Raw genomic sequence first — 57,671 nt, 5'->3', positions numbered from 1 at the left:
GTCGGGCTTATTCCTGCCTCACAGGAGTTTGTGGTTGCGCTCAGGGAGTGGACGACTAAGCACAATGCCCTGTTAGTTTTCGATGAGGTGATCACCTTCCGCAACGGTTATGGCGGGGCACAGGACAATTACCCCATCAGTCCCGATCTGACCGCCATGGGCAAGATGATCGGGGGCGGCTTCCCGGTCGGCGCACTGGCAGGTCGCAACGATGTGATGGATGTGATGAACCCTCTCAATGATAAGGTGTTGTTTCCTCACTCAGGTACATTCTCGGCTAACCCTGTCACTATGGTGGCGGGCCTAACCGCTATGACACTGTTCGATCGAGAAGCTGTGGCTAAATTGAATGCCTTAGGTGAACAACTCAGATCTCAAATCAGTGAGGTGATTGCGATTGCGGGTGTCCCCGCTTGTGTTACCGGTGACGGCTCCATGTTCCGAATTCATATGAAGGCTAATCCGCCGAAGAACTATCGTGCCTCCTTTGCCGATGCTAAGGAAGGCCGTATCAGAACTGCGTTGGTGGACCACCTTTTCGATAATGGATTTATGATGATCAACACCTGCTCCGGTACGCTTTCGACCGAGATGACAGGTAAAGAGATAAACCAATTTACCCAAGTCTTGCTGGATGGGTTTCGTAAGATTAAGCCACTGTTTTCATCTGGAGAAGGTCACTAACATGAATTCAAATAAGCTGAAAGATGTCTATATTTGCGATGCGGTCAGGACACCGATAGGTCGCTATGGTGGGGCATTATCTTCCGTTCGGGCCGATGACTTAGCAGCCTTACCACTAAAGGCTTTGATGGAGCGAAATCCTCAGGTGGATTGGCAGGATGTTGATGACGTGCTGCTGGGGTGCGCGAACCAGTCTGGCGAAGATAATCGTAACGTCGCCAGAATGGCGACGCTGCTTGCCGGGCTGCCTCAGGAGGTACCCGGCTGCACGGTTAATCGCTTGTGTGGTTCGGGTCTTAATGCCATCGGTGATGCGACTCGTGCGATTAGTTGTGGTGAAGCCGAGTTGATGATCGCTGGCGGTGTCGAGAGTATGTCCCGAGCCCCCTTCGTCATGCCTAAAGCGACTTCGCCATTTTCTCGCTCAACCGAGTTTTATGACACCACCATGGGATGGCGTTTTATCAATCCTAAACTCGATGCCGACTATGGCACCGAGGCGATGCCTCAGACGGCGGAGAATCTGGCCAATGACTTTGGCATAAGCCGGGAAGATCAGGATAAGTTTGCACTCTGTAGTCAGCAGAAAGCGGCGGCGGCACAAGAGGATGGTCGACTGGCCCAAGAGATTATCGAGGTGAGTATTCCTATGCGCCGCGCCGAACCGGTGATCTTCAGCCAAGATGAGCATCTGCGCGGCACGAGTCTGGATAAACTTGCCAAGTTAAGGCCATTATTCGATGGCGGTACGATTACTGCGGGCAATGCCTCTGGGATTAACGATGGTGCTGCGGCTTTGCTGCTTGCCTCGGCTGACGCGGTTAAGAAACATGGCCTTAAGCCCAGGGCCAGAATTTTGGGTATGGCGGTTGCGGGTGTGCCGCCAAGGATAATGGGTTTGGGCCCGGTGCCAGCGACCCAAAAATTACTGAAAAGGCTTTCACTCACTCTCGATGATATGGATATTCTCGAATTCAATGAAGCCTTTGCCGCTCAGGCATTAACTTGTACCCGCGAGTTGGGACTGAAGGATGATGACCCCAGAATAAATCCACAGGGTGGCGCTATCGCACTTGGGCACCCTTTAGGCATGAGCGGTGCGCGTCTGGCTACCAGTGTGACCTACCAGTTAGAGCGAACTCAGGGAAAGCTGGCGTTATGCACCATGTGCGTTGGTGTGGGGCAGGGGATCGCCATGGTGATAGAGAGAGTGGATGGATAAAAGTTGTTAGTTCCTAGAACCTAGGTTCTAGGAACTAGTATTTAGCTCCAGGTTTATTAGCTATTTATGAACTTCTGTCTGAGGCTGGGAAAGCTGAAACCCGGCAATAATAATCTATGAATTCTTAACGTTAAAACTGGTTGCATCGGTGAAAGTCATCTAAATTTAACTTATGAGTAAGTCGTTAATAATAAGGTGATAGGAGAACAATAATGCGTACTCGTCAAATACTCTGTCCCACCGATTTTTCCGAGACAGCATCTCACGCTTTAGGCTATGCCATGGAGATGGCTCGACATTATCAGGTAGGAATCCGTTTATTACACGTGATCGATAAGCCTTTCGGTGATAAACACACGCGGGTCTTATCAGTGACATCCGAGGAGCTTGCGACTCGCTTGGAGGGAGAGGCTGCTGAAAAGATGCAGAAATTGATAGATGACTTGGATACAGAGGTAAAAATTGAGGTATTGATCCGCCACGGCCATGCAGCTAAACAGATTTTGGATGGAGCAAAAGAGATGAATGCCGGTATGATCGTCATGGCAAGTCATGGCTATACTGGTCTGAGCCACTTTCTGCACCCGAACGTAGCTGAAGCTATCGCAAGTGGAGCCGAATGTCCTGTGCTGGTGGTGAAATAATATCCTACCAATTGACGTAATATCAATTGCGCTAGAGACTGCTCTATAGTTCTTTAGCGCAAATATCTCTGACAGAGAAACTGGTCAGCAGATGAACGTTTGCCCGTGGATCTGCACGGGTGAAGGTTTTCAAAAAAATAGCCCATTTAAATCACTCATTTTAATAACTTATTTTAATCTTCTCCCTCTTAATACCGGTACCCCCTCATAAGCCTAAACCCTTTAATTATCAGCTTGTAATAGTTGACAACAATTTTTATTTGCTCTGTTAAGCCCTGTATAAATAGAGTAATCCTTTGTCTTTCATTCATTTTTACATATTCATTAGAATAAACTGTTGCTAAGTGGTTGTTGGTTAGAACAAAATTTATCCAGTATTTTTTATTGTTTGTTATGCTTAATATTAGGGCTCGAAAAATGGAATGCCTGAGCCGAAACAAAGGAGGCGATAAACTCGACTCGGTAGGCAGTGTGATGGTCAACTTACAGATTAAACAAAAAATGACGCTGGGATTGTTGGTCCCGTTAATTCTATTAATCAGCATCTGTTTTTTAGCGGTCAACATGATGGGGAAGATCGAACTTGGCGTTGTAAGCATATACAACGATAGAGTCGTTCCTCTGGAAGATCTTAAAATTATCGGTGATGACTACGCAGTTTCGGTTATCGATGCGGTTAATAAGGCCAATGCCGGTATGTTCAGCGCCGCAGAAGCCAGCCGTGCAATGACTGACTCCAGCCGAAATATCAGCGAGAAGTGGGATGGCTATATGGCGACGACCTTGACCGATGAGGAGTCCAGGCTAGCTAAGGAGGCCAATCGATTATTCACTCCGGCCAATCAAGCAATCTCTCAACTTGTTAATAAGCTAAACAACATGCAAGGTTCACCCAAGTGGCAGTTGAACGATGATATTGCGCCTCTCTACGATGTGATAGACCCTATTAGCGGAAAAATTTCCGAGCTGGTCAGCCTGCAGTTAAAGGTCGCTGGTGAGGAGAAAGATAGAGTCGATGAAATTTATGTATCTTCTGTGAAGATTTTTATCGTCTTGACCTTGGTTGCTATCGTGGCGAGTGTCTTGATAGGGCTCTGGGTGACAAAGGCCGTGATGCGCCCCATAGATAATATAGTCACCACGCTCAATACCGTTCGTGTCGATTCTGATTTGACGGTGAAATTCAAGACCTTTAATGATGATGAGCTCGGTCAGATCTCGACCAACCTGACACTGGTGATTGAGCACCTGCGTGGCATTCTTAACTCTATAGCTGATGCGGCCAACACTGTCGGAGATTCAACCATCAAGCTGAGTGAGTTTACTCAGCAAACCAATGACAGGATGCATCAGCAGCAATCGGAAACTGAGCAGACTGCAGCGGCAATGAACCAAATGACGGCAACCGTTGCCGAGGTCGCTCAGAGTGCAACTAATGCCGCAGATTCCGCCAAAGATGCAGAAGGCAATGCAACCAAAGGTAATGGTATCGTTCAGCAATCGGTTTCCAGCATGTCTCAGCTCTCTAAGCAGATAGATCAAACCTCTGAGGTGATCACCCATCTGGCCAGTGAGAGTCAAAATATCGGTAGTGTTCTGGATGTGATTAAGGGCATAGCCGAACAGACAAACCTGTTGGCGTTAAATGCAGCCATCGAGGCGGCCCGTGCCGGTGAACAGGGACGAGGCTTTGCAGTGGTAGCCGACGAGGTGAGAACCCTGGCACAGAGAACTCAGGAGTCGACCCAAGAGATTGAGTCTATGATCGATGGTCTGCAAAAAGGAGTTCAGGAAGCCGTAGGTGCCATGAAAGTGGGTACCGAGCAAGTTTATGATGCCAACGAGAAGGCAAATATGGCCGGCGATGCGCTTAATGAGATTGTGCTCTCCGTCGATAATATCAGTAACATGAATACTCAGATCGCCACCGCAGCAGAAGAGCAGAGCAGTGTAGCCGAAGACATTAACCGAAGTATCATTGCTATCAGCGATATCGCACAAACCTCCACCATGGCGGCGCAAGAGCTGACAACTTCTGTGGCTGAGTTAACCAGCCTGTCGGAAAGTATGCGTGAGCAGGTGAGCCAATTTAAACTCTAGAGTTTCCTGGCTGAAAACTGAGAGAGAACCTTTACCTAAGGTTCTCTCTTTTTTTGATTAAATTATCATTCGTTGCTTGAAGCCGATACTCGCGCTCCAGCTAAAAACTCGAGCCCGGTTGTGACAAAAACTCCAGCTCGACCGCCGTCGATTTTCGTCCGAGGATCTCGTTTCTGTGAGGGTATCTTCCGAAGCGATCGATAATGGTTTTGTGGCGACGTTCAAACTCAAGGTTACCCTTGGCCGACTCCCGACTGAACAAGATCATCGCAACCTCGTGGATGCGCGGGGATTCACTGTGCATATAGGGCATAAACAGGAAAGGGATCTGTTTACCCTTGAGCTCGCTATCGATATTCAGTGCGACCGCTTCCTGGGCTAAGGTCAGTGCCATAGGATCGGCGGCGAATGACTCTGGCGTATCACGATAGATGTTGCGGCAGAACTGATCCAGAACGATGATCTCGGCGAGTCGTCCCTCGGGCGTTGTGCGCCAATGGTAGAGCTCTCCACGTTTGGCCTGTTCAACCAATTCACCAAATCTGTCTTTGAGCATACTATCGAACTGGGTGTCTTTAACCCACCAGAGTTTAGGGTCTATCTCTTCAAACCAGAAGTCGATGATGGTATCCGGGGTCATATTAATAATGCTTTGACTATTAACTTGATTGATGGTGTTCAATGTCTGACTCTCCTTGGCTGGCACGAACCGTAATCGACATAAGGGAGTCCCCCTTCCTGTCGATAGTTATATGGCTACTTAATAAATGCTGCTTTCCAATCTTTTCTCACTGGCAATAATTTAGCAATTTAAGTTTAGGCTATTCAACTGCTTGTTTGTGTTTTTATATCGAGTGTTTCCTTATACCGATCGACATTAGATCCAGTTCGTATGATCTTTGGCGGTTATCGCCAGTGCACGTTCGGCGATAGCTCTGGCATCCTTCAAGGGCATATAGGGGATGGTCTGTGGGCCGCTGGCAAGTCCCAGCTCCAGGTTGGCCAACTGTTTTCGTTTCTGGCTTGGTGTCTGGGTGATGGACACATGTTGGACTTTTTTCAATGCGATTAGATGCCAGGTTCGTCCGAGCATACCGGTATGGATCCAGCAATCATCTCCCTGATGCAGGTAACCCCATTGGCGATATCTCAAATAGAGGCCAATCACAAAGCAGATTGCCCCGAACCATAACAATTCAGTGAAGGGGTTCAGACCTAAGAAAATGGTATTTACCATGGGAATGAGCAGTGGCAGAAAGCCTCGACGCCAGAACCACCCCAAATGGATCCCTGAGTAGGAGAGAGGCAGTGTCGAACTCACAGAGACTAACCCCGGCAGTTTAGGCATTAGCGCTTCGATGGCCTCTCTCGTCATGCTGGGGACCAGCATATGCTTCTTTGCGACCTGTTCAACTTCGGTGCCTTTGACCTGCTTGAAGTTTATTGTCCATAGCTTGAGAAAGCGCCCGATAATGGGTTGAGTAAAGCGAATGACCTGTATGCGGTGTTGCGTCAGGGCATCATTTTGCTTAGCGATTACTCCGCCGGTTCTATGCAGTGTATCTCCACTTAAACTCAGCCGATAGGGGTAATATTTGAGTACGGATGCCGTCATAGATATCAGCGAAAGTAACAGATAAAAACCGATAAGCATCGAGCAGGCGAAGAGGATCTGGAGCAACATATTTACGGCTATGGTTTGTTCGTACCAATGCAATAAAGTGAGGGCAAAGTCTGTATTGGCCAGAGCTTCCCAATCGAACTGACCGATAATAGGGCCAGCGATGATGGCAAACCAAAATAGATTATTTTGATAGAAGCCGAACAGTAACAGTGATTTCATCTTCTTCAATACCAAGGGGGCTTGGCTATTCGCTGGACTCGCATCTGTCCCGGATTGATTTGGCGCTAAGTGCCGGGGTGTTTCGGCCTTGCTGTCTGCCCTTGAGCCGGAAATACTCGATGGGTTAACCAGTCGCTGCTTGAGCTCAATGGCTTGCTGATAACTGACGGCGGCTAATACGGCTTCATCTTTCTTAGAACCCGCAGTTTCGACCACTAAACTATAGAGGCCCATTGGCCGGAAATAGAAAGGCTGTTCCAGGCGGATGTTCTGAATCTTACCCAGAGGAATTTCATGAGCCTTCTTAAAGATAAGCCCCTGACGAATACCAAGCTTGTCATCGAACAGACGATAGCGAAACATGGCCCAATCTATAACTGCACTGATAACAATAAGTAAGCATGCACCAGCAAAGCCAATGATCATCCAGGGAGAATCAAACCCTTGTTTCCAACCTGTATAGACGAAAGGAACCATGGCGTAGCCGTTCGTGACCAGAATTCGAATGGTGTTAAAGGTAAAGCTCACTATTGACCATGGAGACAGGCCCTTCCACTGAGGGAGTAACTGACTCATATTATTGCTCAGCTCTGTCGGCGGCGGGTTCTTCTTCATTGATCTTTTTCTGGTTCACCTCTTCATTCACGTTAATGATAGCAGTGGTTTTGATGGCGATTGCCGCCATACTGAGCAGGTGTTGTCTGAGCTTTTCTGCGGTTTTACTCTCTAAGCCGGGCAGCTCGATCTCTGCACTACCACTTCCGGCGCTAAAGCATTTCAGGGTACGCAGATAAAACTTTCGCTCTAGCGGGCCTTGAGACAGGCTGATATGTTGCAGTCGGGTATAGGGGAGCGAAATCCGCTTCACCCAAAAGATCCCTGTCTGCATCACAAGTTCATGGGAACAGACGGCGTAACCAATTGCCTTGGCATTGAGGTACCTCACCCAAGTGATCCCAGAGCCAATCATCAATAGGGCCGGAATGACTATTGCCGCAATGGGCAGGGGAATCGTTGCGACAAAAATGAGAAATACCGACAAGATAGTGATAAAGATTATTGAGATAGTTGCCGTTTCAATAAGTACTTGCGTGTAATGACGCGGCTCAACGGGCGACAATGGGATCTGGTCGAAGCTTTGCCATTGCTCCTGAGGCTGTGGCCTGTGATCTAATCGTTCACTCTTTAAATTAGAGAGCTCATCGACAGAGTCCATAGAGGGTGATAAATCCGTTACCACCGCCGAACCACCTTGCAGAGCCGGCTCTTTTATCGATGTGCTGGCCTTGATATCAACTAAACGATCTTTAATTTCACTACCTTTTATCTCAGGCGTTTCATGGGTCATGTGCCAGTATCCGTTTCTGGTTTCTTATTCAATTTCGAATAACACTATATCAAGAAGCGCTAACCTTTCTCCATAGGCTGACATATTTCACAACAATTTCACTCTGTGGTATTTTTATAGGGATATGAGCTATTGATGTTAGTCATTGATAGTTGAATTTATTTAAATAAAAGGTGCCGATTTGGACATTGAAGTTTCAAAACAGAAAAAAGCATTTCTACGAAAGCTATATCTTGCGCATCATATCGACAGCGAGCAACATAACCTATTGTCTTTAAATAAGTTAACGGGCATGCCGCGACGTACGCTTCAAGATGCTATTGCGGCGCTGTCGGACATAGGTATCGAGTGTCAGTTTATTCAGGACGGTGAACGCAATAACGCCGGGCATTATCGTATCAACACCTGGGGCCCTATCAGCAGTGCTTGGGTAGATACTCATCTGGCCATGATCACCGAAGTTTTGGCTTGATATAGTCTTTAGTTACGAGGTTCGGGGGGCGAGGTCTGGGAACGGGCGACGAGCTACGATATGCGAATTACGACATCCTCCATGTAGGAGCGGCTTTAGCCGCGAATCTTTCAGGGCTGGAATCTTGTTAGCGCTTAGTCATCATCTTGAATTCATTCCCTGTAAAGAGCAGGATCCCGTTTTTTTAATGCCTGAATACTTTTGTCTTCCTGCTCTATAGCCAACCGGCTTAAATAGTCCACATGAATACAGTCAGCCCCATCATCTCAGCCTTTTCATTTTTAATAAAATTTTAAGCTATTCCTGCTAGAGTCCGCCGACTGCGGGATCGGCCGACGTTTAGTTGTTTGTTTTTCGAGTCATCCTTATTCCAATTGGAATTTTATCTCTGCAGCTCCCATTTATCAGACAGACCTTTTTAAATAACCAAATTTTGATGTAGAGGAGAGCTGCCGTGCTGGCAAACGTTTCTGGCATACAGGACAAACTTAAGCTGATTGACAACAGCAAGGCCTTTCAGGGCTTTGTGATTTTTGTGATCATAGTGTCAGCCTTGTCGATTGGGGCACACACCTACCATCTGCCATCCTGGATGGAGAAGAGTCTGGTGGTACTGGATGTCGGTATCACCGTGTTTTTTGCCATCGAAATTGTGATTCGATTTTTAGCGAGTGATGGCCCTAAGAAGTTTTTCACTAATGGCTGGAATATTTTCGATACCCTGATCGTGATTGGCAGCTTAATCCCTGCCGGTGGCGCCGGAATTCTTATCGCCCGTCTGTTGCGTATCTTCAGGGTACTGCGGCTCGTCTCCATGATCCCTGAGCTGAGAATGCTGGTGAATGCCCTACTCAAGGCCATTCCGCGCATGGGTTATATTGCTCTGCTGATGTTTGTGATCTTCTATATCTATGGCGCTATCGGCAGCATGTTGTTCGCCCATATCAATGACTTTCTCTGGGGCGACGTTTCGGTCGCTATGCTAACCCTGTTTAGGGTGTCTACGTTCGAATCATGGACCTCTGTAATGTATGAAACCATGGCGGTCTATCCGTTGAGTTGGATCTATTATCTTAGTTTTATCTTCCTGACAGCCTTTGTATTTCTGAACATGATGGTGGGTGCCGTACTCGATGTGATGACACAGGAAACACAGGCGATGCGAGCGGAAACAGAGGCCGAAGAGGAGGCCGCTAACCATAATAGCCAACAGACTGAGACGAAGGCTGAACTGCCCGCCAGCGCCGCCGATGTGGCGGAACTCAAACAGCAGATAGCCGAACTCAAAGGCTTGTTAGTACAAAATGCGCAAGGGGCGGGATAAGTTTAGTAACAAAGTTCCTAGGATCTAGAACCTAGGAACTTCCCTTTGTACCGGAAGTTGCATTTGCCTTATCTTTGACTCGTGACTTGATGCTATCTCTTACTTCAGCTCTTTATTTCAACTCTTTATTTTAAAAAATGGAAGCCGATAAATCCAATCCAGCTGAGTACCAGTAACCCCCAAGGCAGCATCGGGCGAGTCGAGTTAGTCTCAAGCTCGGTTGTATCGCTGTCTACCGTTTCGGCAGCACGCGCCTTGGCTCTGATCTCCTGCTTACGGGACTTGTCTCTGTCTCTCGCCTTACTCTTCTGTTGCTTCTTATATTCTGCGATTCCTTTCTCAATACCTAAGGCGATAAGCTTAGTCTGCTCCTTGGTTTGTCCCGGTTTTTGAGTGGCCTTGGCCACTTTCATCGCTTCATTTTGGGTTTCGCTGGAGATGTTCTTTGCCATAAGGTTTTGCTGCTACTCTCAATGGGTATCGATTCTTAATGAGACAAGACTATATACTTAAATGCAGATAAGTTCAGTCAAACAAGGCGCATTTTTTGATACAAACTAAATCGACGTTTGTAGATTGGTTTTGATATTCTCTACTTATCCAATGAGCTTATTGAAGCGCTTGTTCATTGAACGGGCTGGATAAACTCATTCTACCTCTTTAAGTCGTTGCTCCAAGAAAGGAACTCCCATTGAGTCAAGATACGACCTCGGTTTCACCCATGACCGCCAGTTCAAAACAGAGTAAGTCACTTTCTTCAGGTTCCGATGTAGCCAAGAGAGCGGTTTTACCTTGGATAGGGGCTTTCTTACGTCCCTATAAAGGGCGAGTCATTGCCGCCATTATCTTCCTGTTTATCGGTTCGCTGGCTTGGCTCTCGCTGGGGCAGGGAGTTCGTCTGATGGTCGATGAAGGCTTCTTGCAGGATAACGGTGACAGGCTCAATGAGATCATCATGTTGGTGATAGGTATCACCGCCCTGAGCAGCTCCGCCATATTCTGCCGTTTCTACCTGATGACCTGGCTCGGCGAGCGGGTGAGTGCCGACATTCGCCTTAAGGTTTACGACCACCTATTGAAACTGTCGCCGGGCTTCTATGCCAGGTTACGTACCGGCGAGGTGATCTCCCGTTTCACCGCCGATTCGACCTTACTACAATCGGTCGTGGGATCGAGTCTCTCCATGGCCCTGCGTGCCAGCGTCACCGTTGTCGGAGGTATAGTGATGATGGCCATCACCAGCCTTAAATTGACCGGTCTGGTATTGCTGGCTGTGCCTATGGTGCTGGGGCCTATCTTCTTCTTTGGTCGCAAGGTGAGGGACCTCTCCCGTCAGAGTCAGGACAGAGTTGGTGATTTAGGCGCCTATGTCGATGAGACCCTGCACGAGATCCATACGGTGCAAGCCTATACCCATGAAGATCGTGACAGAGCCCTGTTTAACGATCGTGTCGAAGCCGTAATGGATGCGGCGAAGGGGCGAATTCGCTATCGCTCAATTTTAATCTCATTAGTGATGTTTCTCAGCATATTGGCAATAGCACTGGTGACCTGGGTTGGGGCACAGGATGTGATGACAGGAAGTATATCCGGTGGTGAATTGTCGGCCTTTATGTTCTATGCCGTGATGGTGGCGGGGTCGGTTGCGACCATCAGTGAGGTTATCGGTGAGATCCAGAGAGCAGCCGGAGCTTCAGAGCGGTTAATAGAGTTGGTCGAAACCCCTATCGACATTCCAACGGTTGCGAAACCTGAGACTTTACCTGAATCCGTGGCGGGTAAACTTAGTCTTAAACAGGTTCGATTTTCCTATCAGAACATTCAGGAAAATGGTGATTCGATTGCGAGTGACTCGCAGGTCATACGCGGGCTGGATATCGAGATTAAATCCGGTGAACGCGTGGCGCTGGTGGGTGCAAGTGGTGCAGGAAAGAGTACCCTGTTTGAGCAGTTACAGCGTTTTTATCAGCTCGATAGTGGCACTATCGAGCTCGATGGTATCGATATCGCAATGCTGGCACCGCAGACGCTGCGCCAACAGTACGCCCTGGTCCCGCAAGAGTCGGTCATTTTCGCCACCAGTGTGCTTGAAAACGTCCGCTATGGCAGGCTGGATGCGAGCGAAGAGGAGGTTATCGATGCCTGTATTGCGGCCCGCGCTGATGAGTTTATTCAGGAGTTCAGCGACGGTTATCAAACCTATCTGGGAGAGCGGGGCGTCAGATTGTCCGGTGGGCAGAAGCAGCGAATCGCCATCGCCAGAGCCATCTTAGCCGACAGACCCATCCTGCTGCTGGATGAGGCAACCAGTGCCCTCGATGCGATCAGCGAGCAGAAGGTTAAGCAGGCGTTGGATAGCTTAATGGTGGATAAGACGACCCTGATTATTGCCCATCGATTGGCGACTGTGCTCAATGCGGATCGTATCTTAGTGTTAGACAAGGGACGGTTAATCGCCAGTGGCACCCACCAGGAGTTGATGGCGTCGAGCGAGCTATATCGTGAATTTGCCAGCCTGCAGCTGATCACAGAGACTTAGTCTACTTGTCGGATAACAAGTAGGCAGTATCTCTTTGGGTTCGGTTCATTGGGCGGGATTGATGTTTGGTTTGCTGGGCATCAATACTTACCTGTTACTTATCCAGTATCAAAACCGCCAAATGAAACAAGTAAAAAATGTAATCAGCCTTCATTCGAAGGCTGGCTAACTTTGGTGTTAATCGTCTAACCAGTCCATATTAGGTAATTCATCCAAATGTTGGTCATAACGCTTTCCGTTAAAAGAGGCGCCATTTTTCATGACATCGAATACTTCGACTGCCAGCGCGCAGGCCATCGATTGAATCGCTTCTTCACGTGGTGTACCAGTCATGACTAGACGCATCAAGGTTTCTTTTACCTTTTTGGGTTCGCCGTCTACGATTTGATTCTCGACAGTTTCAATTAATGTTTCTTGAGTCATGTAGCTGTCTTGTTCATTGTCCATTTTTACTACTCTGTTATCTAGCTATCTGTTATCCAATGAATGCCATTATGCCACATGCATAAGAAAAGATTGGACTGTCATATCTTTGAGGATAATAAATGGTTCCGCTTGGAAAATGCCGCCAAGCTTCATTGACGCGAACCAAACTTATGATTGAACTTATCTGGTGATGGGCACATGATGTCAATGTACAGATAACTCTGAATTGCATTCACTCGAAGATAGAAAAATATGCCACGAATATTAAAACGGATTTTGACCTCGGTGATAATCTCTATTGTCATCTACCTGGGGATAGCCTTTGGGCTTAGCTACTTTGGCGGGCCAAAACCAGAGGCTGTGAATCAAGAGGGCGCAGAAAAGCGGGGAGATGTAGTGAACAGCGGCATCAACTTTTCTGAGATGATGCTCGATTATGCCGGTATGCCGTCACTGCAAAGCTATGGCACACGAGGCCAAGGCCAACTTCAATATCGATATTACTCTTCCGACTCGGATAAGGTGTTAATTCTACTCCATGGCTCGGGCTGGCACAGTCAGCAATTTTATCAGCTGGCCAAATTTATCAGTGAGCAGGGACTGGCTCAGGTCTATACACCGGACCTGCGTGGTCATGGCGTTAATCCACAGAGGCGCGGCGATATCGATTATATCGGCCAGTTCGAAGATGACCTTGCCGATCTGATTTTGGGGATAAAACAGGACTCACCCAAGTCCGACATCATCATGGGCGGGCACTCATCGGGAGGAGGCTTAGCTATCCGCTTTGCCGGAGGAAAATATGGAAAGCAAGCGGATGCTTATCTGCTGTTAGCGCCCTTTATTTTTTATAATGCACCGACCACAAGGCCGAATGCCGGTGGCTGGGCTACCCCTTATACGGCCAGAATTATCGGTTTGAGCATGCTCAATAATATCGGCATCCATGGTTTGAATGACTTAACCAGTATCAAGTTTAATATGCCTCAAACCTTTCGAAATGGCACTGAAACCTTAGCCTATTCGTACCGACTCAACACCTCTTTTGCCCCACGGGATTACGAAGACGACCTTAGCGCAATTTCTCAGCCACTGCTGGTGTTGGCCGGAGCCGATGATGAAACCATGTTTGCGGAGCAATATCAGCCCGTCATCACCCAACATATTCCCGATAACAAACAGGCACAGGTAGAGGTATTACCGGGTGTCAGCCATATGGGAGTGGTGGTGAGCCCGGATGTCAGACCCGTTATTCAGGCGTGGATAGAAGGATTGAGACTGTGATGTAGGAGCTGCTTTAGCTGCGATATTAGATTTTCATCTTACCTCTCAGCTAAAGCCGACCCATTCCCGGCTAAAGCCGGTCCTACATACTTTTCCTCAACTCCCTTCGCAGTATCTTTCCTACGGTAGATTTTGGCAGCATAGGTACAAACTCGATCACCTTAGGGAGCTTATAGGCGGTTAACTGCTCACGGCAGTAGGCCAGAATATTTGATTCCACCTCTATGGTGTCCGCCTCATTGTTGGCGAGTACGATAACAGCCTTAACCGCTTCACCACTGCGTTCGTTGTCTATACCCACAACGGCACATTCGAGTACAGCTTCATGGCTGGCCAGCACTTCCTCCACCTCATTAGGGTAGACGTTAAAACCCGATACTATGATCATGTCTTTCTTACGGTCGACGATTTTATGAAAGCCGTCTTGTGTCTCAATGGCGATGTCACCGGTTTTAAAGAATCCCTCATCTGTCATCACATTTGAGGTGTCATCGGCTTTGTTCCAATAACCGCTCATCACCTGAGGGCCTCTCACTGCCAGTTCACCACTTTCACCCAATGGCACTTCATTGTCATCGTTATCGAGGATCTTCACCTCAGTGCCCTGCACAGGTTTGCCAATGGTGCCCAGCTGTTCGAGTCCGGGGGCGTTGAGTGAGACAACAGGCGATGTTTCCGATAAGCCGTAGCCCTCTGAGATGGTGCATCCCGTGGTTTGTTGCCAGACATTGGCCGCGGCCTGTGTCAGGGCGGTTCCGCCAGAGATGGTGATCTTCAGATGACTGAAGTCCAATGCCTTAAACTCAGGTTGATGACACAAGCCGACGAAGAGGGTGTTGAGGCCGGCAAAACCGGTAAATGGATACTTAGAGAGGGTAGTTATCAACGAGGAGATGTCCCTCGGGTTGGGAATTAATACCGAGCAACAGCCACGCTCGAAATAGAGTACCAAATTCACCATGAAGGCATAGATATGGTAGACGGGAAGCGGCGCGACAAATATCTCTTCACCCTCAACAAGCTTCTTTCCTAATCGGGATTTAATCTGCATCGCGTTAGCGATTAAGTTGCTGTGGCTCAGCATGGCTCCCTTAGATAGCCCGGTCGTGCCACCTGTGTACTGCAGCGCGGCCAGATTATCTATATGACGGCTTACCCGGTTAAAGGGTGATTGCTCCCCTATTGCCAATACGTCATTAAAGCTCTTGGTATCAAACGGCACCTCGGGTTGCGCGTGAGGGGAAATCAAGTCTAAGGCATGGGTGGAGATAACGGTTTCGATGCAAGTATTGGCGACGACATTGGTGAGTGTCGGCAGTAGATCGGAGAGGATCACCAACACCTTAGCACCACTATCATTGAACTGGTGGGTCAACTCCCGCTCTGTGTATAGCGGGTTAGTGTTAACCAGTACCATGCCGGCCCTGATGGCACCGTAGGCGGCGATAACGAACTGGGTAATATTTGGCAACTGTATTGCGACGCGATCGCCTATTTCCAATTCGGTATGATTTTGCAGGTAAGCGGCAAAATAGCGTGAGTCACGCTCAATTTCAGAAAAAGAGGTGTGATGCCCAAGGCTGGCATAGGCAGTCTTGTCACCGTAACGCCTGGCGGCCTGCTCAATCAGGTCGATAAGAGAGGTGTATTGTGTAAGGTCAAGTTTCACATCTGAATCATATGCCATAGGTACTGCCCTTGTTCAATAAATTGAATGCTTGTTGAGCTGAATGTTTAGTTGTTTTTGTTTTCATGGAATCAAACAGGCGTTTAGATTAGAGCTAAAAATAGTCAAAGGTCAACTAGAAATGAGAAATAGATCACACTAAGTATAAGAGCTATCATCTTGTTAAAAATAGAATTTATACTCTATTTGTTCTTAGGGTATGCGTCGATTTACATCGTGTTGGTTAACAATTTTCGATGGTAAGGTTATGAAAAATCCCCGTTTACTTTGTGATTTCTTCGCGGGTTTATCCGGCGATTTTTCAGGTTAAATCTGGAGCATCAGGGGGAGGGCTCGAGTGAGGGGACGGTTAAACTTGAGTGAGACGTTCGTTAGTCATCGGATGAGTTGAGTGCCGATGAGGCAGAATTGATCCGCTCAGGGGAGAAGATCCCGAGAGCGAATACTGAGTTAGCCAGAGTTTTATTCTTGTCTGTGTAGTCAGTGCTATCTGCAACTGGCCATAAAAATAGGGCCGAAGAAGTTAGACTCCTGGAAAACCGCAGTCTCATCGCGACCCACTTCAGAAACTGAAAATACAATGGGACTGGGAGTGCCGGGTAACATAAGAGGATTGGCCCGTACTGTAACCGGGTAATCGAGCAACTCTCCGGCCTTAATGACTAACTCCTGCTGCGCCGACAACTTAAACAGCTCCCGATTATCGACAGATAGGCGATAATACCTTGTCTCTTGGGTCTTATTTCGAATTTTGAGCGTATAGCTATTTTCAACCATATCATCGACGGTTTCACGATATAGCTCCTGCCTGTCACGTATAACACTGAGTTGAATATCGCTGCGACCATTCATATCTATGCCAATCACGATAAACATGATGACGACAGCAATGCCATAGCCGATAAACTTAGTCGATCTGTATACGGGTTTTGCTTTGCCCTTGAGGGCATTTTCACTGAAATAGCCGATAAGGTTTGGCTGGTAGCCGAACTTCTCCATGGTTTCATTGCAGGCGTCGACGCAGGCACCACAGTTGATACATTCGTACTGTAAGCCATTACGGATATCTATGCCGGTAGGGCAAACATCCACGCACAGATTGCAATCTATACAGTCACCAAGTTCCGTATTCTGCTTACGTTTTCTGGGGCCGCGACTCTCTCCCCGCGCCGCATCATAGGTCACAGTCTTGGTGTTGCCGTCGAACATGGCCGACTGGAACCGGGAGTAGGGGCAGCAGTGCAGGCACATCTGTTCCCGCATCCAACCTGCGTTGAGGTAGGTACACAGGGCGAAGAACCAGACCCAGGCAGAAACCCAGAAGCTGGCGTTTAAGGTAAAGATATCCAGGTAGAGTTCTCTTGCGGGAATGAAGTAGGCGATAAAGGCGCAACCTGTGATCAGTGCACTGAGTCCCCAAGTCAGGTGTTTAGCTAGCCTCTTTAAAATCTTATTCGAACTCCATGGGGCCTTGTCTAAGGCTAAGCGTTTAGTGCGGTTGCCCTCGATGCGGGTTTCAATCCAGACGAACATAAAGGTCCAGGCCGTCTGTGGACACAGATACCCACACCAGACACGCCCCCAGAATACGGTCACGAAGAAGAGTAGGAAGGCTGCCGCAATAAAGACCCAGGCCAACACGGTGAAGTCCTGTGGCCAGAGGCTGGTACCGAAGAAGAAAAACTGCTGCGCTTCTAGATCAAATAAAATGGCTTGTCGGCCTCCATAGGAGATAAAGGGCAGCAACACAAACAGCAACACCAGCCCGGTATTCATTGTGGTGCGGATCTTCTGAAACACGCCCTTCTGTTCCTTTATCTGGATTTTATTTGAACTGTTGCTGCCGGAGGAAGGCCGGTCTACAGGGATCTGTTTAACCGCTATGGTGTTACTCGTGGTTTGATATTTGGGTTCGCTTTTATTATTTGGCATCTTACTTCTCTAAATGGCACGCTGCAGACTCAACACATGCGCAGATATAGCAAGGCTCAGGCCAACAAGTTTGTCTTGTTAACCAACTGAAACTATATGATTTTTTATTTTGCTGGGTGTTGTCGGGTCACGATATATCATTTTGTGGCGATATATCGTGACCTGAAGGCTGAAGCCTTTGAAACAAAGGCGGAGGAGGACGAGTCGGGCTTAAACGGGGCGGATGATGTTGAGCTTTTTCATGCGGGATCTAAGCGTACTGGGCGGCAGGTCCAACTTGGCTGCGGCTCCCGTAGAGCCTGAGATACGCCAATGGGTCTCCTGCAGAACCTGAATGATATGTTGTTTCTCCATGGTGGCCAGGGTTTGATCGCTTGAGTTTGCTACAGTCTCTCCCTGAGCCGCCTGTGGTGCAAGCTGTTGAGATAGCTGTAGTACCTGGCTCTGAGTAAGGATAGATTCACGCTCGATAACATTTTGCAGTTCGCGGACATTACCCGGCCAACTGTGCTGCATAAGCCTCTTCAGTCCCTTGTGGCTGACACGGGTGATCTTCTTGCCCAGCTTACGATTGAGTCCTTGAATGATATGGCTGACCAGCTCGGGGATATCGCTGAGTCTGTCTCTCAGGGGAGGGACGAAAATGGGGAAGACATTGAGGCGGTAGTAAAGATCCATACGAAACAGCCCCTGTTCAACTCTTTTGAGCAGATCGTGGTGGGTGGCGGTGATGAGCCTGATATCGACCTTAATGGTGTCGCTGCTACCGACTCGCTCAAATTCCTGCTCCTGAATCACCCGCAGGAGTTTTGACTGTGCCTCTAACGTCAGTTCTGCCACCTCATCGAGAAACAGGGTGCCATTATTTGCCAGCTCGAAACGTCCCTTACGCCGACTTGTCGCGCCCGTGTAAGCGCCTTTCTCATGGCCGAAGAGTTCACTCTCCAGCAGGCTGGAGGAGAAGGCGGCGCAGTTAACACTGACTAAGGGTTTGTCGGCACGATTACTGAGTTTATGCAGGTTACGGGCGACCAGCTCCTTGCCGGTACCGTTCTCACCGCTGATCAATACCGTACTCTCGGTATTGGCAACCAATTTAATCTGTCCGATCAGCTGTTTTATTTGTGAACTGGTTCCTGAGATCTCCACATCGCCGGTTTTATCTGCCAGCTCCAACTGCAGGTACTGATTCTCAGAGGATAGCTTCTCTGACAGAGCCTGTACCTGCTGCAAAGCCTGTCTGAGAGACTGTTCGGTCTGCTTCTGTATGCTGATGTCGCGAAATATCGCGACCACACCGATTAGCTGCCCACCCTTGTAAACCGGCGTCGAGGTATAATGTACGGGAAAGCTACTACCATCTTTTCGCCAGAAGACTTCATGGCTTATTTCGCGGGCGATGCCGTCTTTTAAGGTGTTATATATGGGGCAATCTTCTTTGGGGTAGTGACTGCCATCTAAATGGCTATGATGATGACAATCATGGATATTCTTTCCCAGAAGCTCGGCGCTTTTCCATCCCGTCATACGCTCGGCAGCAGGATTAATAAATACCGCGTTACCATCGAGATTAAACCCATAAATCCCCTCGCTGACCGCGTTTAGAATGAGCTGGTTTTCCGGGAGAAATCCGTCATGGGCTGAGCTTGGGTTTAAGTTAATGGCGGTCATAACGCATCCAAAGAGTAGCTGATTGCCCTGAGTATAACTCTAAACCCCTAAAACACGAAATGTCGTGAGTGTTTTGCATTGCTTGCAAAAGCCTCACGCAGCTCTTACCATCCGAGAAAGTAGATTAGATGAAGCTCTGAACGGCAGAGTTTTTCAATTAATAAAATTTAGGGGTGTTATGAGTTTTACTGCCTGGCTGAGTTTACTGGCCATCTGTTGTCTGGGGGCTATGTCGCCCGGCCCGAGTCTGGCTATGGTTGTGCGTCATACACTGACGGGGGGGCGTGGGAAAGGGATACTCTGTGCCTGGGCACATTCCATCGGTATTGGCTTGTATGCCCTGGTAACATTATTGGGACTTGCCGTCGTACTTAAACAGGCGCCTATGGTATTTAATGGTATTGCGATTATCGGTGCACTCTACCTCGCCTGGATGGGGGTTAAAGCACTCGGTTCGAAGGGAGGCATATCGGATAAATTAGATGCCGGAAATGGCTCCGACAGTGCGCCGGTAGAGGGGACTGGTTCTGCTGCGGCTCATTCGAGGGCGGCAACACTTGCCGCAGCCAGAGATGGATTAGCCATCTCACTGTTTAACCCTAAGATTATGCTGTTTTTCCTGGCCCTGTTCAGTCAATTTGTTATGGCCGCCGACAGCTTGGTAGGTCAATCGCTTATCGTATTTACGCCACTTGTTATCGATGGCCTCTGGTACACCTTTATCGCGCTGATCCTGTCACACCCTTCGGTATTGCCCAAGCTTAGAGCGAAGGCGGCTATCATAGATAAACTCTCGGGTGTGGTGCTTATTCTGCTGGCCATTCGGGTCATAGTGACTATTTAACTGCTTAGCTACGAGCTACGAGCTACGAGCTACGAGCTACGAGCTACGAGCTACGAGCTACAAGCTACAAGCTACAAGCTACGGCTATGACATCGATATTTGTCCGTATGAAGGATACAAAAATGCCATCGCAGTTATCTACTGACGATGGCATTTTTTAATGCTAAAAGTTTTTAGCTACGAGCTGCTGCGACATTCTCCATGTAGGAGCGGCTTTAGCCGCGAAGCTCTGAGGCTCGAGCTTAAGCTGGCTCTTCAGTCTTTTCCGCTTGAGATACCGGTGGATTCTTGATGTGATCTTCCAGGTTATCGTTAAGCATATCTTTGTATTCTTTTGTGAACCACTCAAGTGCAGCATCTTTTTCTGCTGCAAGATCGGCTGATTTTAGCGCCGCTTCGAAAGCGTTGAAACGCGAAGCTGCAAAGCGCATTGCCGTGCCTACCTTACTAACATCCTTTTCTTTACCGCTTAACTCGTTTGCAAGGGCAATAAACTGATCGGCTAACTGAAAAATGGTGGTTTCTTTTTCCGCTTCTGACATGGTGCACTCACTCTGTAATAAATTTTTAGTAGCCGGATTCTAACTTAAATTAGCCGTTAATGAATCATTGTTATCAACTATATGAGATCTTAATCGCTATCGGAGACGAGCTGTGAGTGATCAGCCACGAGTTTCGAGCTGCGAGGTTCGAGATACGGACTAGGAGCAATGCCATTCTCTATGTCGGAGCGGCTTTAGCCGCGAATGTTTAGAAGGTCACGAGATTCGAGGTTTAAGCTACGAGTTGAAAGCTTATAAGCAGTCATCCTACTTCTAACTGATTTTGCCTTGCCCCGTTACTTACAACTTTCTTTGCCCTTTCTCGGGACTTAAAACTTACAGCTTAAAACTTTCCTTGCCCTTTCTCGGGCCTTAAAACTTATACCTTACAACTCTCTTCGCCTTACCTCGTGACTTACAGCTTACAACTCAGAGCTTCTTATAGTTCCGGATCTGAGTCTGTGATAACCGTGCCGTCGCGGGAATCATAATAGATGGATAGGGCGGGTAGCTCATTGAAAAAGTATCTGCATTGATCCGGGCTGATATAGGTCGCTCTATAGGCTGATTCGGCAACTTCGGCGGAGGTGGAGACCGTGGGTGCATCGAGCAGTACGGTGCGCCATACCGACATGCAGTCGTTGACATTGTTCAGTCGCGGACTTGCTTCGAAAGGTGGGTAACTTTGAGCAGGCCAGCCCCACAGGTTGATATCCAGTTGACCGCTGGTGCCATTGTCATACACCTGAAGGTTATCCACGGGGCCGGAATGTCCCTTCGATGCCCACTTAACATTGGCCAGCTTTATGCCCGCGGCGAAGGCGCCGCCGGTTGCCTCTACTGTCGAGATCTGCGCGTCTTGCTTGATGTTCATAAACTTTGGCAGGGCGATGACCGCCAGTATTCCCAGTACGATAATCACCACGACTATCTCAATTAAGGTAAAGCCTGAGGCTCGCTGTGTAGGGAAATATCTGTTGTTCATTCTGTCATCCATGGAAGTGATTATAGAGTGAATCAAAGACTCACTCTGTTATTGTTTTATATGTGGAGTTTATTAACAGGCTTAGTTGTTTGGGTCTGAGTCGATAGTCACACTGCCGTCGAGGGAGTTATAGGTGATGCTCAGATTGGTATTGGCTGAGTAATCGTAGCGGCATCGCTCTGGTGACAGGTAGTTAGCCTTGTAGTCGGTTTCATCGCTACTGATCACATCAGAAACGCTGGGCTCATCGCCTTCGAAAATGGTTTCCCAGACAGAGATGCAATCAGCTGTGTTGTCGAGTTTAGGTGAATCGCCTTCAGAGTCTGCAGTCCCCCAGTGCTGGGCAGGCCAGCCATTGTCGTTAAAGTCTAACTCGCCCTCAGTAGCAGTGCCGAAGACAGGTAGGTCATCTGCGGGGCCTGAGCTTACGCGGGTGGCCCATACGGCTCTGGCCAGATTGATCCCCGATTTGAACGCACCACCCGTGCCTTTTACCGTGGACACATGGGCGTCTTGGGAGACATTGATAAATTTGGGGAGCGCGACGACAGAAAGTATTCCAAGTATAATGATCACTACTACAAGCTCTATCAGAGTAAAGCCTTTTGTTTTTGCGATGGAAGAGGTTAGTGAGCCAGAATACATACTTGTAATAAACCGAGTGCTATTTAATCGAACCATAATAACACTTTTATACCGGTTTATAATCTGAGGCTTGTCAGGTTTATAATAATAGTTGTAATAATTCTTATAAAAACAGTTGTAACTTTTCGTGCGTGACAGGTGTAACCGCATGTTTATTAGCGGTTTTTATTGGTGCGTTAATTGAGTTTTAAATCGTTAATGAGGGTATATGGTAGAACATTCGAACTGGGATTCATTTATTGAGGCTGAAAAGCAGCAGGATTATTTCAATCGACTTCAGGCATTTGTATCTGCCGAGCGAGCCAGTGGGAAGGCTATCTTCCCTCCCCAGAGTGAGGTGTTCAGCGCGTTCGAGCTCACGCCATTAAACAAGGTTAGAGTCGTCATTATCGGGCAGGATCCCTACCATGGCCCGGATCAGGCTCATGGTCTGTGTTTCTCGGTCAAGCATGGCATTAAGACTCCTCCTTCATTGGTGAATATGTATAAAGAACTCGTCGATGACATCGACGGCTTTGTGACTCCGGAACACGGACATCTGTCGAGCTGGGCAGAGCAGGGGGTGTTGATGTTAAATACCGTGTTGACCGTAGAGCAGGGCAAGGCCCACTCACATGCAAAATCGGGTTGGGAAACATTTACGACTCATGCACTTGAGTTATTGAATCAACAGACGACACCGATAGTCTTTATTCTTTGGGGTGCCCACGCCATTAAAAAGGGTAAGGTGATCACCGCGTCTCAGCACCATATTCTATCCGGACCGCACCCCTCACCACTCTCAGCTTATCGGGGCTTCTTCGGCTGTAAACATTTCTCCAAAACCAATGCCTTGCTTGCATCACATGGGAGTGAGCCTATCACCTGGCAGGTGTGATTTTAATTAAGCGATAGCTATCGGCCAGAGCACCGCTGATACGATTGCCCGCTCTGTCTAACATGAACAGCTGATTCTCACCGACCAGAAATTGTTTGCCAGCCAGCTTGTCGGTGGGCTCCGATTTCAAGGTGATCTTGCTACCGTTTGAGTTCCACTCAAATACCCCTTGCTCGATAAAGGTCTTATCACTTCTGCCCAGGTATTCAGATTGCAGAATGTAACGGTTATCGCGCTTGAGGGTCAGTAGAGTCTTGATCCCTTCGCAGCTTGCACATGGAGTGACACCCGAATAGGTGCCATCCCAATCGAGGGCATTTTGGCTATTGTCGCCAAGGGGAATTTGCACCGTCTGCGGAGCCGCTTCAATGCTTGATTGTGCTGTCTCTGCGCTTTTTTCCAGTTCCGGGGGCTGAGTCGAACAGGCCGTAGCGCTTAACACTAGCAGAGTCAAAGCTGGCAGGTTAGTCCACATATTTAATTGAAGTTTCATTATATTCCCTGTTTTTTTTACCGTTTTCGCTCTCAAATTATTTATGTAGGAGCGGCTTTAGCCGCGAAAAAATCTTGAGAAAGCTAGCGTTAGTTTTTATTACCCTCGCACCTCGTTTCTCGCACCTGGCTCCTAAAACACGAGCACCCGTGTCGGTGTGACCATCACAGGCAAGGGGACATCCCAATGCTCGATGGGGAGCGCTTCGACCTGCTGGCAATCGTGGGCAAAACCTATGGGGTAGGGTTTGCCGATTTTCTGCCAATTGGCCAGGGTCCTGTCATAGAAACCTCCTCCCATTCCTATTCTGCCCCCTGCGCTGTCAAACGCCACTAAGGGGGTGACAACGACATCCAGTTGGTGAACTAGCATCATCTTAGTGATATCAAGTTTGGGCTCCGGGATCTTGAGCGAGTTTTGCACCAGTGTCGTCTCGGGTGTGTAGGCGAAGAAGAGCAGGTTGCCTTTACTGAAGGGGTGAAGGTGGGGCAGATATAGGTTAACTCCCTGCTTCCAGAGGGCATGGATCAGTGGCTGAGTACACAGCTCTCCATCGTTAGTGAGATAGATTGCGACATGTTTCGCCTCGAGCTTAGTTATCTCATCGAGCATAAGCTTAGTCGCCGTAGCGGCAAAGCTGTGTTGTTCCTTATCACTGATGCCGCGTCGAGCATCGCGAACTTGCGCCCTGAGCGCCTTTCGTGTCGCCTGAGCCTTTGTATTGCTCGTCGCGTTAGCCGTTGTATTAGTTTTTGTACCAGCTGACTGACCGGATGAGAGTTGTGGTTTCAATATTTGATACTCTTTTGGGGTTTTAACCTGTGTATCCCTTTTCCCAGTGTATCTCCTGAAGAACCCCGACATCAAATTAAGCTATCTCATCTGACTCTGAGTGCTTTAATGAGGGGCTAACGCTACACCAGCTCTCTGGGATCGCGAATACTAAGGTCCACATTGTTGAGTGTATTCCCAAGGCCTGTCAGATCGGTTAAGTAGATGCCGCCACGCTCCAGATGAACCAGCTTCTCCTTCTCTAACTGTTTGATAGTTTCGTTGACTCGTTGGCGGGCAATGCCTGTGATCTGGCTGATCTGTTGTTGTGACACTGAGAGCTTAGGTATTTGACCGGCAATAAACGGGATATGAGCGGCAAGCTCGATAAGCAGGTAGACAATGCGCGAACGAATATTTTCACTCATCATGAGTTGAGATTGCAGCCACTTGGCTTTTGCTTTAAAAGAGAGCGAATGGAACCATTTGTAGCTCTCAATATTTTCCTCGGCTAACCGCTGCAGATGTGAATTCTTAAAGTGTATAAGACGCAAAGGTTTTATTTCGGTGAGAAAAAACGGAGTGTAACTCGCATCCTCACTCGCATAATTTCCGAACCAGTCACCCTGACCCATCACTATGTTATTCACGGTTTTCAAGTTAGGTGTCTGCAAGCAGATGGTAACTGTGCCCTCCAGGATGAAACTGATGCCTTGATGGGCAATGCTCGAGTCATCTAACTCACTTGCAGTTAACTTGCTTCTGAGCTGAGCGATATCGAGGAGCTTATGGGTCAAGTCCGGCGACAGCTGTGTTGTCCAGTGAAGCTTATTTGATAATGCAGAATCAATCACAGGTTTTACCTAAGGCTAGTGCACCAGGTGTTATGCCCCATGCAGTTTTAACAGTTATTTTGGCCAATATACATCAAGTGTCCTGTGGCGGACAGTTATCGGTCTGACAAGTCTCTATATTCCCCTGTCAATTAATGAATGCTGATTTAGTCATATAGTAGTGGAGTGGAAAGGGTCGATGAAAAACCTTAATAGGAGAGTAAAAAAGAGTGAAGGCCGTAAGTCTGGTTTTATCGAGATCATGAGAATATCCCTCGCATTCCTCATAGTGCCTGCCGGAGCGGGCGCGCTGCTGGGGTTAGCCACAGGACTGGCTTTTGCCAGTACAGCGGTAGCCGGTTTCGATGAGAAGGTTGCAGCCTCATTCGCGGCTAAATATCAGGTGTGCGCCTTGAAGTTGAAAGATACGCCCGGCTACAGACTCAAGGCGTTGGGGCTTAAGGCTAAGTCAGATGAGATTGGTCGCGACAAGCTAGGCGGTGGCGGATATATCAAGGCTTTTCAGAAAGAGAAAAAGAAGGCCTGGCTGCTATCTAAGAAAGAGTGCAAGAAGTTCGCGGATAGGTTGTAAGTATGAAAACAGTCATGTTCGTCGTTTTACTTTATGCGTTTAATTCCTCAGCATTAGCTTCAGAGACCCTTTTGAAAGAAAGCTATCGATGCGAAGACCTTTTCGGCCATTTAGATAGGAGCTTAGCAACGCTACCTGAATGGCGAATAAGGATCAGCATAAGTCAGTGGGAGAAAGAAAGAGGAAACCTACCTGAAGGAGTTACTAATATGCCGACTTTAGTTTTTAGGTTTTGTAAAAAAAAATCTCCTCGCAACCTGCAGGTAAGTGATGTTGTATACCATATTCTAGACGAAGCCAACACAGCCCCATAGCCAAGGTCTTTTGAGCTTTAAGGGAGAAAGCGGGGGGGAGGGGCGGTCAGTTGCTGGTTGATTTTTCTTCTCGAAACTCGCGACTCGAATCCTCGCGACTTCTTTTATAGAATGCTCCCCAAAATACCCTTGCCGCCACTCTCTGTTATAAAGAGTGCCCTTGAACTATTGACTCTTTTTGAAAGCAGAGGGCAAGGCGGGTATATTGTGAGTTCAAATCCAACAAAATTCAGACACAAAAAAGCCATCACTTGTCAGTGATGGCTTTTTTGCTGTTCGAGTCTTGTGACTCGAACCACGGCTCTTTTTGAAAGAAAGGGCTGGGCGATGTTAGTTAGAAGGAAGGGTTAGCGTTCCATATTCATTGACTTGAGCAGTACAGGGCTGTTGTAGTCAGCGACTGCTGTTTTGGCTGTGAGCCAGAAATGTCGGCGGGTTAAGAAGTAGCTAAACAGCACTGATAGCATTGCAAGTTCTGCTAGGTTGTACTGAATAAACATTAGCGCCGGTTCAATGATCTGCCCAAGTCCTTTGAAGTAATTTATCTCAGTAGGCACTATACCTAATACGCCATTGAGCATAGCTATCACAAACTGAATCCCAACATATAACAACGCAGCAAGGATTAAACCAATAGGTTTTAAGTACCATTTACTGGGTCGCTTCACCCCAATCACTAACAGGTATAGACTTGCAAATACTGCTCCTCCAGCTAAGGCGTTGACAAATAATGGCGGGTGCTGAATTGCATTGAGGGTATTGTAGTAAAGGCTAAGGCCAACATGTGGCAATAGTAAGGTGATCCCCAGCGCCAGGATTATTGTTTTGCCTTTACCGATATTTTTCCAATAGTACCGTTTTACCAGTTGATAGCTGAGCCAAAAGAGCCCTAATGCCATCGCATAGTTGGCTAAGGGATGGATACCAAATAGGGCGAAATCGGCGCTTAATACCGCGAAAAGCCAGTTAGGATATTCCAAGACTCCCATACGCTCATGGGTTTGCTCGGCAAATTGCGGGAACAATAACGCGATGATTAACCCTAAGGTAAAGAACAGGTAACTATACTTGACTATGCCGCCAAGCATGTTCGGGATAATACCTTTGACGCTTTGCTTTTTAAGTTGGCTAAGCAAGCTGTCATAATTAGCTAACACAGCGTCTTTGATGTCAGTGGATACCCAATTTTCATCAAGTAGGGCTATTTCGCTGTGAGTCGCGTTGGCTTCGAGAATATCTTTTATTGCAGGCGTAGCTAATGCACGAGTATCGTCGCTTTTATTACCAGCGCCTAGTTTTTGTGCCACTTGCCATACAGCGGGATCATAGATCCCCCCTGCATCGTGAGTGAGGTTTTGTTTACCCGCGAAGCACATCTTGGTATTTACCTTATCAATGCTAGCTGTAAATTGCAGTGTGGGTAATTTTGCGCTAAATGCGTAAACAAAGGTGCAGCCATTAAGGTCGCCGTCAACATCAACTTCGATAATATCGGTAAAGCCATGAACCACATGAAGTCCTGTGCGCTTAATAAAGTCGCCTGTCCACTCATGGTAGTCGCTACTGGTATGCTTCCATCTGGTGCTGCGTTTAGCTTGTCCATCAATGGTGTAGCTGTAGTAAAGATAGCCACCTCCGTCACAGGTGCCACAGGTGACATCACCGCTACCATTACAGGTTGAGCAAGTCCGCTGACCACTGCCATAGCATGATGAACAGGACTCGGTGGTGTATACGGTACGCTCGTTATAACTGTCGTACTTACTGACACTGATTCGGCCACTGCCGTTACAAGAAAAACAGCTGCTTTTACCACTGCCATGACAGCTATAACAATTGTTGCAGCCTGTACCACCGCATTTGACGCAAATATCCTGACCAACATAAGTGTCGGGGCCTGAGTTCAAGCTGTTGTTTTTAATCAGGAAGTTCTGCGATATATCTGGACCGAGAATTTTAATGAAGCGCTCGTTAAACAGGGGATCTCTACCACTGATGTATTCCTTAGCCGCTTTATTGGCTTCGTAGCTAGCATCAGAAGACGTACCACAACGAATACCTGATGGGCGATAGCTACCGTGATCATGCGAACTAACGCCAATCTCAACCCTCCAACCAAAGGTGAAGTTTAGGTGTGCTTGTTTGGCTTGTTCATCGGACAAGACCACTGGCACATCTACGCCGGTGAGCTTCTCACCATTACTTATAATAAAATCTTGAAATTGTTGCAATCTACTCACGTGCTACTTCCTTTTGATCACAGGTTAAAGCTTGATGCTAAATTGGGTTTTGTCGGCTGTTAAATACACCCATTGGCGTGTAGCTTCATAGCCCGGAGCGCTCACCTTTATATCGTAGCCCCCTGGTGGTAATAGCATGCCAGCTTGATATTTAGGTTTGATATTCATCACCGCTATCTTGGCGTTGGTCACATTGGTGCTAACGGTTAGCGGTAGTTTTAACGTTGGTTTAGCAGAGCTCCCTTTTGCGGTTGCACCACTCGTGTCATGTTCAGGCATTATGGCTAAATCAAAGCGATTTAATGGTGCACTTATGGCATGGAAGGCTTGGGTTATGCCAAAGGTATTGTCGATGGCGGAGCCGATAGGCTGTACTAGTGGTTGAGTGATAAGCAACCACTTCAGTGCAATGGAGATACTGGCCGAATCATTCTTCTCCATCTGTTTGAAGAAGTAGTTCATCGCCGAATCTTCCATAGTGTATTGATTACCCCCCATCGACAGAGGTACAACAAATATTGATGCTAGTAGGGTGATGGATATAGCGGGTTTGATGTAGGCTGTACGTGCTGCTTTATCGACAGGCTTAGCCTGTTTAGCTTGTACCAGCTCCAGCAACTTCATCGGTAACTTGAGCACAGTTAATAGCACTAATGTGAGGCTTATAGACATCGATATAGGCGGAATAATAGTTGCTCGCAACGCCGATTTACCCGTTGATTCAAACATACCGCCGTCAGCAAACTCAGACTTTTGCGCTTCTAAAACATCAAGGTATTCGGTGGTTTTGCGCTGAATGTTTGGCTCGATAATCTTCTTTTTAAACTGACGGTTATTCCAATCTGCCAAGGTCGGATTAACGTACAAGTCACCCATGCGTTTAGCAATACGTTGCTGGATATCACTGTGGTTTTGGAACTGCTTCCAGCTCAGGTTAGGCTCCATATTAGTGTTTTTAGCGCGCATCTTATTACGCCACTCAACATTGACCTGCTGACGAACCTTGCTAGCGACGGCTTTATCGAAGGTACGACGGTCGGTGAGCGACCAAGCTGCTGGCAACATTAGCCCCTTCTGTTTGAGTTTCTTATTAACCTTAATACTTGTTAGCTCATGAACTCTGAAGGTGTGTAGCGAGGTTATCCCTAAGGGGTAACCACCTGATTCCTTCATAAAATCTGGTTCCATTTTCACCATCAGCACCTGTTTATAGTGATTGATGTCATCGGTGTATACCATGCGGTGATCTTTAAAGCCTGCATCTCCCCCTGTTACTGCGTCAGCGGCCTGCATTGCGGTAAACAAGCCAAAGGTCATCACGCCTGCAATTAACGAGTTACCGATGTTTTCTGAGGTAGAGACCTCTTCACGAATAAGCCAATCATCAGGTGGAATATAGGGAATGCTGTATTTTTTAATTTCGCGATCGTAGCCGGTTTGCAAACGTTCAAAACAGCGGTTTCGACTGTTGCCTTTTTTCTTGTCGGCGCATTTGTTACGGCGCTCGAAATAGTCATGAATCTTTGGCGCAATTTTTTGTGCTCGGGATTCAACTCGAGCCTCGTAGGCTTTTTCCCCTTTTTGATATTTTTCCCAGCCCTGTTTGACTTGGTTTTGGGTGTCTAACCAATATTCATCTGAGCGTTCAGAGATACTGGCAATTGCTTGGTTATATTTGGCGGAGCCTTCGTCATATTCTTGATACTTTCCTCTTAGGGTTTGGCGGAACTGGTCATAGTCCTGATAATGGCTATCGAAGTTAGTCATGGCTTTATCTCGGACAAATTTTTCCATGATCATGCGTTTTTTCTGCGATAGGTCTTCCACCAGTTTATCGTCGGCATACACCAGGCCACCAAATACAGACAAAAAGGTTTTTTCCGTGCCACTGTGGGATTTATCCGGGTCGTACTCAATGCCCTCAAATTGAATCGATTTTTCGATTAACGCACTGCGCAGTACCTGTGACAGATAGGCTTGCTGGCGCTCTTCAGGGGTTGAGGCATCAATAATAAAATGATCGACCAGCCACTTTTGGCCAAAGAATACACTTGGCCAGATAATCAGGGCGATCAGAGTGAAGTAGCCAAGGGCACGACCGACTTTGGCAACGCGCTTGCCACTCAATAGAATATCGGCTAGCAGTAAGGTGACCCCGATACCACTGATGGTTCGACCAAATAGCTCTACGGCGCGTAAATCTTCTTCACTGGAATTATGTCCACCGGCGACATTGGTCAGTGCTGCGTTAAATACCGCTTCAGGAAATAGGTATATCACAGAGCAGATAAACATGGTCAACATCCACCAAAATGGCTTACCGACACTGGCGATCTGTTGCTCAATTTTCTGCTGTTTTTGTTGTTTAACAGTTTTCGACTTTTTCTGTTTCTGCACCTTTTGTAACTGCTTTTCAGCCGCTACCATTTTGGTTTGTGTCGGAGCAGAGCTGAGTAGGTCGGTGGCAAACGGGCTGTGTTTTTTATCAGTCATTATTGATACTTGGTAGGGTTAAAATGATGGTTTTGCTGTTAGTCGTTTCGATTTGCTCGTCGACAATCACAGGAAATCCATACGGATCCGTTGATGGCATCTTACTGCTATGACTCACCACTCTCTTTTTAGTTTTAGGCTTAGTAATTGCTCTTAATCCAGAGTTCAGAGAAATGTAATACCCCTCTTTCTGGTAACCCAACATCTCATTGAAGCGGTCAAAATCGGCGTCGTTGGGAAGCGAGGCTATGTACTTACCTGCTGCGCTTAGTGGCTGATACTGCTGGCGGGGGAGAGCACTGTTATATAGCTTTTGGCAGATTTTATATGGCGTATTATCGACAATCACACCATCTGGGAGTTTTGTTCGAGAAAGTCTACTCAGTTGGGACTGATGGTAATCGGTTCCATTAAGTGTATAGGTATACACTTTCATGCCGTATGTGTGGGCACTGGCAAGTACTCTGGGGTTTTGCATATAGCTTCGAATATCCAGATGTATGCCAGAGTTACTGCCAATAGTGGTGAGTAGCTTGCTAATACCTTTGGAGGAGGCATAATTTTTATAACGAGAGCGATAGCGTTTGGTACCGTATTCTCCCGCGAGTTCTAACCGATGTTGGTTATCAAGGTAGTAGGCATCGTTTTGTACCCCTTTACGCAAATTCGAACGCAACTTTTCAACACTAGTGGGGTGACCTCCTTGAACAAATCCTAGGTAAACAGAAGAGTTAATGCCCCGGATTTTTTCTAATATGTCGAGGTCTGCCGCTGAGTAGTAATAGCCGCCAAGGCCGATAGTGTGGCGTAACATATTGTCCAGCTGCGCAAGATCATGGCCATTGGCATCAGACTTTATCTCGACATTGAGCTGCTGGTTTGCACTTCGGTAGGCGGCAAACGTATTAAATGCTTCATAAGCGGTGATCGGACGAGCATCCAATAGATCGTTTGAACCTTTATCACGCAGCTTCAAATTGGCATATTGCTGTCGACTCATTCGCTTAAGTTTGTGGCGCTCACCTGTATAGTAAACGGTTGCACGACCCGTTTGGCTGTCATGGTGGTTAACCCAAGTCCCATCTTTGAGTTGCATAACATCGATTTCAACGCTGTTATAGTTATCATTTAAGGCCGCAGCAATTGCACTCGCACTGCTTTCTGGTAAGCGAAAGTCACCACGATGAGCAGAAATATCTAACGGGCATTGGGAAATAGACACCATCTTGATGTGACCATTGTCGGTAAGATATAGATTACGATCGCCCAGTGCTAACTGGATATCGACAATATCAAGGCCATCAACTTTCACATCGCTGGGCAGATGGCTCAGCGTGACTGGGATACTCTTAGTTGAGGCTTCTGGAGTTGTTGGGGTGGATTTACAGCCAGATAATACAACGAGCGTGATAACAAGTGCCGTGTAACAACGGCAGAATTTCCATATGTAACTTGTCATAGTCCCTAAATTACAAGTCATTAATAATTATCACTTTATACTCGAAAGTATAGATGGAAACAATACCGAATAATTATTGCTGACTTGTAAGGTGTTGATTTTACTGGTGTAGGTGATTCGTCGATAAGTGGGTAATGTTACGTATTGTGACATGAAACATAACATGTGCAGACAGTTTCTGATTGCGATTATCAATTTAGGAGCGGCTTTAGTCGCGAGAGTTTAATGAATATAAGTTACGAGACACGAGCTATAAGCTACGAGCGCTGCAGAGGTGAATCTATTCCGTCGCTGTTTGCATATCTTAAAAACCGTAGCGCTTCAAAAATTCAGGATACAAAAAAGCCACCACTTCTCAGTGATGGCTTGTCTGCTTCCGGAACTCGCGACTCGAAACTTAAATTCTCGCGACTTCTTTTGTTGAATTGCTCCCCAGAATCCCCTTGCCGCCACTCTCTGTTATAAAGAGTGCCCTTGAACTATTGACTCTTTTTGAAAGCAGAGGGTTACAAGGGCAAGACGGGTATATTGTGAGTTCAAATCCAACAAAATTCAGATACAAAAAAGCCATCACTTGTCAGTGATGGCTTGGTTGCTTCAACCTAAGTTGAATTTGGAATGCTCCCCAAAATACCGTTGCTGGAGTAGCTCCTTGAACCATAGATGTTTCAAGGCGGGTATATTGTTCGTTTTAATCCCACAAATTTTAGACGTAAAAAAGCCACTGCTGTAATTAACAGTGACTTTCTTATTTGGAATGCTCCCTAAATACCCTTGCTAGGGTAGGTCATTGAACCATAGACTTTTTTAGGGGAGGGTTACAGGATCAAGGCGGGTGACTTGTTGATAAGTCAAAATTTGAGATACAAAAAAGCCATCACAATTAGATGATGGCTTGGTTGCTTCAACCTAAGTTGAATTTGGAATGCTCCCCAAAATACCGTTGCCGGCGTAAGCCCTTGAACCGTAGGTTCAAGGCGGGTAAATGATTATATCCTAAGGCTTCTCGATACGAGCCGAGCTTGCACAATGTCAATAAAGCATTCACCCTGGGTTTGTAAATATCGGCACAGGGACATTGCCGACTGACGCGTATACCAGGGAGCAAAACTGGTTATCAGGTTCATCTTCTAAGCTTACTTTAGCTTACTTTAGCTTACTTTAGCTTACTTTAGCTTACTTTAGCTTAATCTGAGCTTAATGAGTCGTTATGCCCGTACAGGGGATAACACAAAAGTCGAACACTGATTGAAATCTTTTCTTTAACTACTTTCTCTAACTAGAAACTAAAACTCTAGTCTCTAACTTACGTCTATAAGTATAGTTTAATCGTCTTTTGTCGAACGCTCAACGAGTGCGTTCTCTAAAGTTGATTGAAGCAAACCGATTTTATCATCCATCTGCTGTATATAATCTTGATTCTTCTGTTGTTCTTCCAACAACTCATAACCGATATTTAGGGCTGCCATAATAGCAATTTCTTCGCGACTCAAATTGTTGGTTTTGGTTTTCAGTGAACTCAACTGTTGTTCGAGGTTTTGTGCCACGTGCTGTAATGCTTCCTCTTGTCCTTGCGGGCAAGCGATGGAGTATGTACGGCCTAGTAAGCTAATTTCAATAGCGTGGCTACTCATGACGCAAAGGGTCCTTTCTTCTGGCTCTTGAGCGGACTATATCGGTCTGTATGGCAAAGTGCAACATGAGGAAGCGCTAAGATGCCTCATATTAGATTAAATGTTGTTTAGATAACCTAAAGCAGGGTGAATAATACCCAGCTCCCTTTGTAGGAGCGGCTTTAGCCGCGAATGTTTAGGGGGCGAGCTACGAGTCACGAGTCACAGAATAAAAGCTTTAGCTCGTCGCCTTGATAGCTTTGTCTTCTACTTACAGCTTAAAACTTTCTCTGCTCTGTCTTGAACTTACAGCTTAAAGCTTTCTCTGCTCTGTCTTGAACTTACAACTTAAAACTTTCTCTGCTCTGTCTTGAACTTACTACTTATGACTCCTTTGTATGCCTAAGTGCTCAGATGTCGGTGTTGTGCATCGCTTTTCTTGGTCGAACGTGTCACTTCTGCTAGCATGTATACCAGTATATTTTGCTTTCGGACACAGTTATGGCTACCCCTCCCTCTTTACGTATAGATAACTTAATGGCTGCACTCGACGCGGCAGAAATCGGTCAGCAGCCTGGTGAAGTACATGGCGCGCTTGTAGGCTTGATTTGTGGCGGTGTTGAACAATCAAAAAAGGCATGGAATAGTGCATTTCTGGAGCTGATGAATGATGGCCAGCCGCTGCCGGATGCACTACAACAATTAATCGATGAGCTCTATCAGGATACCCTGACAAGATTGTCGGATGCCGATTTTGGATTTACGCCTATGCTTCCCGAAGAGGAGGAGCCCTTGGCCAAACGCGTCGAGGCGCTCTCGTTATGGGTGCAAAGCTTCCTGACCGGTATCGCCATGGTTCAGCCCAAGCTGAACAAGGCATCGGCGGATGTACAGGAGGTCATTAAAGACCTTGCCGAAATCGCCTTGGTGGAATTCGATGTTGCAGATGACGATGAGTCCGAGTCTGCGTACATGGAACTGATGGAGTTTTCTAAGATGGCAGCCTTGCTCTGCTACTCAGAGTTTGGCCCTGAGCCCTCTGAGCAAGAAGCGAGTGTGATCCACTAATCTCGGTCAGCAGCACAGAGACGTTACATAAATAGTCGCAAGACACACAAAAAATTATCTCTTATCGAGTTTCGGCAAAGCGTTGACTCAGACGCTTTACCGGATAAGAAGCTTTGGTGTAGTAGAGAACCTGAATGAAAGCTCAAACTGAACAAGATCCCAGCCAAACGATTAAAGTTGTCGATGTCGCCATTGTTGGCGGCGCGATGGCCGGGGCCACCTTGGCCTTAGGGTTAAGGAAATTGGCTAAAGACCTTCAAAGACCACTCAAGATTGCCCTTATCGAGGCTCATCGCCCCGATGACAATCATCCTGGTTTCGATGCGCGCTCCATTGCCGTCGCCCATGGCTCTATCTTCGAGCTGAATCGACTCGGTATCTGGCCAAAGCTAGCCCATCTGGGTACTCCGATAGAGAACATTCATATTTCAGACCGTGGTCACTTTGGCATGACAGAACTCAATGCCGATGACTTCTATCTGAAGTATCTGGGGCAGGTGGTTGAACTCGAGCGGGTGGGGCAGGTGCTGTTTAAGCAGATCGCCGACACCGACATCGAGCTTTATTGTCCGGCTAAGCTTGCTTCGGTTGAGGCGCAGGCCAATGCTCAGTTACTGACTCTGGACGATGGTACCCAGCTTAGTGCATCACTGCTGGTTGCTGCCGATGGGGTTAATTCCAAAGTCAGGCAGGCATTTAAGCAGCCTCTGGAACAAGTCGATTTCGATCAGGTTGCCGTCATTGCGAATGTAGAAACTGACACCCCGCATGAAAACTGGGCGTTCGAACGTTTCACTGATTCTGGTCCTCTGGCTATTCTGCCAATGTCTAAGTCCAAAGGGGCTAACAGAGTATCTCTGGTGTGGGCATTGAGGCCCGATGAGGCCGAGCGTTTAATGTCTGTGCCTGAGGCCGAATTCTTAGCCGAGCTGCAGCAGGCATTTGGCTATCGCGCCGGTCAATTTACCGGGGTTGGCGAACGTCACTCATATCCCTTGTTGCTCTCGCACATGCCAAGACCCATCTACCATCGCACCGTCTTTATCGGTAATGCGGCGCAGACACTGCACCCCATCGCCGGTCAGGGGTTTAACTTAGGGCTGAGAGATCTGGTTAGCCTGCTCGAAGTGCTAAAGCAGACCATAGAGAGTGAAGCTGTTGATGAGCTGGATCTTGGCAGCGCTCAAGTGATCCATCAATACCTGCAAAGCCGGGAAGCGGATCGAAGCGAAACCATGACAAATATTGAGTTTCTGGTGCGGGGGTTCTCTAACGACTACTGGCCACTGGTTGCGGGGCGGAGCCTGGCACTGAGATTACTCTCCTGGCTGCCGCCACTGAAGACGCCTATCGCGCGCAGTGCCATGGGCTGGAGATCATAAGTTAGCCGGGTTTAAAGGCCTGGCTTGAAAATTCGCTCGAAGCAGCGCTTGAACACAAGTTTTGCAGAATCATAAGTGTTTACTTTTAAGGAAGGTTAAATGTTGAGTTCACAAACCTATGATGTCGCCATAATCGGCGGAGGAATGGTCGGGCTGGCTACCGCTATCGGTCTGGCAATGGAAGAGTTACGGGTCGTGGTTATCGATGCCGGTGAAACTCATGCCGTCTCTGGTGAGCCCAGGCTCAGGGTGAGTGCAATCAACAAGGCCAGCCAACGATTACTGCAAAATCTGGGAGCCTGGAGTTATCTGGACAACGACCGTCTCAGCCCCTATCAAAAGATGGAGGTGTGGGATAAGGATAGCTTGGGGAAAATTGGTTTCGATGCCCACTCGCTCAGCGAGCAGCACCTTGGCAGCATCATAGAAAATGACAACATCAGTTTTGCCCTGGCGAAGAGAGCGGCCGAGTTTGACGAGATCACCCATCTCGAGAATCACCGTCTGGATAAAATTGCCTTCGGTGAACGTGAAGCCTGGTTAACCCTGGATAACGGTGACAACCTCAGCGCCGCATTGGTGATAGGCGCAGACGGCGCCAACTCCTGGGTGCGTGAGCAGTGTAAAATTCCGATGACGTTCTGGGATTATGGCCATCATGCCATCGTTGCCAGCATACGCACCGAGATCCCACACTTAGACACCGCAAGACAGGTTTTCCTGGATGAAGGACCATTAGCCTTCCTGCCTCTGTATGAATCCAACCTCTGCTCTATCGTCTGGTCGGTGCCACCTGCAAAGGCTAAGACCTTGCTCGATGCCGACAAGCTGGAGTTCGAGCATAAATTAACGGCCGAATTCGATGGTCGCATGGGGATGTGCCACTTAGAGGGCGAGCCTCAGGCGTTCCCGCTGAGAATGCGTTATGCCCGTCACTTTGCCCGTCACCGTCTGTTGTTGGCCGGTGATGCGGCGCACACCATACACCCGCTGGCAGGGCAGGGGGTCAACTTAGGCTTCCTGGATGCGGCCGCTATTATTCAGACTATCGGCGAGCTGAAACTCGATGGTAAAGATATCGGCGACTATAGTAACTTGCGCGCGTTAGAGCGTTGGAGAAAGGCCGACGCTCTGGAGATGATCGCGGCGATGGAAGGCTTTAAACGCCTCTTCGAGGGTAGCAATCCGGTGAAGAAAGCCCTGCGGGATTTCGGTTTGAATTTGGTCGATAATATTTCTCCTGTGAAAACACTGTTTATGCAACAGGCGATGGGTAATAAAAATAGCCTGCCCAAACTCTGCAAAGCAGAATAGCAGTTTTGTTGAGCAGGATTAATAATCCAATTTTTTCAGTAAGTTGTTATGGCTTTATTTGAAAGCATCTCTGTGCATGTAAAAAAACTACATGTTTAACATGAGAAAAAGTAATGACTGAATCGTTCGGATTAGAAAATTCTCTTGTATACAAAACTGTGACGCAAGGTATAATTTCGCCGCATTTTGATACCTTGCTTTAAAGTGATGCTGGTTATATATGCATCTCTACTTAATGCAATGTATGTAAGTTTTATCTTTGCAATCACATCCTGGCAGTGAGTTCCCTACGCCAGGCAAAGACCCGAAAAGGGCCACAAAGAAGAGATAATAATGGCTAATAAAACTGTACTCTTTAACAAGCACTTGGAATCTGACGCCAAGATGGTCGACTTTCATGGTTGGGATATGCCTCTTAACTATGGTTCACAGATCGAAGAACATCACGCCGTTCGTCAAGATGCCGGTATGTTTGACGTGTCACACATGACCGTTGTCGATGTGACCGGCACTGATGCCTGTGCTTTCCTGCGTAAATTATTAGCGAACGATGTCGCTAAGCTTAAGGTTCCCGGTAAGGCGCTATATGGCGGCATGCTGGACCATAATGCTGGCGTGATTGACGACCTAATCACCTATTATCTTACCGATACTCATTACCGCGTAGTGGTTAACTCTGCTACACGTGAAAAAGACTTAGTCTGGATTGCCGAGCAGGTTAAAGGTTTCGATGTTGAGATAGTCGAGCGTCCCGAACTTGCCATGATCGCCGTTCAAGGTCCTAACGCCAAGGCGAAAGCCGCTACGGTATTTAACGATGCGCAAAATGCTGCCGTCGAAGGGATGAAGCCATTCTTCGGTGTTCAAGCCGACTCACTGTTTATTGCAACTACCGGTTACACCGGCGAAACGGGTTACGAAATCATCGTACCTGAAGCCGAAGCCGAAGCGCTTTGGCAAGGTCTTTTAGAGGCCGGCGTTAAGCCATGTGGCCTAGGTGCCCGTGATACTCTTCGCTTAGAAGCCGGTATGAATCTATATGGCCTGGATATGGACGAAACGGTTAATCCGTTAGCGGCCAACATGGGCTGGACCATAGCATGGGAGCCACAGGACCGTGACTTTAACGGTCGTGAAGCACTGGCTGCGATTAAAGCTGCCGGTACCGAGAAGCTGGTCGGTCTTATCATGGAAGCCAAAGGCGTTATCCGTCCGGGCATGTCGGTATTTTTCACCGATGGTGAAGGCACAGAGCAGCAAGGCACCATCACCAGCGGCACATTCTCGCCGACTTTAGGCTATTCTATTGCGATGGCCCGCGTGCCGAGAAGCATAGGTGATACAGCCGAAGTCGAAATGCGTAAGAAGCGTGTCTCTGTTAAAGTCGTTGCACCCTCATTTGTACGCAACGGTAAACAAGCCTTCTAATTCTTCAGGCTTTATACTGGTTATTTCGTCCTACTTTGTTGTCGCCAGTGCTCATTGATACGTATCAACTGCGCGCTGGCTCCTAAAATTAGAACGAAATTCCTGCGTATAAACCGCAGAAAATAGTGCTTGTGTTGAGGTGATACAGATTATTTCGTAATTGGTTGTGGTAAAGAGTGTTGTCGCCTGTGCTCATTGATGCAGTATCAACTGCGCGCAGGCTCCTAAAACTTGAAAGAAACCACTGCGTATTTGCGCAATAAAATGAAGTAGATAATTGTTCAATGGTTTTTCGTGGTTAGAGTCTGGCGTATCAATTGCGCGCAGGCACCTGGAACCAGAACGAAATTCCTGCGTATTAACCGCAGAAAATGATTTAGTAAAACAGATAATAGAGTTAGTGGTGGTGAGTTTTTGTTTGCCTGCGGTCTTAGATGCACTCCAAGAGTGCACAGGCTCCAAAAACGTGAGCGAAACACCTGCTAATTCGAACGAAAAATCAGTATATTGTCTTATTAATAAAAAATTTAGATAACGGAATAAGGATTAAGAATAATGAGCAACATTCCAGCTGAATTGAAATACGCTTCTTCTCACGAGTGGATCCGTAAAGAGGAAGACGGTAGCTATACCGTGGGTATCAGTGAGCACGCACAAGAACTTTTGGGCGACATGGTATTCGTTGAGCTTCCTGAAGTTGGTGATACCTTGAGTGCCGGTGAAGATTGTGCCGTTGCGGAATCAGTAAAAGCCGCCTCAGACATCTATGCGCCACTTTCGGGTGAAGTACTTGCCATTAACGAAGCACTTGAAGATTCTCCAGAGCTGGTCAACAGCGATGCATTCGGTGACGGTTGGTTCTTCCGCGTCATGCCAAGCGATGTTGCCGAAATCGACAACTTGCTCGATGCCGAAGGCTACCAAGCCGTTATCGACGAAGAATAATCGCCGATTGATAACAAAGCCTCATATTCAAATATGGGGCTTTGTTCATTATACCCAAGCTACCTCAAGATGCTGAATCCTGCATCTTGAAGTGGTTTGGGTATATACCGCTCCAAATTGCTAAACCAAACTAATCAAAAATGAGACCGGTAACTCCTCCCCCCCTACAGGCTGGATATCGGCAAAAATGGAACAGGTTATCATGACCACAGAAACCCTCACTCAGTTAGAGCAGCACGAACTATTTATCCGCCGTCATATTGGCCCGGACAGTGCAGAGCGCCAAGAGATGCTGAACTTTGTTGGTGCAGAATCTTTAGAAGACCTGACACAGCAGATCGTACCTGAGTCAATTCGCCTTAACCGTGACTTAGCCGTTGGCGGTGCGTGTGGTGAAGCCGAAGGTATGGCCTATATCCGTGAAATAGCGGACAGAAACAAGGTTTTCAAGAGCTATATCGGCATGGGTTACTACGGTACTGAAGTACCCACAGTTATTCAGCGTAATGTATTCGAAAATCCTGGCTGGTACACGGCTTATACCCCTTATCAGCCGGAGATCGCCCAGGGCCGTTTAGAAGCGATTCTGAACTTCCAGCAGGTCTCTATGGATCTGACAGGCCTTGATTTGGCCTCAGCCTCTTTGCTCGATGAAGCAACTGCAGCCGCCGAAGCAATGGCACTGGCCAAACGTGTATCCAAGGCGAAAAAAGCCAACATCTTCTTCGTCGCCGATGACGTATTCCCACAGACATTAGATGTGGTGAAAACCCGCGCCGAATGTTTTGGTTTCGAGATTGTTGTCGGCCCTGCAAGTGAAGCGGTCAACTACGAGCTGTTTGGTGCCCTGTTCCAGTACACCAACCGTTTCGGTGAGATCACCGACTTTACCGAGCTATTTGCCGAGCTTAAAGCCAAGAAGGCGGTTGTATCGGTTGCCGCCGACATCATGTCACTGGTTATGCTTAAGTCGCCTGGCTCTATGGGCGCAGACGTAGTCTTCGGTAGTGCTCAGCGTTTCGGTGTTCCTATGGGAATGGGTGGTCCACACGCGGCATTTTTCGTTACCCGTGACGCACACAAGCGTTCACTGCCGGGTCGTATTATCGGTGTATCACAAGATACCCGTGGTAACCGCGCACTACGTATGGCGATGCAGACTCGTGAGCAGCATATCCGCCGCGAAAAAGCCAACTCAAACATCTGTACCGCACAGGTGCTTTTGGCCAATATGGCTTCTTTCTACGCCGTATACCACGGCCCGCAAGGCCTTAAGATTATTGCCGAGCGCATTCACCGTCTAACCGATATTCTGGCATCTGGCCTACAGGCTAAAGGCGTTGAGCTGGTTAACAACACCTGGTTCGATACTCTTTCATTGAAAGGTACCGACAGCGAGGCTATCACGGCCCGCGCCTTAGCTGCGGGTCTGAACCTGCGCATCGACAACGACGGCATCTTAGGTGTCAGTCTGGCTGAAACCACACTGCGTGAAGATGTGGCCGAGCTGTTCGATGTGATTTTAGGCGAAGGGCATGGCTTAGATGTTGCTGCACTCGATGCACAAATCATCAAGGCTGGCAGCAGCTCGATTCCGGCGCAGCTTGTTCGTACCGATGCCATCCTGACTCACCCGACGTTTAACAGCTATCACAGCGAAACCGAGATGATGCGTTACATCAAGCGTCTCGAAAATAAAGATCTGGCATTGAACCACTCGATGATCTCGCTGGGTTCATGCACCATGAAGCTCAATGCGGCGACAGAGATGATGCCGGTCAGCTGGCCTGAGTTCGGTAATATGCACCCGTTCAGCCCGCTGGAGCAGTCACAGGGTTACACCGACCTTATCGAAGAGCTCGCCGATTGGCTTGTGGACATCACAGGTTATGACGCCATGTGTATGCAGGCAAACTCAGGTGCATCGGGCGAATATGCCGGTCTGCTGGCTATCAGGAATTACCACATCTCACGTGGCGACGCCCACAGAAATGTCTGCCTGATCCCTCAGTCTGCCCACGGTACTAACCCAGCTTCGGCTCAGATGGCTGGCATGAAGATCGTCGTTACCGCCTGTGATAAGGCCGGTAACGTAGACATGGAAGACCTGAAAGCGAAAGCCGCAGAAGTGGCCGAGAACCTGTCTTGCATCATGATCACCTACCCATCGACTCACGGCGTGTACGAAGAGACGGTGAGTGAGATCTGCGACATCATTCATCAGCACGGCGGTCAGGTTTACCTCGACGGTGCCAACATGAATGCTCAGGTTGGTCTGACAACACCTGGTTCTATCGGTGCCGATGTGTCTCACCTTAACCTGCACAAGACCTTCGCTATTCCACATGGCGGCGGTGGACCCGGTATGGGCCCAATCGGTGTTAAGGCACACCTGGCACCATTTGTCGCCGGTCACGTCGTGGTTAAGCATGGTCGTGAGTCTGACAACAATGGTGCGGTTTCTGCGGCGCCATATGGCAGCGCAAGCATCCTGCCTATCACCTGGATGTACATCAAGTTACTGGGTCATCAGGGACTTCGTCAGTCAACACAGGTTGCTCTGCTAAGTGCTAACTACGTGATGAAGAAGTTGTCTGAGCATTATCCTGTGCTTTACACCGGCCGTAATGACCGTGTAGCTCACGAGTGCATCATCGACCTGCGTCCGCTTAAAGAGTCATCGGGCGTGACCGAGATGGATATTGCCAAGCGTCTGAACGACTATGGTTTCCACGCACCAACCATGAGCTTCCCTGTTGCGGGAACTTTGATGATTGAGCCGACGGAGTCTGAGTCTAAGGTTGAGCTGGACAGGTTCATCGAAGCGATGATCTCTATCCGCGGCGAAGCGGCGCGCGTCGAGTCAGGCGAGTGGCCTGCCGACAACAACCCGCTGCACAACGCACCGCATACCATGGCCGATATCATGGACCCTGAGTTTGACTCACGTCCTTATAGCCGTGAAATTGCCGTGTTCCCGGCGGCAGCGGTTAAGCTTAATAAGTTCTGGCCAACGGTTAATCGTATCGATGATGTGTTTGGGGATCGCAATTTATTCTGTGCGTGTGTGCCAATGAGTGATTACGAATAGGTTTTCGTAGAAAATCTATTGTAGGAGCGGCTTTAGCCGCGAAGTGACTAAAGCGAACCGTTAGTGGTTCGCTTTTTTATTACCTTTTTATGGCCTATCGGCCACTAACGTCGTGGAATTCCATTCCACCTATTTACTAATCAAGCTGCGCTTGATGAACATCGCAGGGCTCCACCCTGCACGGGGCAAGGAGGACTGCTCGTCCTCGCCCTCCTTGCATCCACCTATGACGCCCCGGCGAAGTTGTGCTCCTCAGGCTTATGGATAAATCACTAACGCTTCCGATGGGGCGTCCATGCCCCCCGAAAGCTAAACCGACATCCATGTCGGCTTCACGTGATTTATTCCAACGCCCTTCGGCAACTTCCAACGGGGAATGTTGTAACCTGCGACCTCATTTCTATGTGCCACGACTCCCCTGATAGGCAGGATGCCTGAATGTCGAGTAGACCATGCTTCTCGTTCATGAGCTTATGGCTGCGCCATATTCACCTTCCATGGGGGAGTGCTGTAACCTGCGGCGGTATTTGGAATCATCGTCCCCCTGATAACTTCTTTATCCCGTTTACTCAGCCTCCACTTAGTGGTTAAATCTAAAGTTATCAGCACAATGATCTACGGCCATTATTCATGACAAAAGCAGAAGCACAAACAATTGCAGAGTTGCAGCAAGAACTTCCCATTACGATAGCGGCCGATAGTCGCTTCTCTAGTTCGCTGAAGCCCTTGTTAACGCAGCTGGAGATGTGGATCAATTTTCAGGCGTTAAAGGCGGATTGGTACGGTAATGAAGATTTTGTCCTCTCTTTTGATTTTACGCTTGTCAGGTCATTGGATGAGAAGATGCAACAGTTGAAGGCAACTGGAGCGTCTTGTAATGCAAGTAATGGGAGCGCCGCGGCGGCTTGGAATATAGAGAAAGGTTATGCGTATCACTATGAAAGCAGCAAGCTGACGACGATTGCCTTTATCGCAGTAGATGATCTGCTTGAAGGTGGCGTGGGTATTGAGCAGGGGATAAAAGACAGGTTGGCAGCTGTTGCCAACTCAGTGGGAAGTGAGCATGGTTTGTTGGCTTTGTCGTAGAGAAGCCCTTCTGACACAGCGATTTATGATGTGATAGAAGGGAGTAGATTCTGGGTTGCCTTTTGCCCTAAAAATAGTGTTCGTCGAGCTGAAGTCATAATGGCTATCCGACACTAGGTCAAGAGGAGGTACTACAAAGGCTAGTAGAGGATAAGCTAAAGGACAAAAGATATGGCTGTCCTGTCTTTTTTATGAGTTGGTTCATATACATGGTTATTGACTTTTAATATACTATGTAAAAATAAGGATATTATTTATGACCATTAACCCAATAAGTAAGGTTTAAGAGAATTTAGCATCTTTTGAAATTGACTTGTCTAAACCAGCACCAACTCCTTCAAAAACAGTTGCAACTTCACAAGCTGATTTTGTTGCTTTTGTAAGAGAACTTGCTAGGAAAGTTAACTCTTCAACTTCAACAAGAAGTTTTTCATTTAATGGGAACTCTAAAGTAAAAGCTAGTGTTGAAAATGTTCTTACCGCTGGTTTTTTAAAGGTTGATACGAGTAAAATAGCGCAGTATCTATATGATGCAGAAACAACCTACTCGTCTAAATATAAGATTGCTGATATTAAACAAGGTAGTCTACTTATTTCAAGGTTTAGTATTGGGGCCGATGATTTACTGTTAATTGCAAAAATAGATTTTGAATCATTTTTTGATAAAACCTCCTTTAAAAAGGAAGAAGGACTGCCATCGGAAAAAGGATTGCTAAAAGCGGCTCTTTTCAAACTAGATAACGGGCTGTTACCTAAACAGTTTAAAATTGCTGATTCTAATACATCAATATCAAAGTTTTGGTCTAGTGAATTTTTAGATTCGTCACCATTTAAATCTGATAATGAAAATACTAAAAGTGCTTTTAATTTAATTATTAAATCAATAAATAGAATTCTAAAGGATTCGGCTGAAGATAAAATAACTATTGCAAACAGTGTTAAAAGCTATTTTTCAACTAAAAATAAGTTTGATGGTACATCTTTTGTTGATGATGTTGTCGGAACTTACACTTGTGTTGGTGATGTTACTGTTGATGATGTTAGAACTGAAATAATGAAAGTTATCACATCGAGTAAATTCGATGGTATCTTTAACATTGTAGCTTCTGAAATAAAATCTAAAATGAAAGAAACTTACAAGCTTGAAGATGATATTAGTATTGTTACAAATCAAGGGACTAAAGGTAGGATATATTCTAAAGGAGTAAATGGGAAAAAGTATGTATTGATACAGTCAGATACAGGCTACGACAAGTTTCCAGAACTGAAATGATTACTGTAAATGAAAGTGAAGACTTTAACTCTTATAAATTAAGTTATGAATTTTCATTAATTAGTGAGGTCGATGAAATTTTTGCTTCAGATTCATTTGTTAAGGGTGTAAAAGACCTGGTTGTTAACTATGCTTTATATATACATGATGAATCAGAAATAGTTACTACAGATTGGAGTGTTTTCCATAGTAAGTGCCTTGATGTCATTGATGACGGTGATTCTTGTAAAATTGCTTTAGTTATTGATAAAAATGATGCTTCATCTTTTACTGTAATAAACTCAAATGCTTTTAGTAAATACCTTAATTCTATAAACTATATAGTTTCCGCGACTACTTTTCTATCTGAAATAATTAAGTATAACTATACAGTTAGTTTTTACGACGGAGAAAAATTATCTGTCCTTGAACTCGAAAGAGCTACACCTATAGAAATAAAAAACTCTATGGTAAGTAAATCTGCATTGTTATTTAAGTTTTTTTCGGATGGAGGTAACCCAGATTTAATGTTTGATTGGTCCAGACAATTTGAAAATGAGTTTGGTGAATACTTATTGAATACGTCATCATTATTAATGTTATCTAGGATATGCACAGATTTTGATGTTGAAAGCAAAACTTTTTTATTTTCAGGGTATAAAGATTTAGAGGTTAAGTTCGAACATATAGTTAATGATGATGAACAGAAAGATATTCTGCAAACTGTTTATCAGTGGGTTTACTCTGGCCAAGAAGAATCAGCTAAGTTAGGGATTCTTAGCAATGTCATATCGTTGTTCTCTACCAGAGGTGAAACAAAGTTGTTTGACCAAAACTTGAAAAGAACTATTTTTTCAAATTATAAAATATACTTAAAAGAAAATGTAGAGAGGTACATAGAGGTTAAGAATAAGGTTTCTGAGTTTGTATTTGAATTATCAAATAAAATAGTTGAATATACAGATAGCTTTAGGGGGGAGGTAAAGAAATCTGTTTTTGCCGTTTATGGTTTTTTCTTTATGTCAATAGTGTTTACAGGGATTGATAAAGGGAAAGTGAATAATATTTTTACTTTAGAAGTGTCATCTTTAACTATACTATTCCTTGTGGCTGCAATTTTTTATATTTATGTTTCAAGAACGGAGTTAATTAAAAAGGTTGAGTTTGCTGAGGAACAACTAAAGGATTTAGAAAAAAGATATAGTGCAGTTCTCGATTCTAGCGAATTAGAAGATGTTTTTGAACGAGGTATTATATCTAAAATTCACGAGAAATTTAGTGAAAACGGAATATTTTTCTTTGGGATTACTCTATGTTTTTTGTTGATGTTGTTTATCATTGCAGGTTTACTTTTTAATGTAGGTCTAGTGAGTGTTGTTGGTGAGATATCTGCTGTATCCAGGCGTGTTTTTTATTGATATAAACGAATCTAAATTGGTGATAACCGTACATTTGGTTATTCAAAAAATAATTTTTCTTGATAGTTAAACCATAGATTGCTGAACCCCAATATTTCTAGATTGTTTAGCGTAATGCTCAGATGTGTATTCAAGGAATGATTCTGGTGATGTCATAGCTTCTTTTAGTAAATTACATGATTTTAAGCTTTGATAAAGTGCTATTGCATGTGCTTGACAGTTAATGGATTTTTGTGGATTAAATTCAATATCAGTAAAGCCATCAAAACCAGATAACTCACATTCAAGTTCTTGGTTCTGCAGCAAAGCATTTATATAAACCCAGTCGTAAAAATAGGTTCTAGGGGTAGTTGGAAAATCTCGATTAAAAAAACGAAAACGAACAAGGTTTCCCGACTCTTTTAGCCGAATATCTTTTTTAGCAGATAAGGAGTCTTTGTGTAGTAGATCAGTATAGGGGCCACCACTTTCGAACACTTTACTACTTTGGAAAGCGCTTTCGACTGAAAACTGTTTGTGATATTTCTTTGTTGTGATCATTAGATTGAAGGCACTAAGTTTAACTCCTATTTTATTCTCTGATTTGCTAGATATTTCTAATAAATTTGCAAAGCCAAGTGCTCTTGCTGCTTCATGCATTGAAAAGATTGATTTCTGTTTTTGAGACTTCGCAAAACCAGAGTGCCAATGGAAGTCTATAGGTTGCTCACTAACTCCAATACTATCTATTAAGGGGCTAAAAATAGGCCTTACTGCCATTAATTGAATCTCCTTTGTATTTCTCGTCTCGATAGGTATATTTCACGCTCAGCATGGATGAGTGTATGCCTACCATTAAGGATACCTCGATGTGCTTCTTCTGCGGATTTAGAGGTAAATACAACACCAAATATATCTTTAGACTCTATATTACCCTTAACTAAAATTTCAGCCTGTACGTCTGTAGAGTCATTTGGTTTAAGGAGCTGCTCTTGCCTAGATTTAATGCTAGGAATTTCAGCGAACATTTCTTCTAAGGCTTTTGATTTCCTTAGCTCTGCTTCCTCCAAAGAGGAAATTGATGCGCAAGCTGCATTGTGTTTACAAAATAGGGCATCTTGTTTTAGCAGTATAATAGGATCAATACCAAGAACACACCAGTCAACGTTGCAATCTTTTTGACGATATTTGAAAAACATAGAGTCATTGGGGTGATGTATCGAAATAGATACCGTATCAGTATGGTTATCTAGCCTCATTTCGTCATTATACTTAGCTGAGTTGTCTAGATTATCTCTTGTTTTTAATCCACCTTGCAAAATACTTGGTAAATTTGATAGTTGAGTAAAATGAAGAAGTACCCTTATATCACGAGTCTCCAATATTTGTTTTATCTTCTCATTTCTAGACATATCGAACCTCTAACAACAATAATATTAGTAATTAAGGAGAATAACTATGTCACCCACAATCAAATCTATTTGATTGTGTATTTTGGGAAGTGCATTCTTGATAAATAGGTAGGAAGATTTATATAAATCAATTGCTTGCGTTTTGATTGATGTGTCACTATCTTCATCCCTGAATGCAGTTTCTCTAGTGAGAGCGTTTCCCTAACTGCACACACATTAACCTACTTTTACTGTGGTTTTCAATGCCTCCATCACATATTTCTAATTGAAATAGAAAACTCTGTGTTTTGTCCTAGGCTTATGTTCTGGTTACTGTTTTTGGCTCGGTGGAAGGGGCGGTTGATGTAAAACAAAGCGGCTTGCATATCGCTATGCAAGCCGCTTGAATTCACAGCTCTAAGTTAAACGGATAGCCTAACCAACAAACCCGATAAACAGGTAGGACGCCAGTAGCACGGCTACCCAGAGCACCATATTGCCTGAGGGGTATGAGCCTGAGAGCAGGCCGCCTAAGCCTTTATGCTTGCTGGCAATAAAGGTTTGGCATTGGCTTAGTCTACTGGTAACAGCGTTGCGTAGCGCTCCGTCTGCCTGCCAAATGACTGCAAATACCTTTTGCAGCACATTGGGAATGGCGCGCCTGTAGATCCAGTCTACATCTAAGTTGGTTGAACGCAGCTCTGGTGGATACATGCCTCTGATATTTAACCAAACAAACGCCAAGGCTGAGAACAGCAGCAACTGAGTTTGCGCTAATACGTGGGTCGCATCATAAGGGTTGTAGCCCGTATCATATGGCAGCAGCGAGTATAGCGCGGCAGGATAGATACCGATGGCGATACAGAGGCTGGCGGCGATAAACATGGCGAACAACATATTGCGCGGTGGATCGCTGGCGCGCAGCCCGGAGTCGTGGGCGAAGAAGGCAAAATAGGGGATCTTAATTCCTGCATGATGGAATACACCGGCGGAGGCGAACAGTAGCATTAGCCAGATCCAGTCATAACCATTTTCAAGTGCAGCAGACATCACCATAGACTTACTGACAAAACCACTGAACAGCGGGAAGGCTGAGATAGAGGCTGCACCGACAATACAGAGTATCGTGGTCTTGGGCATGGTCTTATACAGGCCGCCGAGATCTGAGCCGTTCATTCTGCCGGTCATATGCAGTACCGCGCCCATGCTCATAAATAGCAGCCCTTTAAAGATCACATCGTTGAAGGCATGTGCAATGGCGCCGTTGATTGCCAGTGCGGTACCGATACCAATACCGACCACCATAAAGCCCACCTGGTTTATCAGGCTATAGGCCAGTACTCTGCGGAGATCATTTTCAATCACCGCAAAGAAGATTGGGAAGCAGGTCATGGCTGCGCCAATGTAAACTAAAAGCTCGGTGCCTGGGTAGGCGCGCGCCAGTGCATAAACGGCCACCTTAGTGGTAAATGCACTGAGTAGCACTGTTCCTGTTGGTGTCGCTTCCGGGTAGGCATCGGTAAGCCAGGTATGGGCAAACGGGAAAGCACATTTAATACCAAAGGCGATAAAGATCAGCCAGCCAGCAACCCCTTCCAGGCCGATATTACCAAAGGCCAGTGAGCCCGTTTCAGCGGCGTAAAATAGTGCGCCGACTAGTAAGATGACACCAGATAGCACTTGAATGATCAGGTATCGCATACCGGCATGGTAAGCGCGGGTCGTTCTGCGCGCCCAGATTAAAAATACCGAAGTAAAGGCCAGTAGCTCCCAGAATACAAATAGGGTAAGTAGATCGCCGGCAAATACCGCGCCCAGTGCACTACCTGCATAGAGCATGGCTGCTACCTGTTGTACGGTATCTTTAACATGGAGCGAGTAGATAATGGAGATGAAAGCGGCGATATGAAATACATAGCCGAACATCAGGCTCAGTTTATCGGCGCGGTATGGCACCAACTCATAATCTAAAAACGTCAGCTGCAGATGAATACCTTCAGGCACGGTCCACAGGTGCAATGCGCTAACGAATGGAATGGCAACCATTATCGCACCGCGTAGTTTGCCCCGGGTCATTGCAGCAATAAGCCCGCCTATAAAGAACAGGGTAAAGGGCGGTAGCTCAAGCATCCACATTGTGATCACCTACTTTTTTGTTTTCAGCCTGATTGTTTGCACCCTTGTGGGTGTTTTCATCTGCAGCTTTTTCTAAAATGTTTTCGTTGTCATCTGGATGGTCATACTGCTTATCGTAATAGTCTTCTGAGCGCATCAGAAAGGTGCGCATCCAGCGAGCTATGACCACCAAGACGACACAGCCTACAAAGCCATAGATGGGGTAGAAGGCTGGCAGGTTTTCCCAGCTATGGTAGACATGGCGATGAATGACAAAATCAAGCACCACAAGCAGGGCGCAGCAGGCATAAAGTAGGTGCAAAACCCGTTTAGTGTTTTTGGGGTTATCGAAGAAGTACTGCTTGTCTTTTGTCTTGTTAGTGTCCATGGCTGACTCCCGGTACAGTTAAGATGGTTTTAGCCAACTCATAGAGAGGTTGCGGATAGATGAACAAGATAAGGCAACCTAAGGTGGTGATGGATAGTGCGATGAGTGACACCATCGGCGCTTCCTTGATGCCCGTCTTTGCCGCTGGATGCCCCTTGCCCGGGAAGAATGCATGGTAGGGGATAGGCAGTAGGTAGGCGATATTGAGCAGAGAGCTCACCATCAACACCATCATAATGACAAAGTAACCTGTCTCTATTGTGCCCATCAGCAGGAACCACTTACTCCAGGTGCCGCCAGCGGGAGGCACGCCTATGATACTTAGGCTAGCGATAAAAAAGGCCGCCATGGTGACTGGCATAGTAAAGCCGAGGCCGCGCATTTCGCTTATTTTCGATTTATGGGTCGCCACCAAAATGGCGCCTGCACAGAAAAACAGGGTGATCTTGCCAAAAGCATGGGTAGCAATGTGCATTGAGCTGCCGATAACCCCTGATGAGGTGGCCAGCAGTGCGCCTATGGTGATATAGCCAAGCTGGCTCACGGTCGAATATGCCAAACGTGCTTTTAAGTTGTCCTGACGCATTGCCACTATTGAGGCAAGCAGCACAGATGCCCCCGCTAAATAGAGCAGAAACTCGGTGGTCGGCAGGGTGGGTAATAGCTCGATACCAAAGATAAACACGCAGACCTTTAATATGGTGAACACCCCAGCCTTAACGACCGCTACGGCATGCAGCAGGGCGCTCACCGGCGTTGGCGCGACCATGGCGGCAGGTAGCCAGCGATGGAACGGCATGATGGCCGCTTTACCAATACCAAATACAAACAGTACCAGTATTGCTCCGACTAAGCTGGTATCAACATCAGAGCCAAATACGCCGCCAGCGGTGAAGTCCAGGGTGCCGGCCACAAACCAGGTTAAGATAATCGCTAACAGGAAAAAGGCGATAGAGGTGCCGAGCAAGATACCTAAGTATACTCGTCCGCCCTGTTTGGCCTTTTCTGTGCCCGCGTGGGTCACTAAAGGGTAGGTGGAGAGGGTCAACACTTCGTAGAAGATAAATAGCGTGAACAGGTTGGCCGAAAATGCCAGCCCCATCACTGCGCTTATGGCTAACGCAAAGCAGAGATAAAAGCGGGTTTGATTCTCCTCCCCGTGGCCACGCATATAGCCGATGGCATAAAGGGTGGTGATGAGCCAGAGAAAGCTGGCAATCAGGGCGAACAGCATGCCTAAGGGCTCAACCACAAAGCGGACTTCCAAACCTGGCAGAAGCTGCCACCAAAACACATCGATAGAGGCGCCGGCACTTAGGCCTTGATATAGGTTGACCACACAAAAGAGTACCGCAAGGCTGAAGCTTATGGTGACAGCCTCACGAAGGTTGGGATGTTTTCCCGTTGCCAGGATCGCCAAGGTGGCGATCAGAGGCAAGATAATGGTCAGCTGTAGCAACAGCTCCAAAGATAGATTCATGGGTTAATTCCAAACAAGCTTTGAGAAGCCGCCTGTGCTACCTGCACACTAAGACGGGTATCGATGCCAAAATAGATGTTGGCCAGTACCAGTGCCCAAATAGGGGCGAGGAAGGTCCAGGGTGCTTCGCGCACCGCTTCACGACCCGGCAGAGGGGGCTTGAAATAGGCTATTTCAACGATTCGCCATATATAAACGACTGCCAGTAGAGAACCCAGTAATACCAGTACTGCTACCGGCCACATCCCCACCTCAACGGCGGCGACGAGCAGGTACCACTTGCTGACAAACCCGACTGTCAAAGGCACGCCAATCAAACTCAAGCCACCTACCACTACGGCTGCCATGGTGAGGGGCATCTGTCGTCCGAGCCCCTGGAACTGGCTAAGTTGTACGCTGCCGATGCGGTACATCACCGCGCCTAACGCCAAAAACAGGGCGCTCTTCATCAGGGCGTGGTTAAACAGGTGCAGCAGGGTGGCCATAAGCCCGGTGCTGGTGTGGATGGCATAGCCAATAATCATGTAGCCAACCTGAGCTATGCTCGAGTAGGCGAAGATATGTTTGACATTGGTTTTATATATCGCCGCCGTTGAGGCCGCGAATATCCCGACCAGCCCAAGGACCAAAAACAGGTTCTGCAGTGGCAGGGTGGTGAAGGAAAACTCGATACCAAATACCGTAAAGCTAAAGCGTATCAGTAGATAAACCGCAACTTTAGTCGCCGTGGCAGCGAGAAATGCAGTCACTATTGAGGGGGCATAGGCGTAGGCATTAGGTAACCACAGATGCAGTGGGAATAGTGCCAGTTTTAGACAGACTCCGACGATTAAGAAGGCAAATGCGGCAAATACGGTGCGTGTTTGGTTAACCTCAGCAAGACGATTGGCGAGATCATCCATATTAAGCGTACCTGTCATCTGGTACAGCATGCCGATGCCAATCAGAATAAAGGTCGCGCCGATAGTGCCCATGATCAGATATTGATAAGCGGCCCAAAGGGCGCGTCTATCTTTGCCGAGCGCAATCAGGGCGTAAGCTGATAGTGAGGAGATCTCCAAAAATACGAATACATTGAACACATCTCCGGTGGAGACGATGCCGAACATACCCGTTATTGAGAGCAGGTACAGGCTATAAAAGAGCGTATGGCGATCTTCTGGCAGCTCCTTTTGGATACTGGTATGTGCTGCAAACAGGACTACCGTACCGACGGATGAGATGATCAGCAACAGAAGGGCGTTGAGCTCATCGATGCGATATTCGATCCCCCAAGGGGCATCCCATCCGCCGAGTTGATAGATAATGGTGCCAGAGCTCATCACCTGTTGCAGCAGGAATATGCTATTGAGGCAGGTAAAGGCGCTCACCAGTAAGGCAAGCAGCCACACTAGTTTAGAGCGGTTCAGGAACCAGCATAAAGGCGCTGCCATCAGCGGCACAATAACTTGTAAAATAGGCAGATGGGCTAACACGATGTTTTATCCTCAGTGAGCTGATCTTGAATTTGAATCTCATCCTCCTCGATAGAGCCGTATGACTCTTTGATTCTTACCACCAGTGCAAGGCCAAGCGCCGTCGTTGCAATACCTACCACAATCGCGGTGAGAATAAGCACATGGGGGAGGGGGTTAGAGTAACGAGCCACACCTTCAGCCAGGATTGGCGCGCTGCCGCTATCGACATTGCCCATGCTGATGTAAAAGATAAAAACCGAGGTTTGAAAAATCGTTAAGCCAACCAATTTTTTGATCAGGTTGCCATGGGCAATAACGATATAGAAACCGATCATCATCAGCAGTACCACGATCCAGTAGTTATAGAGTCCCAGTAACATTACTCGCCCCCTTTTTGTTCAGTGCTGTTTATTAGCTCAGGGCTGTTCTGTTCTGTAGCGTTCAGTTCAGGGCTGCTCTGTTGTGCTTCTCTGCGGCCTGCAAAGTTGAAAAAGATAATGATCATCACCGCGGCGACTGTGCAGCCCACTCCCAGCTCGATCAGCAGAATGCCTAAGTGCTGACCAGCAAGTGGGTCGTCAGCTAATACGTTGTAATCTAAGAAGTTGCCGCCGTTAAATAGCGAGACCACGCCAACACTGGCATAGAGCAATAAGCCGATAGCTGCGATCAGCTGGATCAGCGATTGATTAAAGACACGCCTGGCTTTGTCCAGCCCAAATAACATGGCATAGAGGATTATTGCGGCGGCAAAAATAACACCCGCCTGAAAACCACCCCCAGGGCCAAAGTCGCCGTGGAACTGCACATAGAGTGCAAACAACAGGATAAAGGGGATCAATATTTTGCTAATAATTCGCAGCACCATATGCTGCTCATGCATCTGCTTTTCAGTGCTATCTTCGCTGCTCTCATCTAATTCAGATGACCTGCGACGTCGGGGCAGTGACAGGAGTGACAGCACACCAATACCGGCAGTAAAGATAACGGCGACCTCACCTAAGGTGTCAAAGGCACGGTAGCTGGCCAGTACCGAGGTGACAATATTGGGTACACCGACCTCTTGCATCGAGTCGTTAATGTAGCGAGGGGCGACATGTTGATGAACCGGTGCTTCGAAGCTGCCAAAATAGGGCATATCCAAGGTGCCATAAATCAGCATTCCACCTGTGATAAATACCACCAGTAAAGCCAGCAGAGGCTTATGACGTTTAGGGGCCTCGGCGCGACCTGTCATGGTGATGGCCGCCAGCATCAGTAAGCCTGATATGCCTGCGCCTACAGAGGCTTCGGTAAAGGCCACATCCACTGCATCGAGTACAACAAAGAAGCTCGCGGATAGTAAGCCATAGATCCCGGTCAACATCACCACGGCCAACAGATCTTTGGTCCGGACGATGGCGATAGCGATCACGACGAGAAAGCTTAATAGAACGACATTAACTAAGGTTTCGATGACTTGTCCCCTCCCTGGTTGCTTGTTTCGTCGAGCACCGGCTGCACGTTGTTGCGCAGGGCTGCTTTGGCCAGTGCATGACTTGCAGTAGGGTTGATAAATAGTGTGAACAGTAAGATCATCATCAACTTAAGCAGTACCAGACCCTGTGGATTTTGTAGCATCAGGCCAATGAGTATCATCCCAGCACCTAAGGTGTCGGTGACCCCAACCGCGTGCATGCGGGTAAAGAAATCAGGGAAGCGCAAGATGCCAATACCACCTGATAGACATAGAAAGCAGCCGAGCAGCAAACACAAACCACTGCCGATCTCGAGTAAGAGATTCATTGTTTATCCTCTTTGGTTGACGCTTGCTCTTGAAGCGGGTGCTTGAACTCAACAGAGTCAGAAAAGCGCAGTACGCCGATAACACTGATAAAGTTGATCAGGGCGTATACGAGGGCAATATCCAGGAACTCAGGCCGCCCCATCAAAAAGCCCAGTATCGAGATCAGCAATACGGTTTTAGTGCCAAACATATTAAATGCCAGGATCCGATCGTATAGCGTTGGACCCACGACGCATCGAATGATCGCGAGGAGCATGACAACGAGAATTGCGATTGTGGCTGCAGTTAACATCTGTTTTCCAATTCAGTTACCCGGCGATCCATCTCACCGGCTTTTAAGGTATCGATATTTTCTTTGACCAATGCGTGGATGGTCATGCGATCACCGACTAAGTCCACAGTTACCGTACCCGGCGTCAAGGTAATGGAGTTGGCGTAGATAACCTTGCCGAGATCTGTGCGCTGACTGGCGTCTATCGTGACAAGAGTTGGGGAGATGCTGCTATTGCCAAGCCAGATATATTTGACCACAGAGATATTGGCAACAATGATCTCTTTGGTTAGCCATAGCAGGTAGCCAGGCATTTTTACTGATAGGTGAACTGGCTGAGACTCATGGTCGATTACATCCATCCTGTGTGCAATATAGAGCACGAGTAGAATAGAAGCGGCCCCCAGTGACAGCAGAAGTGGGTTGCTGTAGTTTGAGTTAATCCACCAAAAGAGAGACAGGCTCAAGCATAGGCTGAGTGTGTGGGTCGGCATCTGATAGCTTACCTCCTCTAGTGGTATTTTATTTAGTGCTTTGCTGTTATTCATCGTTTCTCTTTAAACCTAGCATATCCAGAAAATCGGTAAGTAAATGTAAGATGACAAGTTGAAGAAACCCTTGTCTCTGATTTGTAAGCTTCAGCGCTATCAATAGGCTTATAGCTTTGGTTACAGCTATTTATCAGCATGAAGATTCCACTGCGAGTGCTTGGTAAATTTGGGTGTGCAGCAACTGAATCGACTCGATTGGGTAGGACAGATGCCCAACGAGGCGCTCTGCTAAGTGCTCAACATTGTCATCTCTAGACAGGCATAGCTGGATCGGTTGCTCCTTCGATGTCCGTTTTCCTACTCGAGTTTGATAGGCTCTATCGAAAAATACTCCCGATGTTTCACGCAATACGTAATCTGATTTTGTGGTTAATGAACCTGCCAGAAATCCCTGAATATAGTAAATACAAGTGTTTGCAGAGCGATCTTCAGGGGCATTCTTAAGTGACATACAAGATTCAAGTACTGCTTGCTCCTCATCAGTAGGATCACTTGGTCCTGAAAATACCGAAAAAGATAAAGTTAATGTCAATGCTAATGTTAATAGCGCTAATAACTGGCTGCACTTCATTTAAACTCCTTGTTTATATATTGACTTAATCGAGTGTAAGTAATTCGAGTGTCAAAAATTATAATGAGTAGAAGTAGTTATATATTATTGACAAGTTTTAATGTCTTAGTTCTCAACCTTGATGCTGATGCGTTTTAGAATGTTAAAGTGTTTACTCTATCTGTTATCTAACTATCTGTGTGGCTAGTTAATACCTATTTGTAGATAGGCATTTCATAAGGTTAATTATTAAGTCCTACTTATAACTCATATTTATTTGTTAGCTGTAGTCACTGTTTTACCTTGATATTTAAGAGCAAATTGCTAGTTAGTGTATACTCGAATATTATTTCTTTATTCATCGAAAATAACGAGGTGTTGTCGCATCTTGTTGTTTTTATTGCTGTTGTTTTTTGTTGTGGATGCGTATTTAATCTGGCTGAATAAATGATTAAGTTTTGATTTATGTTGGGTTAAGCTTCTTTTGGGCTATTTTTAAGTTTATTTTAAGTTTCAGGTTGGCATTAACTTTCAAATTGTCAGTGGTTTATTTTTAAGGGGGCGCTAAATATCAGGGGATCTCTAGGTGTTATAAGCTGTTTCTTTTGGTAGGTATTTAACTATGTTGTAATGAATTTATGGATTAGCCTTATCTTTGCTATTTCATTTGTTTGTTTGCGTGCCGGGTTTGTAGATATTTGTTTTATTGTTAATGTGCGTAAATAAATGGGGTCAGAGTCTGTGGGATCCCCACGAATTTAATAGCATGCTTGTGGATCCCTGACTAAATCCAGTAGTGACTGTATCGCAGCTTGCCAATGCGCCTTTACTAACCTCAACTT

General features: G+C 46.8%; 50 protein-coding genes and 1 other RNA gene (1 of these 51 running past the window's edge). 20 read left to right on the top strand and 31 right to left on the bottom strand.

The genetic code is table 11. The annotated features are described in order from the left end of the window. The 4 genes from EKG39_RS18660 to EKG39_RS18645 all read left to right on the top strand — a co-directional run. Positions 1-684, top strand: partial view of an aspartate aminotransferase family protein gene (locus EKG39_RS18660; RefSeq protein WP_126507491.1) — the 3' portion only. 711 nt of this gene lie to the left of the window's left edge; the window shows 684 of its 1,395 coding nt (coding positions 712-1,395); its start codon lies off the left edge, out of view; it ends in the stop codon at positions 682-684. A 1-nt stretch (position 685) separates the two neighbouring features. Next, on the top strand, positions 686-1,906 hold the full coding sequence (pcaF, locus tag EKG39_RS18655) for a 3-oxoadipyl-CoA thiolase (RefSeq protein WP_281276263.1): 1,221 nt from the start codon (positions 686-688) through the stop codon (positions 1,904-1,906). A gap of 212 nt (positions 1,907-2,118) precedes the next feature. Continuing rightward, complete coding sequence (locus tag EKG39_RS18650) at positions 2,119-2,550, top strand: universal stress protein (protein ID WP_126507490.1); 432 nt, start codon at positions 2,119-2,121, stop codon at positions 2,548-2,550. Between the two features lie 474 nt (positions 2,551-3,024). After that, positions 3,025-4,650 carry a methyl-accepting chemotaxis protein gene (locus EKG39_RS18645; RefSeq protein WP_126507533.1) on the top strand — a complete coding sequence of 542 codons (1,626 nt, stop codon included), beginning with the start codon at positions 3,025-3,027 and terminating at the stop codon, positions 4,648-4,650. A gap of 100 nt (positions 4,651-4,750) precedes the next feature. Here EKG39_RS18645 and EKG39_RS18640 read toward each other — a convergent pair whose 3' ends face one another. The 3 genes from EKG39_RS18640 to EKG39_RS18630 form a co-directional block, all read right to left on the bottom strand. Further along, on the bottom strand, positions 4,751-5,290 hold the full coding sequence (locus EKG39_RS18640) for a DUF924 family protein (protein WP_126507532.1): 540 nt from the start codon (positions 5,288-5,290) through the stop codon (positions 4,751-4,753). A 237-nt stretch (positions 5,291-5,527) separates the two neighbouring features. Then, positions 5,528-7,108 (bottom strand): PH domain-containing protein, encoded by a 1,581-nt coding sequence (locus EKG39_RS18635; protein ID WP_246028558.1) that lies wholly within the window; start codon positions 7,106-7,108, stop codon positions 5,528-5,530. Then, positions 7,071-7,841: a PH domain-containing protein gene (locus EKG39_RS18630; RefSeq protein ID WP_246028557.1), complete on the bottom strand. Its 771-nt coding sequence runs from the start codon at positions 7,839-7,841 to the stop codon at positions 7,071-7,073. Before EKG39_RS18630 ends, EKG39_RS18635 begins: the two co-directional genes overlap by 38 nt. Before the next feature lie 181 nt (positions 7,842-8,022). On the opposite strand from EKG39_RS18630, the gene EKG39_RS18625 reads away from it, so the two are divergent. Beyond that, a complete protein-coding gene (locus EKG39_RS18625) occupies positions 8,023-8,313 on the top strand; it encodes a winged helix-turn-helix domain-containing protein (RefSeq protein ID WP_126507489.1) in 291 nt (96 codons plus the stop codon). Positions 8,314-8,767: 454 nt separating this feature from the next. Further along, positions 8,768-9,637, top strand: a complete 870-nt coding sequence (locus tag EKG39_RS18620) for an ion transporter (RefSeq protein ID WP_126507488.1) — start codon at positions 8,768-8,770, stop codon at positions 9,635-9,637. Between the two features lie 125 nt (positions 9,638-9,762). Here the strand turns inward: EKG39_RS18620 and EKG39_RS18615 are convergent, their stop codons facing one another. Continuing rightward, complete coding sequence (locus tag EKG39_RS18615; RefSeq protein WP_126507487.1) at positions 9,763-10,089, bottom strand: DUF2956 domain-containing protein; 327 nt, start codon at positions 10,087-10,089, stop codon at positions 9,763-9,765. Positions 10,090-10,358: 269 nt separating this feature from the next. Here EKG39_RS18615 and EKG39_RS18610 point away from each other — a divergent pair, with 269 nt between their 5' ends. After that, positions 10,359-12,176, top strand: a complete 1,818-nt coding sequence (locus EKG39_RS18610) for an ABC transporter transmembrane domain-containing protein (protein WP_126507529.1) — start codon at positions 10,359-10,361, stop codon at positions 12,174-12,176. Between the two features lie 177 nt (positions 12,177-12,353). Here EKG39_RS18610 and EKG39_RS18605 read toward each other — a convergent pair whose 3' ends face one another. Then, a complete protein-coding gene (locus tag EKG39_RS18605) occupies positions 12,354-12,623 on the bottom strand; it encodes a hypothetical protein (RefSeq protein ID WP_126507486.1) in 270 nt (89 codons plus the stop codon). A 231-nt stretch (positions 12,624-12,854) separates the two neighbouring features. Here EKG39_RS18605 and EKG39_RS18600 point away from each other — a divergent pair, with 231 nt between their 5' ends. Next, on the top strand, positions 12,855-13,886 hold the full coding sequence (locus tag EKG39_RS18600; protein ID WP_126507485.1) for an alpha/beta hydrolase: 1,032 nt from the start codon (positions 12,855-12,857) through the stop codon (positions 13,884-13,886). Positions 13,887-13,968: 82 nt separating this feature from the next. On the opposite strand, the gene EKG39_RS18595 is transcribed toward EKG39_RS18600, so the two are convergent. The 3 genes from EKG39_RS18595 to EKG39_RS18585 all read right to left on the bottom strand — a co-directional run bounded on the left by EKG39_RS18595 (position 13,969) and on the right by EKG39_RS18585 (position 19,176). Next, the gene (locus EKG39_RS18595; RefSeq protein ID WP_126507484.1) at positions 13,969-15,573 is read right to left on the bottom strand and encodes an AMP-binding protein; all 1,605 of its coding nucleotides are present in this window, start codon (positions 15,571-15,573) and stop codon (positions 13,969-13,971) included. Between the two features lie 486 nt (positions 15,574-16,059). Next, positions 16,060-17,505, bottom strand: coding sequence for a cytochrome c oxidase accessory protein CcoG (ccoG, locus tag EKG39_RS18590; protein ID WP_126507483.1), 1,446 nt, complete (start codon positions 17,503-17,505; stop codon positions 16,060-16,062). A 210-nt stretch (positions 17,506-17,715) separates the two neighbouring features. Then, entirely contained in the window at positions 17,716-19,176 is a 1,461-nt protein-coding gene (locus EKG39_RS18585) for a sigma-54 interaction domain-containing protein (protein ID WP_126507482.1), read from the bottom strand. Positions 19,177-19,354: 178 nt separating this feature from the next. On the opposite strand from EKG39_RS18585, the gene EKG39_RS18580 reads away from it, so the two are divergent. After that, a complete protein-coding gene (locus EKG39_RS18580) occupies positions 19,355-20,020 on the top strand; it encodes a LysE family translocator (protein WP_126507481.1) in 666 nt (221 codons plus the stop codon). Positions 20,021-20,262: 242 nt separating this feature from the next. Here EKG39_RS18580 and EKG39_RS18575 read toward each other — a convergent pair whose 3' ends face one another. From EKG39_RS18575 to EKG39_RS18565, 3 genes are all read right to left on the bottom strand, one after another. Next, positions 20,263-20,562, bottom strand: coding sequence for a DUF3144 domain-containing protein (locus EKG39_RS18575; RefSeq protein ID WP_126507480.1), 300 nt, complete (start codon positions 20,560-20,562; stop codon positions 20,263-20,265). Positions 20,563-21,001: 439 nt separating this feature from the next. Then, on the bottom strand, positions 21,002-21,547 hold the full coding sequence (locus EKG39_RS18570; protein WP_246028556.1) for a prepilin-type N-terminal cleavage/methylation domain-containing protein: 546 nt from the start codon (positions 21,545-21,547) through the stop codon (positions 21,002-21,004). 81 nt (positions 21,548-21,628) lie between these two features. Then, positions 21,629-22,192, bottom strand: coding sequence for a type II secretion system protein (locus EKG39_RS18565; RefSeq protein WP_126507527.1), 564 nt, complete (start codon positions 22,190-22,192; stop codon positions 21,629-21,631). A gap of 208 nt (positions 22,193-22,400) precedes the next feature. Here EKG39_RS18565 and ung point away from each other — a divergent pair, with 208 nt between their 5' ends. Further along, positions 22,401-23,069: a uracil-DNA glycosylase gene (gene ung, locus EKG39_RS18560; RefSeq protein ID WP_126507479.1), complete on the top strand. Its 669-nt coding sequence runs from the start codon at positions 22,401-22,403 to the stop codon at positions 23,067-23,069. Here ung and EKG39_RS18555 read toward each other — a convergent pair. The 3 genes from EKG39_RS18555 to EKG39_RS18545 all read right to left on the bottom strand — a co-directional run bounded on the left by EKG39_RS18555 (position 23,053) and on the right by EKG39_RS18545 (position 25,187). Beyond that, the gene (locus tag EKG39_RS18555) at positions 23,053-23,562 is read right to left on the bottom strand and encodes a copper resistance protein NlpE (RefSeq protein WP_246028555.1); all 510 of its coding nucleotides are present in this window, start codon (positions 23,560-23,562) and stop codon (positions 23,053-23,055) included. The two genes, ung and EKG39_RS18555, sit on opposite strands and share 17 nt — an antisense overlap. A gap of 132 nt (positions 23,563-23,694) precedes the next feature. Then, positions 23,695-24,354: a 5-formyltetrahydrofolate cyclo-ligase gene (locus tag EKG39_RS18550; RefSeq protein WP_246028554.1), complete on the bottom strand. Its 660-nt coding sequence runs from the start codon at positions 24,352-24,354 to the stop codon at positions 23,695-23,697. A 122-nt stretch (positions 24,355-24,476) separates the two neighbouring features. After that, positions 24,477-25,187: a Crp/Fnr family transcriptional regulator gene (locus EKG39_RS18545; RefSeq protein WP_126507477.1), complete on the bottom strand. Its 711-nt coding sequence runs from the start codon at positions 25,185-25,187 to the stop codon at positions 24,477-24,479. A 178-nt stretch (positions 25,188-25,365) separates the two neighbouring features. Between EKG39_RS18545 and EKG39_RS18540 the strand changes: the two genes are divergently transcribed. After that, the gene (locus EKG39_RS18540; protein WP_126507476.1) at positions 25,366-25,758 is read left to right on the top strand and encodes a hypothetical protein; all 393 of its coding nucleotides are present in this window, start codon (positions 25,366-25,368) and stop codon (positions 25,756-25,758) included. Positions 25,759-26,419: 661 nt separating this feature from the next. Here EKG39_RS18540 and EKG39_RS18530 read toward each other — a convergent pair. From EKG39_RS18530 to EKG39_RS18510, 5 genes are all read right to left on the bottom strand, one after another. Beyond that, complete coding sequence (locus EKG39_RS18530; RefSeq protein WP_126507474.1) at positions 26,420-28,312, bottom strand: J domain-containing protein; 1,893 nt, start codon at positions 28,310-28,312, stop codon at positions 26,420-26,422. Positions 28,313-28,336: 24 nt separating this feature from the next. Further along, entirely contained in the window at positions 28,337-30,805 is a 2,469-nt protein-coding gene (locus EKG39_RS18525) for a peptidase associated/transthyretin-like domain-containing protein (RefSeq protein WP_126507473.1), read from the bottom strand. Next, positions 30,798-32,285, bottom strand: a complete 1,488-nt coding sequence (locus tag EKG39_RS18520) for a glycerophosphodiester phosphodiesterase family protein (RefSeq protein ID WP_246028553.1) — start codon at positions 32,283-32,285, stop codon at positions 30,798-30,800. Before EKG39_RS18520 ends, EKG39_RS18525 begins: the two co-directional genes overlap by 8 nt. 904 nt (positions 32,286-33,189) lie before the next feature. Next, positions 33,190-33,371, bottom strand: a non-coding RNA gene (ssrS, locus tag EKG39_RS18515) — 6S RNA. A 218-nt stretch (positions 33,372-33,589) separates the two neighbouring features. After that, positions 33,590-33,898: a cell division protein ZapA gene (locus EKG39_RS18510; RefSeq protein ID WP_126507471.1), complete on the bottom strand. Its 309-nt coding sequence runs from the start codon at positions 33,896-33,898 to the stop codon at positions 33,590-33,592. 480 nt (positions 33,899-34,378) lie between these two features. On the opposite strand from EKG39_RS18510, the gene EKG39_RS18505 reads away from it, so the two are divergent. The 9 genes from EKG39_RS18505 to EKG39_RS18465 all read left to right on the top strand — a co-directional run bounded on the left by EKG39_RS18505 (position 34,379) and on the right by EKG39_RS18465 (position 46,861). After that, on the top strand, positions 34,379-34,945 hold the full coding sequence (locus tag EKG39_RS18505) for a UPF0149 family protein (RefSeq protein WP_126507470.1): 567 nt from the start codon (positions 34,379-34,381) through the stop codon (positions 34,943-34,945). A 134-nt stretch (positions 34,946-35,079) separates the two neighbouring features. Next, complete coding sequence (gene ubiH, locus EKG39_RS18500; RefSeq protein ID WP_126507469.1) at positions 35,080-36,327, top strand: 2-octaprenyl-6-methoxyphenyl hydroxylase; 1,248 nt, start codon at positions 35,080-35,082, stop codon at positions 36,325-36,327. A gap of 99 nt (positions 36,328-36,426) precedes the next feature. Continuing rightward, complete coding sequence (locus tag EKG39_RS18495; RefSeq protein WP_126507468.1) at positions 36,427-37,641, top strand: FAD-dependent oxidoreductase; 1,215 nt, start codon at positions 36,427-36,429, stop codon at positions 37,639-37,641. Positions 37,642-37,974: 333 nt separating this feature from the next. After that, positions 37,975-39,069, top strand: a complete 1,095-nt coding sequence (gcvT, locus tag EKG39_RS18490) for a glycine cleavage system aminomethyltransferase GcvT (protein WP_126507467.1) — start codon at positions 37,975-37,977, stop codon at positions 39,067-39,069. 555 nt (positions 39,070-39,624) lie between these two features. After that, entirely contained in the window at positions 39,625-40,014 is a 390-nt protein-coding gene (gene gcvH, locus EKG39_RS18485; RefSeq protein ID WP_126507466.1) for a glycine cleavage system protein GcvH, read from the top strand. Between the two features lie 202 nt (positions 40,015-40,216). Continuing rightward, positions 40,217-43,105 carry an aminomethyl-transferring glycine dehydrogenase gene (gene gcvP, locus EKG39_RS18480; RefSeq protein ID WP_126507465.1) on the top strand — a complete coding sequence of 963 codons (2,889 nt, stop codon included), beginning with the start codon at positions 40,217-40,219 and terminating at the stop codon, positions 43,103-43,105. A 630-nt stretch (positions 43,106-43,735) separates the two neighbouring features. Continuing rightward, positions 43,736-44,191, top strand: coding sequence for a hypothetical protein (locus tag EKG39_RS18475; protein WP_126507464.1), 456 nt, complete (start codon positions 43,736-43,738; stop codon positions 44,189-44,191). Between the two features lie 313 nt (positions 44,192-44,504). Then, on the top strand, positions 44,505-45,464 hold the full coding sequence (locus EKG39_RS18470) for a nucleoid-associated protein (protein WP_126507463.1): 960 nt from the start codon (positions 44,505-44,507) through the stop codon (positions 45,462-45,464). Continuing rightward, positions 45,461-46,861 carry a hypothetical protein gene (locus tag EKG39_RS18465; RefSeq protein ID WP_126507462.1) on the top strand — a complete coding sequence of 467 codons (1,401 nt, stop codon included), beginning with the start codon at positions 45,461-45,463 and terminating at the stop codon, positions 46,859-46,861. Before EKG39_RS18470 ends, EKG39_RS18465 begins: the two co-directional genes overlap by 4 nt. A gap of 66 nt (positions 46,862-46,927) precedes the next feature. Here EKG39_RS18465 and EKG39_RS18460 read toward each other — a convergent pair whose 3' ends face one another. The 12 genes from EKG39_RS18460 to EKG39_RS18405 form a co-directional block, all read right to left on the bottom strand. After that, positions 46,928-47,620, bottom strand: a complete 693-nt coding sequence (locus tag EKG39_RS18460) for a DarT1-associated NADAR antitoxin family protein (RefSeq protein WP_126507461.1) — start codon at positions 47,618-47,620, stop codon at positions 46,928-46,930. Beyond that, positions 47,620-48,252, bottom strand: a complete 633-nt coding sequence (locus EKG39_RS18455) for a DarT ssDNA thymidine ADP-ribosyltransferase family protein (protein ID WP_126507460.1) — start codon at positions 48,250-48,252, stop codon at positions 47,620-47,622. The genes EKG39_RS18460 and EKG39_RS18455 overlap by 1 nt, the downstream gene beginning before the upstream one ends. A gap of 414 nt (positions 48,253-48,666) precedes the next feature. Then, positions 48,667-50,367, bottom strand: a complete 1,701-nt coding sequence (locus tag EKG39_RS18450; RefSeq protein WP_126507459.1) for a Na(+)/H(+) antiporter subunit D — start codon at positions 50,365-50,367, stop codon at positions 48,667-48,669. Then, positions 50,354-50,734 (bottom strand): hypothetical protein, encoded by a 381-nt coding sequence (locus EKG39_RS18445; protein WP_126507458.1) that lies wholly within the window; start codon positions 50,732-50,734, stop codon positions 50,354-50,356. Before EKG39_RS18445 ends, EKG39_RS18450 begins: the two co-directional genes overlap by 14 nt. Then, positions 50,724-52,214 carry a monovalent cation/H+ antiporter subunit D family protein gene (locus tag EKG39_RS18440; protein WP_126507457.1) on the bottom strand — a complete coding sequence of 497 codons (1,491 nt, stop codon included), beginning with the start codon at positions 52,212-52,214 and terminating at the stop codon, positions 50,724-50,726. Before EKG39_RS18440 ends, EKG39_RS18445 begins: the two co-directional genes overlap by 11 nt. Further along, a complete protein-coding gene (locus EKG39_RS18435; RefSeq protein ID WP_126507456.1) occupies positions 52,211-53,689 on the bottom strand; it encodes a monovalent cation/H+ antiporter subunit D family protein in 1,479 nt (492 codons plus the stop codon). Before EKG39_RS18435 ends, EKG39_RS18440 begins: the two co-directional genes overlap by 4 nt. Further along, positions 53,683-54,051, bottom strand: coding sequence for a cation:proton antiporter subunit C (locus EKG39_RS18430; protein WP_126507455.1), 369 nt, complete (start codon positions 54,049-54,051; stop codon positions 53,683-53,685). Before EKG39_RS18430 ends, EKG39_RS18435 begins: the two co-directional genes overlap by 7 nt. Beyond that, positions 54,051-55,085, bottom strand: a complete 1,035-nt coding sequence (locus EKG39_RS18425) for a Na(+)/H(+) antiporter subunit B (RefSeq protein ID WP_246028552.1) — start codon at positions 55,083-55,085, stop codon at positions 54,051-54,053. Before EKG39_RS18425 ends, EKG39_RS18430 begins: the two co-directional genes overlap by 1 nt. A 29-nt stretch (positions 55,086-55,114) precedes the next feature. After that, positions 55,115-55,456 carry a monovalent cation/H(+) antiporter subunit G gene (mnhG, locus tag EKG39_RS18420; RefSeq protein WP_126507453.1) on the bottom strand — a complete coding sequence of 114 codons (342 nt, stop codon included), beginning with the start codon at positions 55,454-55,456 and terminating at the stop codon, positions 55,115-55,117. After that, the gene (locus EKG39_RS18415; RefSeq protein WP_126507452.1) at positions 55,453-55,749 is read right to left on the bottom strand and encodes an MrpF/PhaF family protein; all 297 of its coding nucleotides are present in this window, start codon (positions 55,747-55,749) and stop codon (positions 55,453-55,455) included. The genes mnhG and EKG39_RS18415 overlap by 4 nt, the downstream gene beginning before the upstream one ends. Further along, the gene (locus EKG39_RS18410; protein WP_246028551.1) at positions 55,743-56,276 is read right to left on the bottom strand and encodes a Na+/H+ antiporter subunit E; all 534 of its coding nucleotides are present in this window, start codon (positions 56,274-56,276) and stop codon (positions 55,743-55,745) included. The genes EKG39_RS18415 and EKG39_RS18410 overlap by 7 nt, the downstream gene beginning before the upstream one ends. A 133-nt stretch (positions 56,277-56,409) precedes the next feature. Then, positions 56,410-56,850, bottom strand: a complete 441-nt coding sequence (locus EKG39_RS18405) for a hypothetical protein (protein ID WP_126507451.1) — start codon at positions 56,848-56,850, stop codon at positions 56,410-56,412. Positions 56,851-57,671 lie beyond the last annotated feature (821 nt).

Source organism: Shewanella atlantica (assembly GCF_003966265.1).
In the GTDB taxonomy this organism is placed as follows: domain Bacteria; phylum Pseudomonadota; class Gammaproteobacteria; order Enterobacterales; family Shewanellaceae; genus Shewanella; species Shewanella atlantica.
The sequence above is the reverse complement of the archived record's forward strand: the minus strand, read 5'-3'. Positions and strand labels throughout refer to the sequence as shown.

Bases quoted from the DNA above. Each gene is read 5' to 3' on its own strand.
- pcaF (WP_281276263.1), top strand. From the start codon at position 686: ATGAATTCAAATAAGCTGAAAGATGTCTATATTTGCGATGCGGTCAGG.
- gcvT (WP_126507467.1), top strand. From the start codon at position 37,975: ATGGCTAATAAAACTGTACTCTTTAACAAGCACTTGGAATCTGACGCC.
- EKG39_RS18610 (WP_126507529.1), top strand. From the start codon at position 10,359: ATGACCGCCAGTTCAAAACAGAGTAAGTCACTTTCTTCAGGTTCCGAT.
- ung (WP_126507479.1), top strand. From the start codon at position 22,401: ATGGTAGAACATTCGAACTGGGATTCATTTATTGAGGCTGAAAAGCAG.
- EKG39_RS18615 (WP_126507487.1), bottom strand. From the start codon at position 10,089: ATGGCAAAGAACATCTCCAGCGAAACCCAAAATGAAGCGATGAAAGTG.
- EKG39_RS18555 (WP_246028555.1), bottom strand. From the start codon at position 23,562: ATGAAACTTCAATTAAATATGTGGACTAACCTGCCAGCTTTGACTCTG.
- EKG39_RS18455 (WP_126507460.1), bottom strand. From the start codon at position 48,252: ATGTCTAGAAATGAGAAGATAAAACAAATATTGGAGACTCGTGATATA.
- EKG39_RS18510 (WP_126507471.1), bottom strand. From the start codon at position 33,898: ATGAGTAGCCACGCTATTGAAATTAGCTTACTAGGCCGTACATACTCC.
- EKG39_RS18475 (WP_126507464.1), top strand. From the start codon at position 43,736: ATGACAAAAGCAGAAGCACAAACAATTGCAGAGTTGCAGCAAGAACTT.
- EKG39_RS18565 (WP_126507527.1), bottom strand. From the start codon at position 22,192: ATGTATTCTGGCTCACTAACCTCTTCCATCGCAAAAACAAAAGGCTTT.
- EKG39_RS18415 (WP_126507452.1), bottom strand. From the start codon at position 55,749: ATGTTAACTGCAGCCACAATCGCAATTCTCGTTGTCATGCTCCTCGCG.
- EKG39_RS18630 (WP_246028557.1), bottom strand. From the start codon at position 7,841: ATGACCCATGAAACGCCTGAGATAAAAGGTAGTGAAATTAAAGATCGT.
- EKG39_RS18650 (WP_126507490.1), top strand. From the start codon at position 2,119: ATGCGTACTCGTCAAATACTCTGTCCCACCGATTTTTCCGAGACAGCA.
- EKG39_RS18445 (WP_126507458.1), bottom strand. From the start codon at position 50,734: ATGGACACTAACAAGACAAAAGACAAGCAGTACTTCTTCGATAACCCC.
- EKG39_RS18525 (WP_126507473.1), bottom strand. From the start codon at position 30,805: ATGACTGATAAAAAACACAGCCCGTTTGCCACCGACCTACTCAGCTCT.
- EKG39_RS18450 (WP_126507459.1), bottom strand. From the start codon at position 50,367: ATGTGGATGCTTGAGCTACCGCCCTTTACCCTGTTCTTTATAGGCGGG.
- gcvH (WP_126507466.1), top strand. From the start codon at position 39,625: ATGAGCAACATTCCAGCTGAATTGAAATACGCTTCTTCTCACGAGTGG.
- EKG39_RS18410 (WP_246028551.1), bottom strand. From the start codon at position 56,276: ATGAATAACAGCAAAGCACTAAATAAAATACCACTAGAGGAGGTAAGC.
- EKG39_RS18575 (WP_126507480.1), bottom strand. From the start codon at position 20,562: ATGTCAGAAGCGGAAAAAGAAACCACCATTTTTCAGTTAGCCGATCAG.
- gcvP (WP_126507465.1), top strand. From the start codon at position 40,217: ATGACCACAGAAACCCTCACTCAGTTAGAGCAGCACGAACTATTTATC.
- EKG39_RS18520 (WP_246028553.1), bottom strand. From the start codon at position 32,285: ATGACTTGTAATTTAGGGACTATGACAAGTTACATATGGAAATTCTGC.
- EKG39_RS18645 (WP_126507533.1), top strand. From the start codon at position 3,025: ATGGTCAACTTACAGATTAAACAAAAAATGACGCTGGGATTGTTGGTC.
- ccoG (WP_126507483.1), bottom strand. From the start codon at position 17,505: ATGCCAAATAATAAAAGCGAACCCAAATATCAAACCACGAGTAACACC.
- EKG39_RS18585 (WP_126507482.1), bottom strand. From the start codon at position 19,176: ATGACCGCCATTAACTTAAACCCAAGCTCAGCCCATGACGGATTTCTC.
- EKG39_RS18635 (WP_246028558.1), bottom strand. From the start codon at position 7,108: ATGAAGAAGAACCCGCCGCCGACAGAGCTGAGCAATAATATGAGTCAG.
- EKG39_RS18440 (WP_126507457.1), bottom strand. From the start codon at position 52,214: ATGAATCTATCTTTGGAGCTGTTGCTACAGCTGACCATTATCTTGCCT.
- EKG39_RS18405 (WP_126507451.1), bottom strand. From the start codon at position 56,850: ATGAAGTGCAGCCAGTTATTAGCGCTATTAACATTAGCATTGACATTA.
- EKG39_RS18540 (WP_126507476.1), top strand. From the start codon at position 25,366: ATGAAAAACCTTAATAGGAGAGTAAAAAAGAGTGAAGGCCGTAAGTCT.
- EKG39_RS18600 (WP_126507485.1), top strand. From the start codon at position 12,855: ATGCCACGAATATTAAAACGGATTTTGACCTCGGTGATAATCTCTATT.
- EKG39_RS18505 (WP_126507470.1), top strand. From the start codon at position 34,379: ATGGCTACCCCTCCCTCTTTACGTATAGATAACTTAATGGCTGCACTC.
- EKG39_RS18595 (WP_126507484.1), bottom strand. From the start codon at position 15,573: ATGGCATATGATTCAGATGTGAAACTTGACCTTACACAATACACCTCT.
- EKG39_RS18605 (WP_126507486.1), bottom strand. From the start codon at position 12,623: ATGGACAATGAACAAGACAGCTACATGACTCAAGAAACATTAATTGAA.
- EKG39_RS18640 (WP_126507532.1), bottom strand. From the start codon at position 5,290: ATGACCCCGGATACCATCATCGACTTCTGGTTTGAAGAGATAGACCCT.
- EKG39_RS18580 (WP_126507481.1), top strand. From the start codon at position 19,355: ATGAGTTTTACTGCCTGGCTGAGTTTACTGGCCATCTGTTGTCTGGGG.
- EKG39_RS18495 (WP_126507468.1), top strand. From the start codon at position 36,427: ATGTTGAGTTCACAAACCTATGATGTCGCCATAATCGGCGGAGGAATG.
- EKG39_RS18465 (WP_126507462.1), top strand. From the start codon at position 45,461: ATGATTACTGTAAATGAAAGTGAAGACTTTAACTCTTATAAATTAAGT.
- mnhG (WP_126507453.1), bottom strand. From the start codon at position 55,456: ATGAATCTCTTACTCGAGATCGGCAGTGGTTTGTGTTTGCTGCTCGGC.
- EKG39_RS18430 (WP_126507455.1), bottom strand. From the start codon at position 54,051: ATGTTACTGGGACTCTATAACTACTGGATCGTGGTACTGCTGATGATG.
- EKG39_RS18570 (WP_246028556.1), bottom strand. From the start codon at position 21,547: ATGAACAACAGATATTTCCCTACACAGCGAGCCTCAGGCTTTACCTTA.
- EKG39_RS18460 (WP_126507461.1), bottom strand. From the start codon at position 47,620: ATGGCAGTAAGGCCTATTTTTAGCCCCTTAATAGATAGTATTGGAGTT.
- ubiH (WP_126507469.1), top strand. From the start codon at position 35,080: ATGAAAGCTCAAACTGAACAAGATCCCAGCCAAACGATTAAAGTTGTC.